Below are 57,671 nucleotides of genomic sequence, written 5' to 3' on the forward strand. Positions count from 1 at the left end.
ATGAATTTTTTTATGGAAAATGCTAATTAATGCTGGTAATAATGTTAATGCACTAACTACTGCTACGAACACACTAATCGCTGAAGCAAATCCCATGACAGCTAAGAAATCGATACCTACAAGAGATAAACCACAAACAGCAATAATAACTGTCACACCAGCGAAAATAACTGCACTACCTGCAGTACCCACTGCTAAACCAATTGCTTTAATATGATTAGGTTCGCTCTTCACGATTTGTCGATATCTAAATAAAATAAATAATGCGTAATCAATACCCACTGCTAAACCAATCATTACAGACAGTGTTAAAGTCACATTCGGGATATCAAATGCGTATGTCAATAATGAGATAATGCCTACACCTGTACCTAAACCAAGTAAAGCGCTAATGATTGGCATGCCTGCTGCAATAAACGATCCAAATGTAATCAATAGAACAACAAATGCAACAATAACACCAATTATTTCAGAAGCGCCACCAATTTCAGTAGATTCCATGCCTGTACCCATGAGCTCAACTTGTACATTGTGATCCTCTTCTAATTTTTCAACTTGGTCTTTAACTTCATCTTTAGAGTCTTGTTTTAACGATGTTGCTGAAACATCATAATTAATGTCAGCAAACGCTGTAGACTTGTCTTCACTAATTTGTTTATTATCATAAGGATCTGTAATATCTTTAATATCCTTATCATTATCTTTAATATCTTTCAATGTATCTTTGACATCTTTTGTCATATCTTGTTTTACGATGCCATTATCGGAGTCACTTTTAAACACAACTCGTATTTGAGCTTTTTCACTATCTTGCCCAAACTCATCTTCTATCTTGTTATTCGTATCTAGTGACTGTAACCCGTTCATAGTAATATCATTATCAAACTTCGGCGAACTTATTGTAAGCGGTATAATAATTGCTGCGAGAATAACAACCCAAGCAACTATACTCCACCATTTGTGCTTAGCAACAAATGAACCTAGTTTGTATAAAAATTTTGCCAAACTATTGCCTCCTTATTTAAACAACGTTATAGTTTATACATATAGTGTAGATTATTTCTATTAGTATCGTACATCTCTTTACCCTGTTTCAAAAAGAATTAAATATGCATTTCTGTATATTTAAACTACAAATTAGGAGAATTGTAGAATGAATGAAAAAGATTTACGTGTTATTAAAACAAAACGTGCACTCTCTCAAAGTTTATATGAATTATTAGAAAAACAACCATTTTCAACCATTTCAGTTAACCAAATATGTAATGAAGCGTTAGTGCACCGTACAACATTTTATAAACATTTTTATGACAAATACGATTTACTTATTTATTTAACAACTGATTTAACACAAGATTATTTTTCTACAGATTTGAAAGAACGAATCAATAATCCTTTTACGATTTTAAACAAATCGATAACTGATATAGAAGAATTCAGTAAAATTAAAAGTAAGCAAGAAGACGATAAAGAATTTGAACGTACGCTTGAGAATCATTTTATTCGCGTATTGCAAAATGATATTAAAAAGAATGAACACCGGATATCAGTAGATAAAATTGTCCCGATAGATTTAGTTTTTTATGTTTACGGCACTACCCTTTACGCATTTATGGAATGGATTCGCGAACATGATATCAAACTACCTTCAGAAGAAATTGATAAACTATTTCATAAAATGATTAATATACAAGTTAATGACATATAAAAAATAGAGCAAGATAGCATTGCTATCTTGCTCTATTTTACATTATGCCTTAAAACATTTCTGAAACAACTTTTTGTTCTAAGAAATTTAATAAGTAGTCTGGACTACCTGTTTTAGCATCAGTACCTGACATTTTGAAACCACCAAAAGGATGGTAGCCAACAACGGCTGCAGTACAGCCACGGTTAAGATATAAGTTCCCAACATCATATGCTTTCACTGCTTCAATCCAATTTTCACGATTATTAGTAATAACCGCCCCTGTTAAACCATAATCTGTATCATTTGCTATTTCTAGTAATTCATTAAAGTCTTTACCTTTCACAAAGCCAACAACTGGACCAAATATTTCTTCTTGCATGATTTGATCACTTGATTTAAGCCCAGAGAAAATAGTAGGTTCAACAAAGTAACCTGTAGCCCCATCAGTGCCTCCACCTTGTTCTAATTTGCCTTCTTTTTTACCAATTTCGATATAATTTTTAATCTTATCAAATTGTTTTTGGTTAATAACCGGGCCCATATATGTGTTATTTTCTGTATTACCTAATGTTAATGATTTTGTTAGTTTAACTGCTTTCTCTAACACTTCATCATATACATCTTTATGAACGATAGCGCGTGAACAAGCAGAACATTTTTGGCCAGAGAATCCAAAAGCTGATGTCACAATAGATTCTGCTGCTAAATCTGTATCTATATCTTTATCAACAACAATTGCGTCTTTACCACCCATTTCAGCGATGACACGTTTTAAAAATTGTTGTCCTTCTTGTACTTTTGCAGCTCTTTCAAAAATTCGTGTACCTGTGGCACGTGAACCTGTAAAGGTAACAAAATGCGTATGCACGCTGTCTACGAGATAATCGCCAATTTCTTTTGGATCACCTGGCACAAAGTTTACCACACCTTTAGGTAAGCCAGCTTCTTCTAATACCTCCATTAATTTATAAGCTGTTAATGGTGTATCTTCAGCTGGTTTTAAAAGCACTGTATTCCCTGCAACCACTGGTGCTAATGTCGTACCAGCCATAATTGCAAACGGGAAGTTCCATGGTGGGATTGTAACACCAGTGCCGATAGGTTTATAAAAATATTGATTGTGTTCCCCTTCTCTATCTAAAACTGGTTTTCCATCTGCGAGTTCCATCATTGACCGAGCATAGTATTCAATAAAATCAATACCTTCAGTTGCATCGCCGACCGCTTCGTCCCATGGTTTGCCAGCTTCATACACCATCACTGCTGAAATTTCTTCTTTACGACGTCTAATAATAGCCGCAACTTTAATTAAAAACTCAGCACGCTCTCTATGCGTCCAACGCTTCCATGATTTATAAGCTTCGTCAGCAGCTTCAAATGCTTTGTCCACTTCTTTTGTTGTCGCTTTTGATACTTCTGCAATGACTTCAGAAGTGTTTGCAGGATTGATAGATTGGGATGTATCTTTAGTGAATATTTTCTCCCCGTTAATTACTAAGGGAAGTTTTTGATTTAATTCATCTTTCACTTTCTTTAAAGCTTCTTTGAATGATTCGACATTGTCATTGTTTGTAAAGTCAATGCCCGGTTCATTTTTATAATTAACAACCATTTTTCTACCCCCATGTTAAGTTTGTAAATAGAAAACTAAAATGGAAACTTTCCATTCTTGATTTCATTGTATAGGTATCACACAACAAATGCAATCGCTTACAATAACTTTTATAGAAATATATTGTATTTTGTCACTGTAGCCAATATGCTTTAATAATGGGTTTAATATGAAAAGTACGCGTTCTTATTTCATGGGTGAAACGTCCTTTTTCTTCATATACAAACTACCTTATTCCCTGTCAGAATGATTTATTATAATAACTGTATTTAAAAAACACTTTCGTTTAATTTCAGTCCAGCAACATGGTTGTAACGAAAGTGTTTTTAACTTATTTCCAAAATATGTCTATGACTAAACTAACTACTTCATAACTTATTTGCTTATAATAGGACCATGTAGAAAGTATAATTCACCTATTTCTTATGTATTTTTTTGGATTTACTCTTTTTATTTGGCTGTCTAACTAATAATATAATTCCAGCGATAAGCCATAATAATGCCGTGAGCAGATTTAAAGTAAATACAGTTACAATAGCTAGTAATACAAGTATAACGCCAACTGTTTTAGGTAACTTATTAATTAACAATACAAATATGAGTGCTAGAATTGTCGTTATAATAACAGTCCCTAAAGCGATGATAAATAACTGACTTATGTTATCTAGCAATTGCGAAGTCTCTGTTTGCGTTAAGTTGTCACGGATTATATCTTGGTTTTCGACCGAACGCATCAACGAACTTTTATAACTCTCATCATTTAAAAATGGCGCTGCAATGGCCATTAAAAAAATAACTACAAACTGTATGAGAATACCTAACCAAGCCAATACTTTTTCCACAGTTCGCTTCATATTTAACCTCCTTAAAAACATCTATTTTCGTAGGTTGTATACCCAACACTATACAAATTATTCACGTTGGCCTACCCTATAGTATAATATTTAAAATATATTTACAAAATTTTAAGCGAATACAGTTATGATGTTAGGGTAATTGCTTAATATAAATAAAAACAAAGGGATGATTTAATACTATTATGAATGACAAGAATGCATACGACAGAAAGAAAAAACATCGGAATCTTGTTTATATGATATCCGTAGCAATCATTGTCATAATTACTGTAATCGCAGGAAGTTTTCCTACGGTTTTCGGAACACATGCACAACAAGTTTATGATTATATAGCGAATCATTTTGGTTGGCTGTTCTTAGTAATTATTTTTATTTTAGATATCTTTTTAATTGCTTTAGCTGTTTCACGCTATGGTCGTTTTAAATTGGGTAATGATAATGAAGCTCCAGAATTTTCAATGATGTCTTGGATTGGCATGCTTTTTTCAGCTGGTTTAGGCGTCGGCATTGTTTTTTGGGGAGTAGCCGAACCATTAACACATTATTTACATTCACCATTTCCTGGTAAAACACCTGATGAATCTGCAGAATCTGCCCGTGTTGCTATGGGTTATACTTTCTTCCACTGGGGAATTTCACAGTGGTCTATATTTGCGATTGCTGGTTTAACAGTGGCCTATTTCCAATTTCGAAAAAAACGTAATGGCCTTATTTCAACTGCAATGGAACCCGTATTTGGTGAATCTTATAAACGCCCATACAGAAACGTGATAGATATATTAGCCATCATAGCTACTGTTATGGGGATAGCTACATCAATTGGTCTAGGTATTATGCAAATTAGTGGTGGGCTCCATCATGTCTTTAATGTACCGAATAATAATATAACAAAAATATCCATTACTATTTTAATGGTCGCTATCTTTTTGACCTCAGCTGTTACAGGCCTCAATAGAGGGGTTAAGTGGTTAAGCAATGTCAACATCGGTTTAGGCGCAATATTACTTATCTTTATATTTATATTCGGAGATTTTAAATTTATTTTAGAATCGTATACATTAGCGGTCGGCGATTATTTACGTCATTTCGTTGAATATAGTTTAAGAATTAGTCCGTATACAGGAGATAATGGCTGGATACAACAATGGACTGTCTTTTATTGGGCTTGGGTTATCTCTTGGTCTCCATTTATAGGCGGATTTGTAGCTCGTGTCTCACGTGGTAGAACTATCAGAGAATTCGTCATTGGTGTATTAATTATCCCCCCTTTAATTTCTTTTACATGGATTGCAGGCTTTGGGGGCACAGCAGTTAAAATTGCATTAACTAGTAACGATAACATCGCAAATATTGTTGATAAAGACTATACCGTTGCTCTGTTTGAATTGCTATCTAAATTTCCTATTGCTGATATAACTAGTGCTTTAGCGATTGCACTTATTTTTATATTTATCATTACAAGCGCTGACTCTACTACCCATATCGTTGCTGGTATGGCTACTGGTGGTATTGCAAATCCTAAAATTAAGCATAAAATTGTTTGGGGTATATTGATTGGTGCCATATCAGTCGCTATGACAATTGCAGGCGGTCTAACAAGTTTACAAACAGCCTCTGTGGTTACTGGTTTACCTTTCTCACTTATTCTGTTGCTTATGATTTTCTCCCTAATGCGTGCCTTACGAAGAGAACCAACAGAACATTTTAAAATGACTTATATCGATGATGATAAGGATTACTCTATACCATTAGAAGAACGTGAACGTAAAAACCCAACCCATAATGATCATCATTCAGTAGAACAAGCAAACGTTAAAGATGATAAACCTAATCACAAAAACGAGAGTAATCACTCAAAAAATAAAGACGATTAAATTAACAACGCATTTAAAAATTATTGATAATACACGATGGCAAAAATAAATTGAGCCATTATCAGTGATATGATTAATAAAGTTCTGCTCGACCTTATAACTCAATATTGTGATTGTAGAAGTGAAAACAAAATTAGTTTCTCTTCTATAATCATTTTTTGAATTCGCACAATATTCAGAAGTATTTATACAACTTATCGTTTAATTTTTGCTAAAATATATCTATATCCAAATGAATGGGAGGCACACTTGATGAATTTACAAACAGAACATCCAAGTACATTAAGAAAATTGATAAGTGAAGGTACACTCACAGGTCATACAAGTGGCATGGCTAAAGGTTATATTCAAGCAAATGTAGTCATATTACCATCTGCTTACGCGTATGACTTTTTAAAATTTTGTTTTAGGAACCCTAAAACATGCCCACTTTTAGACGTATCTGAAAAAGGATCTACGCATTTTCCTTTTTATGGTAAAAACGCTAATATAACTAGCGAAGTTGCTCAATATAGAGTATATCGTTATGGAGAATTAGTAGAATCCCCGGTCAATATTAAACATTTATTTAATGACGATATGGTAAGCTTCTTGATTGGTTGTAGTTTCACCTTTGAACATGCCTTATTAGAAGCTGGGCTTCCAATCCGTCACATTGAAGAAGAACATAATGTACCGATGTATGTGACAAACATTCCAGCAGCGCCAAGCGGCCAATTTTCAGGAAATATCACCGTAAGTATGAGACCGATGACCATGCAACAAGCCATAAAAGCAACTGAAATTACGACACATTTCAAAAATGTTCATGGCACACCTATTCATATCGGTGACCCATCAGAAATTGGCATTGAAAACATCACTCAACCTGACTTTGGAGAACCTGTTACGATTAAAGAAAATGAGGTCCCTGTATTTTGGGGATGTGGTGTAACACCACAATCTGTCGCTCTAGACGCTAAGCCCGAATTAATGGTTACACATGCACCTGGACACATGTTTATCACTGATGTACCAGATAGCCAATTAAGTGATTAAACCTATATACAAAGTTAATTAATTATTATAAAAAACGCGGGCATATAGATGTCACAAAACCCATTTGGCTCTATATGCTCGCGCTCCTATTTTTCTATAATCATTTGTTTTTTATAAAATGCACTTCATGTATCCATTTTACGTCAGTCATAAGTAATTTTAAAAATCTTGATGACATGCTTTGATTTTGACTATACTTAATTTTAACGTGCTTCAATATCCTCTTTTGTAACAATTGGATAATTCTTAAACCAAACGGAACATGCATAACCTACAATTAACCCTATAATACCTACAATTACACCATAGATAATTATTTTCATCGGATCATTGAACCCAAACATAACAAGGAAACCTGCAAGTGGCGTTGCCGTTCCGGTAGCATCATTGATCATGCCAGATGAAGCAATAACTGCCCCTGCTAAAGCACCTCCAATAAAGTTTGCTGTGTATACTGGGACTGGATTCGCAGAAACGACATCGGCTTGTGATAATGGCTCAATACAAACTGCAATCCTAGATTTACGATCTCCAAGTTTTAATTTATTAAACATCGTACCGTTAATAAAGGACGATGAAAATGAAACCATTGCCGCAATAGCCATTGGCATGCCTGTTAATCCTAATAATGCAGTTAACGCCATCGAACTTAAAGGCGCTGTGCCGACCACTGTAATTACGCCACCTAGTATGAGACCCATAATAATTGGATTAATCTCTGTAGAACTTTGAATAATATCACCAATCTTCAGTAATGAATTGTTAACTAATGGTGTAATCACTGTTGCGACCAATCTTGCCAACGGAGCAATAATTAAAATACCCACAATTAAATCTACGCCATCTGGTACTTTATCTTCTGCAAATTTCATTAAATAACCAATTGCATAACCTGCGACAAATCCCGGTATTAAATCTAAACCGCCACAAGCTGCTGCAATCACTAAAGCATAGACTGGTGAAACACCTATAGCCAAGGCAACTAAACCAGCTGCTGCGACGCCACCTAGACCTCCAGCTGCATCACCGAGATCACCTAAAAATTGAATCCCAAACAAATCGCCACCAACATACTTATGGAAAGCTTCAACTAAAAATGTGGCTATCGCTGCATTCGCTAACGCCCCCATGGCACGCATACCGTTAGGAGCACGATATGTAAATAATGTAAATAGTACTAAGACTATTATTAAAAACAAGGTCCCTATTAAAATGTCCATGAATAATTCTCCTCTTCCTTTGAACTACTGATACGTTAAATTTGTGGAAATTAATAGTTCAACCCATTTCAAATAAGGCTATCAAATCTATTTATAACAAGTACATACAAAAATATTATAACTCACAAAAATCTAACCTTACCAATTTCCATATCTATATATTCTAACATAAATTTTTATTATATTCCGAACAATTTTATTATATTTAATTTAAGCTCCGCGGAACATTTTTTAAAACAGATTTAATTTATTTTAAAATTTTACACAATTTTTCGTTCTTTCTTTTCTATTAACTAAAACGCTTTTCATCCCACTCTCTCTAATTTCAATATAGTTAAACAGTCCGAGACATCTATTTATGTCCCGGACTGTCCTCACTACCATCCTAATCAAGTGATATATTTTTCATTATTTAACTTAAAGTATATAGCAATTTTATTCATTATCAATCGTCTTAATTGGCTTAGCTGGAGAACCCACTGCTAATACATTACTTGGAATATCTTTGGTTACTGCACTTCCAGCACCTATCACTGCGCCATTACCAATCGTCACTCCCGGCAAAACAATCACATTTGATCCTATCCAAACATTGTCTCCGATATGTATAGGCAAGGCCTGTTCTAAACCAATATTTCTATCTTGATAATTTAATGGGTGTATTGCTGTATAAAAGCCACATTTAGGCCCAATAAAAACATGATCACCGATAAAGATTTTACCACCATCCATAAAATAACAATCATGATTAATAAATACATGTTTTCCTAAAAATGTATTATAGCCATAATCAGTATAAAATGGGCTCAGTAATTCTAAATGATTAGGTTCATCATTTAATAATTCTTTCAAAATAGCATGGCGTTTTTCTTTATTACTTGGTTTCGTTTGGTTCAATTCAAAACATAAATCGTTCGCTTTGCTTCTTTCTTTCTCTAAATCCTCATCATAATTAGCATCATACCATTCGCCTGCTAGCATTTTGTCTTTTTCAGTCATAATAGCGCCTCCAAACATGAGTTATATTTCTAGTATTCTTACTATATCTATCTCACTAATACACCGTCAACACACTCACCTCATAGCACTAAGCAAGATAACTAAGCCATTGATACATTAATGTACCAGCATAATTGCCAATCACGTAACCTAGCGTTCCAATAATTAAGATTGGTCCCACTAAACTAGTCCATCCCTTACCTATAGCTAAGGCCGCAGCAGTAGTTGGTCCACCAGCTGTTGCATTGCTCGCTAGCAAAATCTCTTCTACATTAAATTTCAATAATTTTCCCAACATTAAACTTAAACCTAAATTAAAAATTAAAATGATAATTACAAAGATAAAAAGCAATGGCGCTGTTTTGATAATCGTTACAAATGAAGCAGGTGTCCCGATGACTACAAAGAAAATATAAATGAGGAATGTGCCAATTTCAGATGCACCAGCTAATTTTTCAAAGAAATCGCCCCATATAGCAACTACCACCAATGTTAAAGTAGTAAGTAACAGATAAAAATCGCCAAAAAATGATACTAGTATTACCAACCACACATTGCTTTGCGGGACCACATGTTGAATAAATTCTGAAAACTTAAAACTAACAGCAACGATTGCAATGGCTATAGCTAAAGAAAATGCAATATCTAACAATTGAATTTTTTTAGGTTGCCAAAATGCTTGTTGAGATCCTGAAGTATCTTTACCGCCATATTGTGTATTAAAATGTTTTTTAATATATGGTATGGATGGTATGGCGATTAATAATAAAAAATATAGTGCCATAACACTATTATCTGCTACGACAGTAGATGATATCATATCACTCGGCGCCTCTAATTTAGAGCTTAAAGCAGCAAAATTCACGCCACCACCTATATAGCTGCCTGTCATCATTGCGCCTAGTTTAGATAAATATGGCACCGAATGGTTCAGAATGATAAATGCTACGGTAGTTCCAATCATAGTGCCTACAGAAGCAATTAAAAAAATAAATAATAACCGACGACTTTCTTTCCAAATCTTTAAAATATTAGAACTAAAAAGTAACAATGGTATCGATAGAGGTACAACATAATCCCACACTGTATCGTAAACTGGAGAACTTGTTGGAATTACTTTAAAATTAGAAAGTAACATCGCACCGACTAACGCTATAATGGCTCCCGATATAGTACTTGCCCACTGATAACGTTGCTCTAAAAACAAACTCACTGTAGCCCACACAATGATAATTGCCCACAACACCCAAATATCATCTTTGGCTACGATTGTACCAAGTTCCATAAAATCACTCCCTTTTATATTTCTAATCTGTTCACTTATTCTAACAATAATTATAATACTTGTTTCAATTTTCTGAAAAATAAATTGTCATAGCTTTTCTGAATTGGTATTCTTACTATTGCAAGGGTACAAACAAGGGGGAAATTTCTATGAAACAAAAGATTGGTTTGGTACTAGGACCATTGCTCTTTTTAATTTTTTACTTTGTCCCAAGTATTACAGATTTAGACGATGCGCCTAGAGCTGTGCTTGCTGTAACACTTTTTGTCGCGACATGGTGGATTACAGAAGCTATTCCAATACCAGCTACATCATTAATCCCACTTATCTTACTACCTTTAAGTGGAGGTACAAATGAAACGGTAGCTGCAAGCGCATATGCTGACCCAATTGTTTTTATGTATATGGGTGGTTTTATTATTGCATTAGCGATTGAAAAATGGAATTTACATAAACGTATTGCAATGACCATTATTGCTATGATGGGTTCTAACAGTAATCGTATTATTTTAGGAACGATGATTGCAACAGCATTTATCTCGATGTGGATTTCAAATGCTGCAACGGCTTTAATGATGTTACCTATTGCATTAGCCTTAATCCAAGAAATTAAAGATGCACAATTTTTAAAACCCGAGTCAGCACATAAATTTGGTAAGGCACTGTTGCTTACAGTAGCCTATTCTGCTTCAATTGGTGGCTTAGCTACTTTGATTGGTTCAGTTCCAAACGCAGTATTCGCAGCCATCGCATCGTCAAGTCTAGACAGAACAGTTTCATTTGGGCAATGGATGGTTTTCGCCTTGCCATTGACGATTATTTTACTTTTTATATTATATTTTTTAATGACAAAATGGCTATTTAAAATTGAAGATGCAGACAAAATATCTTCTGATTTCGCTAGGAAATCTTTACATGATTTAGGACCAATGCGCTTAGAAGAAAAATTAACTGGCATTGTATTTTTATTTGTGAGTGTATTATGGATTGGAGGCGGCTTGCTTCCTACTTCTCTACATTTATCTGATACAGTGATTGCAATGACAGGCGCAGTACTATTGTTCTTAATTCCAGCCAAAACACATAAGGGCGGCTTACTCGTTTGGGATGATATGAACAAACTGCCCTGGGGTATATTACTATTATTTGGAGGCGGCCTTTCATTAGCAGCTGCATTCGAAGATTCTGGACTGACCAAGTGGTTCGGTGGTATGTTAGGTATTGTAAAACCACTGCCATTAATTTTAATTGTTATCGTGCTTACTACTGGTATCTTATTCCTCACAGAAGTAATGTCCAACACTGCAGTTTCAAATATGTTAATGCCAATTAGTATTGGGTTCGCTGCAGCTATTAGTCAAGATCCATTTATTATTATGGGGATTGTTGCAGTTTCATCAACTTGCGCTTTTATGTTGCCAATTTCAACACCGCCCAACGCAGCCGTGTTTAGTTCAGATGAGTTAGAAATGAAAGATATGGTAAAAGCAGGCTTTATCCTCAATATATTTACAATTATTGTCATATCATTCTTTGCTTACTTCTGGTTGCCGATTGCTTTCGGTCTCTAACTACCATTTAAGATATACTATAAAATGGACTACTTTGATTGATATATACTACTAAGGTACGATGATTTATAAATACTATAGACGTATGTCATCAATTAAAATTTCTATTATAATATATATATAATCATCAAAAGGAGTCGTTTATTATGAAAACAATAATTAAAGGCGCCATAGCTATCTTAATTATACTAGGTGCGGTAAAAACGTTCCAAGAACATGACGTCGCAGCAGAAACAAAGCATTATTACCAACAATTTAAAGATGGTGAAATACTGCAAAATATCGAAAATGTTGACTTTGACTCATTTAAAAATATAAGTGTAGATGATTTCATCCCTGCTGATTTCTTTTAACACAAAAGCGACTCATTTATATAAATATGTTTCTTGATATTAAATATATTACTATCTTTATATAATATAAAGGCAATTAACCAATACTTTTTCAGAGAGCAAAACATGATTTATATCTACCACTCTAAAAGTGAGCGTTGAGATAATAACGCTATAAAAGATTTGTGTAAGTTTACTTATATGCTGCCTATATCATATTTAAGAGGCTCGGGTGAATCCCACAGTTCAGCCCCAAAAAGATATCTTAAGTTAGAAATCTTTTTGGGGTTCATTTTATACCAATACTTCATATCATTTTGCTCCCTTACTTTAGGTACGTCTTGAGTCCGTAGCCTCGAGATGTATGATCTTTCTATAGGTGTGTCGCCATCAATGCTATGTTGTAGATTACACGCATAGATAAATTTAATAGAATTCCTTTAATCATATACAGTTTATTTCTTAAAGTTAAAACTAAAAAATATAATATTAATTTTTTCAATACGCAAAACTGGATTTAAGAAAATAGTAGTTCAATGAGCTACAAAATTTCACAAAACCAAAGAAAACGTCAACTTCTATATTTGTTCAATAGAAATTGGCGTTTGTTTTTAGTCAGAAGTGTTGAAGCCTCGCCCGCTTTTTTATTAAGAAGTAGTATAGTCACCACCATTAACATGAATCACTTGACCTGTAATATAAGAACTATCTGCATAAGATGCTAAAAACACATAAGATGGCGCAAGTTCTGCTGGTTGGCCACGTCTGCCCATTGGTGTATCTTCACCTTGATGTGCTACTTTTTCTTCTGAGAATGTAGCTGGAATCAGCGGTGTGTATATCGGACCTGGCGCAACTGCATTCACACGTATGCCTTGCTCCATAAGCGTAGTAGCTAAAGATCGTGTGAAAGCTACTATGGCGCCTTTTGTAGCTGAATAATCTATAAGATGCGCTGAACCTCTATATGCTGTGACACTTGTGGTATTAATAATAGCATCTCCGTCTTTTAAATGTGGCACTGCCGCTTGTGATAAAAACATCATACCAAAAATATTCGTTTCAAATGTTTCTTTAACTTGTTCTGGAGTGATTTCTTGGAAGTTATCTTGAGGAAATTGAACGCCACCGTTATTTACTAGGATATTCAAACCCCCAAAATCATTTACAACTTTATTAATGAGTTCTTTAGATGCTTCTACTTCCTTTAGATCATGTGCATATGCTTTTGCTGATACACCTATTGATTTCAAATTATCAACTACATTTTGTGCATCCTCATGTTCGTCGTAATAACCTATAGCAACATTTGCGCCTTCTCTCGCAAACAAAATAGCGACAGAATGACCAATACCAGAGTCACCACCTGTAATTAAAGCAACTTTACCAACTAATTTACCGCCACTTTTATAATTTTCCATTTCTGTTAGCGGCTGTGGTTCCATATCTTTTTGAATGCCAGGTTGTCTATTTTGAGTATAGCCTTTAATTTGTTTATGAAATTCTATTAAATTCATCGCATTACCTCCATATTTTATTACTCCCATCATTTAACAGTTCCCATGAATTATCTCAAACAAACATAAGAGATAGTAGCAGATACCACCCTTATGCTAAAAATGGTTGCTAATAAGCTAAACGTCACTACTTTAAAATAGAAGTAAGTTAACAATATAAAGTCGTAACCTAGATTTGAATATGGCTGTTAGCAATAGCCATATTCAAATACAAATGTACGAACGCCATGTTTTCAATCCCATTTATATTCAACAAAAAATGGAGCGAATCTTATTAAAAAATGATACGCTCCATCAGCTTTCGAATTTCACTATTTCTTATGATGAAATTGGTTCCAATTTTATATTGAGTGTTTCACAATTCGACTTGAATGAATAAAGGACATTATCGCAAATATACAATAAATGACTGAATATATAACCATTACAACATAAACTGGCGTCATATTAGCAGTATTATATAATCCCATAAATGCCTTTGCCGCAAAATACGCATGCAATAAGGAAACAACCAATGGCAATCCAAAATTAAAGATAATTTTGAGTCCGAGTCCTTTTAACATATCTTGATGCGTGTAACCAATTTTTCTTAAAATACGGAAATTAGGTATTTCATCCTCTGTTTCATCCATTTGCTTAATATAAATAATACACCCAGCTGCTACTAAAAATGCTAAACCTAAAAATGAAGTTACAAATAATAGAATACCGATACTTTCATTTAATTGTTGTTTTACCATTTCTTTTGGTTGTATGTTTGAATCAATAGATTGGGCAATTTTGGTCGCTTTAGTCAAATCTGATTGATGTTTCACATCATAACCATACTGTTGTTTTGTATCTTCGCCGTAGTGTTTAAGCGCATCATATTTCTCTGGACTAACTAACAATACAGGGCCACCATAGCTTACTTGAGCCATAAATTCAGTTTCTTCACTATCATCAATAACTTCAAATGTTTCTTTACCATGACCTTTTAACTGAATATCTTTATTTAGTTCATATTTTACAACGCCGCTTCCAGCTGCTAAATTAATTAATTTGGCTTTATTACCAGATATTGCTTTATCATTAAAATATTCATTACTTGTTATAGATATGTCACGGATACTACTCATGCTGGTCTTTTGAAATACTTGATCTTCCAGTACTTCAGAACGTGTTATTTCCTTATAATCTTTCTTAACGTCAATATTGGATTGTTGTAATTTATGTTCAAATTGCGCTGACTTTTTACTATCGGTAAAATTTAAATCATGCGGCGCTGTCAATGCTACATTTTCATCTATAGTTGATTTACTAATAGCACCAAAACATAAAACCGTTACAGTAACTGCGGAAATTGTCGCAATAATCGTCAGTGACAATGCGTTTTTTTTCATTCTATGCATAATAGAAGAAGTGAATACAACATCTGTTATAGAAACATTTCCTTTTTTTGAACGCTTCAACGTCTTAAAAATAAGCGATACTGAGCTACGGAAAAATAGATATGCCCCTACAACCGTTAAAAACAAAATGATAAACGGTGTAAATACTAATAGATCCATAAATTTACCAAACATTTCCGTAGACATGTAATATCCAAAACCTATCATTACTATCCCGAGCACACCTGAAATGACTTCAAACACTGTAATTTTAGACTTTGTCATTTCTGTTTGCGCGCTATCATTCATCATCGTCAAAATGCTACGTTTACGTAAAAAAATAAAACTTTGTATTAATATTAATACAAACGATATTGCGATGAGCATCAATGTCTGCATAACAGCTGCAAATTCAAACGTTAGCGACACGCTTGTATCAATACTCAGCACTTTAAGCACGATCATCAACAGTAATTTCGAACCAAATATACCTATAATCATACCTATGATGCCAGTGCATATTAGCATGATTGCTTGTTCAATTAGAAGCATACGCATAATATTTCTTCTTGTTAAACCAATTAATTGATATAAAGCAAATTCTCTCGTTCTACGTTTAATAAATAGTTGGTTAGCATACATTAAAAATATGACAATAATAAAGAATAAAAATACTGCACCAATTTCTGAACCTTTTTGAATGGTTTTTAGCGAATCACCATTATTAATACTTTCTGTATATTTTAATGTTACAAAACTAAAATATAGAACAATGCTTACAATTAATGAAAATAAGTACATGGCGTAATGTCTTATATTTTGTCTTAAATTTTTTATGACGATTTGATTAAAACTCATTTGTTACACCACCTAAGGCAGTTTGCATATGAATAATATTTTTATAAAACGCTTGGTTGCTATCTTCTCCTTGATAAATTTCGGAATGAATATCACCATCTTTTAACATAATGACACGATTGGAATAGCTCGCTGCTACAGGATCATGTGTCACCATAACAATTGTGGCATTGATACTTTCATTTAAATCTTCTAGACGATTTAATAAATCTTGTGCACTTTTAGAATCTAATGCGCCTGTAGGTTCATCTGCAAATATAATGGCTGGTTTATGTACTGAAGCGCGTGCCGCTGCAGTACGTTGCTGTTGCCCTCCAGATATTTCAGTCGGATATTTATGACCTAATTCGCTAATACCTAATGCTTTCGTTACTTCATCATAATTCTGTTCTTTTTCTTGTTTAGATAGCTTTTGAATGGATAATGGAAGCATAATGTTTTCTTTAACTGTTAATGTATTCAGTACACTATAGTTTTGAAAAATAAAACCTATCTCTCGTTTACGAAAATCTGCTAATGCTTTATTACTCATTTTATTAATTTCATGGCCATTAATTTCTACAGTACCACTTGTAATATAATCAATAGAGCTAATAACATTCAGTAATGTCGTTTTCCCTGACCCAGATGGTCCCATAATTGTTACGAATTCACCTTTTTCGATTGTGAAATCTATCCCTTTTAGTACTTCTTGTTTTCTATGTTTGTTTCCATAATTTTTAGTTAATCCTTCTACTTTTAAAATGGACATGTTTGACACTCCTTTAATTACTGAACTTTTATTTATATTGCTATCATAACGTATCGACTTTATACTTTCGTTTGATTGTGCTAACAAATATAGCTTTTCAAATGACAAAACTGTCACATTTTATTTAGCAATAAATTATATTTTTAAAAATTTTTTAGTATAAAGTGCTATAAACTTTTACTATGCTATGTGCTATACTATTACAATTGACTTTTAATAAAGGAGCACAGATTATGTTAAATAAATTAAAAAGAGAATGGCTCACTGCTCCAGGAACAAATATATTAGCAGGTATCGTTGTAGCACTTGCGTTAATTCCTGAAGCAATTTCATTCTCTATTATTGCAGGTGTAGATCCGATGGTCGGTCTATACGCATCGTTTATCATCGCTGTCGTCATTTCATTCGTTGGCGGCAGACCCGCAATGATATCAGCTGCTACTGGCGCTGTTGCTTTAGTAATTGTGCCATTAGTCCGAGATCATGGCGTCCAATATTTACTGGCTGCAACCATTTTAATGGGTGTAATTCAAATTATCTTTGGTTTGTTAAAGGTAGGCAGATTAATGAAATTCATTCCAAATTCTGTAATGATTGGGTTTGTGAACGCATTAGCTATAATGATATTTATGACACAACTTAAACATATCTTTGGTATTTCATTACCCACATACTTATTTGTAATTATCACGCTATTAATTATTTATTTATTGCCACGTGTTTTCAATCGTATACCTGCACCCTTGATTGCTATTGTCTTACTAACTATTACATATTTAGTTACTGGTGCAGATGTTAAAACGGTTGGAGATTTAGGGGAAATTAAAAAAAGCTTACCGCAATTGTTAATCCCTGACGTACCATTTAATATGGAGACTTTTAAAATTATATTTCCTTATTCTATATCAATGGCAATTGTAGGTCTTGTAGAAAGTTTATTAACTTCACGTATCGTCGATCAAGCGACTGATAGTTATAGTAACAAAAATCAAGAAGCTCGTGGACAAGGTATAGCAAACTTTATTACAGGCTTTTTCGGTGCAATGGGTGGTTGTGCTATGATTGGTCAGTCGGTTATTAATGTGCGTTCTGGTGCAACCACACGACTTTCCACATTCACAGCAGGTGTGTTTTTAATCATCTTGATTATGGTCTTTGGTGATTGGGTTGTCCAAATTCCAATGCCAATTCTAGCTGGTATCATGGTGATGGTCTCTGTAGGTACATTTAATTGGGGTTCATTTAAATTTATACAAAAAGCCCCGCGTTCTGATGCATTTGTGATGATTTTAACGGTGGTTATCGTTTTATTTACAAGTAATTTAGCGCTCGGCGTCATTGTAGGTGTTATCGTCAGTGCATTATGTTTTGCTACAAAGATATCAAATGTCTCTGTTCAATATGAAGCCCGTAATCATCACATCTATTATAAAATTGAAGGACAAATTTTCTTTGTGTCTATCGACTCCTTAATGAGCCAATTAGATTTAGAATTACGAGATAAAACGATTTATCTCGATTTTAGCCAAGCGCATTTATGGGACGATTCAGCTGTCAATGCAGTAGATACTTTAATAGAAAATTATAAAAAGAAAAATAATATTATCTATGTACAGCACCTTAATAAAGATAGTCGTAAAATCGTTTCCGAACTCAGCAAGGTCAATCAACAACATCTAATATAAGCTTGGTTTAAATCCTAAGCTAGCATCGTTTGTTATATACATTCTGGTGTTAGCTTATTTTATTTTGAACAAACACGTTGACTTTTATACCTATAGGGGGTATATTAAATTTAACAAATGGCTTAGATTTAATCATGCTATATATATTTATCGTAAAAGGAGGTAATCACTGTAATGGATAATAAGAAAAAAACGACATTAGGTATAACGGGTATGACTTGTACTGCGTGTGCAAATCGTATCGAAAAGAATTTAAATAAAATGGATGGCGTAGAAGCAAACGTCAATGTGACAACAGAAAAAGCAACCGTTGCATATAATACTGATACTACTTCCATAGAATCATTAACTCAAAAAATCAAAGACACTGGTTACGATGTAGTATCAGAAAAGACTGAATTGGATGTTATTGGTATGACTTGTGCTGCATGTTCAAATAGGATTGAGAAAGTACTCAATCGAACTGATGGTGTTGAACAAGCTAATGTCAATCTGACAACTGAAAATGCAACAATTGCTTATAACCCTGAAGCGACTTCTATTGATGATCTCATCAAAAAAATACAAAATATCGGCTACGATGCACAACCTAAAAAAGAAGCTTCAGCCAAACATTCACAAAAAGAACAAGAATTAAAAGGAAAACGGAATAAATTAATTATTTCAGCTATTCTCTCCCTACCTTTACTGTTAACGATGTTTGTCCACTTATTCGGACTACCATTACCAGGACTTTTAATGAATCCATGGTTTCAATTCATATTAGCTACGCCTGTTCAATTTATCATTGGTTGGCAATTCTACGTAGGCGCTTATAAAAACCTGAGAAATGGGTCAGCTAATATGGATGTATTAGTTGCATTAGGTACTAGCGCTGCATTCTTTTACAGTATTTACGAAATGGCAAAATGGTTAGCTACTTCAAACTATACGCCACATTTATATTTTGAAACTAGTGCAGTATTAATAACACTTATCTTATTTGGTAAATATTTAGAAAGCCGTGCTAAAACGCAAACCACGAATGCTTTAAGTGAGTTATTAAGTTTACAAGCTAAGGAAGCTCGTGTAATCAGAAACGGCGAGGAACGTATGGTCCCTTTAAGTGAAGTTATTGTTGGAGATCATATACAAGTTAAACCAGGAGAAAAAATTCCAGTTGATGGACAAATTATCAAAGGCATGACTGCGATTGATGAATCTATGTTAACTGGCGAATCTATACCGATTGAAAAAACATTAAATGACAATGTGATAGGCTCAACTATGAATAAAAATGGTTCTATTACAATAGAAGCAACTAAAGTAGGCAAAGATACAGCGCTATCTTCAATTATCAAAGTAGTAGAAGAAGCACAAGGTTCAAAAGCGCCTATTCAACGTTTAGCTGATATTATCTCTGGTTATTTTGTACCTATTGTTGTCGGTATCGCTATTCTCACGTTTATTATTTGGATTGCTTTTGTACAATCTGGTCAATTTGAACCTGCACTTGTAGCCGCAATTGCTGTATTAGTTATAGCTTGTCCGTGTGCCTTAGGGCTTGCAACACCTACTTCAATTATGGTTGGTACTGGTAAAGCTGCTGAAAATGGTATTTTATTTAAAGGCGGCGAACATATAGAGCGTACACATCAAATAGATACAGTTGTCCTAGATAAAACCGGCACCATCACAAACGGTAAACCAATTGTGACTGACTTTGACGGTGACGATGAAACGTTACAACTATTAGCAAGTGCTGAAAAAGATTCAGAACATCCATTAGCTGAAGCAATTGTTAATTATGCAAATAATAAAGATGTTAATCTATTAGATGCCGAATCTTTTGAAGCTATACCTGGCCACGGTGTCAAAGCAACAATCAATAAAAAAGATATATTGATTGGAACACGTAAATTAATGACAGATTATCACATTGATGTAACAATGTCTGAAGATAACTTAATGAATTATGAATACGAAGGCAAAACTGCTATGTTAATTTCAATCAATCAAACATTGCGAGGTGTTGTAGCTGTAGCTGACACGGTCAAAGATTCTGCCAATGAAGCGATAAAACAATTACATGAATTAGGTATTTCAGTTACGATGCTTACAGGCGATAATGAACGAACAGCGCAAGCCATCGCTAAACAAGTTGGGATTGATTCAGTTATTTCTGAAGTATTGCCTGAACAAAAAGCTTCAAAAATTACATCACTTCAAGATGAAAATAAGGTTGTTGCAATGATTGGTGATGGGGTTAACGATGCTCCAGCCCTAGTTCAAGCTGATATAGGCATTGCTATTGGTACTGGTACTGAAGTAGCTATAGAAGCAGCGGATGTTACAATATTAGGCGGAGAGTTACTATTAATACCGAAAGCAATCAAAGCGAGTAAATCAACTATAAGTAACATTAGACAAAATTTATTTTGGGCTTTCGGTTATAACGTCGCAGGTATTCCTATTGCAGCTTTAGGTTTACTTGCACCATGGGTAGCTGGTGCCGCTATGGCTTTAAGTTCAGTGAGCGTTGTAACAAATTCACTCAGATTAAAACGAATGAGATTATAATCAAACTTTGTGATAATAACTATATAATACCTTTAATTTAAGGAGGTGATTCATATGACAACAGAAACAATTAAAGTTGAGGGCATGAGCTGCGATCATTGTAAACATGCAGTAGAATCTGCACTTACAAACCTAGACGGTGTATCAACAGCTGATGTAAATCTTGATGGCGGAAATGTTAAAGTCGATTATGATGATAATAAAGTTTCCATGACAAACATGAAAGAGGCAATCGAAGACCAAGGTTACGACGCTAAATAAAAATTATATTTCTATCTGAAAATAATGAGAGGGAGCGAGACAGAAATCACAATTTCTAAGATGATTTCATTGTCCCGCTCCCTCTTCGTTGATTAGAAGAGTGGTGTACAAAAGCGGAAATCCATATATAAGTGTGATTAACTCAAAAGAAAGTTTACAAGAGCTAAAGTACTTGCGCCCACTTCATATTTTAATTCACACGAAACTTACTATCACCTGTTTTTATTACTTCTAATGTTGCATCCAACGCATCGACAATTAAATTTTCAACCGCAGCATCCGTATAGAAAGCAATATGCGGCGATATAATTACATCTTGTCTTTCAATCAATTTAATTAATAATTCATCATCTAACTGCGTATGGCGTTGATCACTTGGAAACAAACCTTTTTCACCTTCATAAGTATCCAATGCAGCACCTTTTAGCTTCCCACTATTTAATGCATCTACAAGAGCTTGTGTATCAACGATTATACCACGTGCACAATTGACGAACACAGCACCTGTTTTCATTTGAGCAAATAAATCTGCATCAAATAAATATGTATTGTCCTCTGTTGCAGGAATATGCACTGTGACAATATCTGCGTCTTTGATAGCTTCATTTATACTTTCTTTGTATGTTAAATAAGTCTCGCATGATGATTGAGGTTCAATATCATAAGCCAATACTTCTGAACCAAAACCCTCTGCAAAGATCTTTCCAACAATAGACCCAATTCGCCCCGTGCCTATTATTGCGATTTTCAAATCTTTAATAGAGCGTGACATAATACTCGGTTGCCACCTAAAATCATATTGTGCAGTTTTATTTTGAATATCATTAAAATTCCTGATTAAGTTCAATGCTTGTGACACAGTATATTCTGCTATAGAATGTGGAGAATATGAAGGTACATTTGTTATAACTAATCCATATTGATTGGCTAGCTCGAGATCATAGCTATCATATCCAGCGCTTCTCTGTGCAATTTGTTGTATACCATAATCATGTAATTTCTTATAAACTACTTCATCTAATTCAATTTGTTGCGACAATGACAGCCCATCAAACCCTTTCACACGATCTACTGTTTCTGCTGACAACAAATCGCTATCTAAATCTACTTCAACTTGATTGCTTTCTGCCCAATTTTTAATAAAGGGTATATCTTCTTCTCTAACACCAAATAGTTTAATACTCGTCATAAATTGTTCCACTCTCACTTTCTTATTTATAAAGATGTTTTAAAGATTGAAGTCGCTCTGCCGCTTCCATTAACCTCTCGTCATCCACTGCTAATGAAATACGCACATAACCTCGCCCATGTTCGCCAAATGGTATACCAGGCGCAACTAAAATAGACTTTTCTTTTAATAAATAAGCCTCAAAACGTTCACTATCATAATTTTCAGGCGTTTTTAGCCATAAAAATATACCACCTTGCATCGGTTCAAATGGGATACCCGCTTCAATTAATTTAGCTGTAAATTTATCTCTACGCGCTTTAAAAATTTCATTTTGATACACTAAAAAATCGTCATAATGATTTAAAGCAAATGTTGCTGCGTCTTGTAATGCACCAAACATACCTGCATGCGTATGTGTTTGATATTTTTTCAACGCTTGGATTATATCTTTATTTCCTACTGCAAAACCAACCCTGAAACCTGACATATTATATCCCTTAGACAAAGAGAAGACCTCTACTGCTAAATCTTTAGCACCTTCTGATTGTAAAATGCTAGGATTTTTATGATCAAAACCAAATGCACTATAAGCAAAATCATGAACAATCTTAGTTTTAGTTCCTTTAAATTGTGCAATTGCTTCATCAAATACATCTTTAGTAGCAACAGAGCCTGTTGGATTATTAGGATAAGTTAAGTAAACTAGGCGCGTATTTAATAAAACATCTTTATCTACGTTATGCCACTGTGGTAAATAATAAGGAGGCGTTAACACCAGCGGCTGCGGTTGTGCACCTGCTAATTGTACGCCTGCCAAATAATCTGTATAACCCGGATCAGGCAGGAGCACATTTTCATCTGGATTAACTATACAGGTAGGTAAAGCAACTAACCCATTTTTTGTACCATAAAGTATACAAACTTCATCTTCCTTATCTAGTTCAACACCAAACTGTCTTTGATAAAAATCAACAATGGCTTGTTTAAATGTTTCTTTGCCATGAAATGCTACATATTTTTGATTTTCTGGTTTTCGGATTGCTTCTGCAAAACAATCAAGGATACCTTTGGGCGTTTCACCATCAGGAATACCTACAGCCATATTAATCAATGGTAAAGGGCCATGTTCTATTGTACGTCCCATTGTTTTTCCAAAGTAGCTATCTGGAATTTGTGCTAATCGATCTGACATTACCATTAAAAAGCCCTCCTAAAATAAAAAACTATATGCCCCATTAAGTGGCATATAGTTTTACATGACACTTATCTTTCAAGCATTTCACTTGTTGAAAGTAGCACAGTACTCATAATGATAAGTCTGTTGCTGAAGTTTCTACGGGTCAACCCCCTCCACCTCTCTGGATAAGTTAATTTGTAATTAATTTACATTAATTTTATCAGAATATTCTAACATGTCAATTAGCATTCACCTCTTTTATTAAGATAAAAAAGAGAGCAACTCATTTGAGTCACTCTCTTATATATCACCAAACTATCGAGTTCAGTGCTGTAGATTTTACCACCAACCGTGGCTTGCACGGAAAGCAAGGGCAGCTTCTTCAGAACCATAACGTTGTTTTGCATAGTTAAGCATACCTTTAGTTTGATCAGCTACTGAACCAGTTCCCCATGATTCTTTAGTTTGACCTAAGCCTCTGTACCCAGCTGGGTTGACCGCATTCGGGTTACCGCTTGATTCAGGCATTACGATTGAATTCCACATAGCTTCTGAACCACCAGCAGCTAAGAATTGAGCTTTTACTGATCCACCAGTTGAAGCAGCTGATGTTTGCGCTACGTTATAAGCTTTTGTTGCTACGCTTGTTTGCGTAGTTCTCACGTTTGTAGATGCTGAAGCTTTTGGTGCTGCTACTGTTACTGGAGTAGCATATGATTGTTGTGAACGTACTTCACTTGCTGATTTTTCATTTGTATTTACACTTACTTCTGAGCTTACATCTTGTGTAGTGTTAGATGATGAAGCTTGTGTACCTGCTGCATGGTATCCCCATGACCACGTGTTACCGTCTGATGTAAAAGTAAATTCATTGCCATCTAATACGAAATTATAGTTATAGGCACCAGCATGTAACGGTTGTTGATCTAATTCAGCTGAACCGTTTAATGCTAACTCAGCTAAATGTGCTTTGTCGATGTTTTGTTCTGAAGCATGTGCTTGATTGTTGTCAGATGTTGCTGCGTAACCTGTTACGCCTAATGCTACTGCTAATGATGAAGCTAAAATTGTTTTTTTCATAGTAAAATAAATCCTCCAAATTTAAAATCTAATAAAATATATTTTTGATAGTTTTGTTGTCGTATTTGCTAAAATCTTTTAATATTTATGTCTTAATTTTTTACCATAGCTAATATATCATATAAATTTATCAATCGTATTACACTTATATAACAAAACTTTACAAAAATCATATTGCTTTGTAACATTGAAATATTTTTGATTTATTTAGCGTAATACTTAAGAAAGTCTTTCTGAATCAGTTATATATCCATACTGTTATAGAAGGTCTTAAAATATAAAAAGCATTATAATTTCTATTATCTGAAAAATTACAAACCACACTGTTGTTACATCATTGTAATACGTATTTTCTATATATTTTTTATATTTTAGGGCAATACTTGCAATTTTTTTTGTTAAAAAAATAAAAAGACCTCTGATTTGAGGCCTTTTTACATTTCTTATGATACCAATAATTATATGTATACGATTAAATATTACAAAAACTTATTTCTTAACTCAGGTTTAGTCATCTGATTTACGCTAAAAATTTAAATATATCTTGGTGATATAACTTCAATACCCTCATATAAAATACATTAATTAAATAACCAATGATAAAAGGCACTACAAAGAACGCTATAAATACGATTACTAAATTCAGTAGTAATGAAGCTTCTATATGTCTAAATGCACTAATCGGCCCTACTAAACCGATGATACCAAAGCCTGCTGACTCTTTTGTACCAGCAATACCTAACAAAGCTCCAAAAAATCCTGTTATTAACGCGTTAGTAAATATAGGTAGTAAAATGATGGGGTGGCGTACCATATTCGGAATCATCATTTTAACGCCACCTAAAAATATCGTAAGCGGCACACCAGATCTATTTACTTTCAATGTTCCAGCAACAAGGACGCCTTCACATGCAACGATACCTAACGAAGCAGAGCCTGCAGCTAAGCCACTTATCCCAATAGCTAAAGCTGTTGCCACAGTAGAAATTGGCGAAATAATTAGAAAGCTGAAGACAAGCGCAATCAGCATTGACATCAATATGGGTTGTAATTCTGTAAATGTATTGACTAGGTTACCTATACCAGTAGTAATCATTTGTACATATGGAAGTATCGTTATACCTATTAAACCTGAAATAACACCTACTATCGTAGGTAAAATAATCAATGTTAAACTTCCAAAACGTTCGCCTATAACCAATATAAAAAATACTGCAATCGCAGCAGTAATCATTGTGTTAATTAAATCACCTACACCAGCAAGCATCCAAACACCATTTTTAAATTGTGCTACACCACTTCCCACAAAAGCAGCACTCGCGACTACGGCTGTCGCTAATGGCGTTAAACTAAATCGCATTGCAATTAATGCGCCAACCAATAATGGCACGGTAAATTGAATACCTAACACGACTTGAAGTAATGTTTCAAAAATATCATGTTTTGGTGCTAAAAACTTAAATAATTCTCCTAAAATAGCATTAGGTATAAGACCAGCAACAATAGCAATTGCTACTCCTGATAATACGTTATTTATAAATTGTTTTGGGCTTACTTTTATCATAGTAGCGCCTCCTAAGATGTGATAACTAAAAATATAACATATTATCATAATTTTCAGAATATTTATTTTTAATTTAATGTACTTTTATTTCAAATGGTTGTTATAAAAAAGCAGCGGGCATAGAAACCATGCATTTTATTATGATACTTTTTAAACAATTAGCTTACAAAAATGCTAATTAAAAGCGGGTAACTGCGCGCCCGCTCTATTATGATATGCATAATTCATTCAATATTTGAATATATATCGGTTACAATGAAACATAAGGTATTGTTTTAATTTTGCTTAAACACATAAACCATATAAATTAAACGTCCATACTTAATTTCATCAACTAGTTTGCTTCCATTCGTTCTCTAGTAAGCACTAAACCTTGCGTTTCATTTTCAAAAAATTCTAGTTTTTGAAGTGTATTGTTTTCTGGTAAAAACTGTTCAAATTGTTCCCAGATCCAAAATGCAATATTCTCAGCAGTGGTATTCATCGGCGGCAAGGCCTCATTAATAAGTTGACCATCTAAATAGGTCGCTATTTTTGATTTATAAATTTTATCTACTTCATTAAAATCTAAAGCTAATCCATAATCATCAATTTGGGACAAAATTTCTATATTAAATTGATAACGTTGATTGGCTAAATCTTTATGCACCGTTTGCGTAAAATATATTCGGTTATCACAAGTGAACTCGTAGTAATTTTTAATAAGCACCGCGTTACTACGATATTTAAATTGCTTAGGTGGTTGAACATTTTCAAAATTTGTCATATCAAATTCTCCTTTATTCATTTTATACTCTTATACCCTTTACTATAGAATATATGGTTAATGTTTCTGTGATTTTATTTAAGGCAATAGATATATAACTACATTTTATAAAAGGAGAAGATATATCTTATGACAATTCAAATTCAACGTATTTATGAAAAACCGCTTAAAGATGGTATACACATACTTGTTGATCGTGTTTGGCCAAGGGGTGTCTCAAAAGAAAAAGCAAACTTAGACCACTGGATCAAAGATATTGCACCAACAGCCGAATTAAGAAAGTGGTTTAACCATGACCCTCAACTTTACGCAGCCTTCAAAGAAAAATATGAAAAAGAACTACGTGAAAATAAGGATCAAAAACAAGCTTTCAATGATTTACAAGATATTATCGCTAACAGTAAGCAAGATGTGGTTTTATTATATAGCGCAAAAGACAAACAACATAATCAGGCCATTGTACTACAAGAATTATTACAATAAGGTGTGATTCATTATGACTACGCAGTATATCAATATTCAAGATTACGCCGTTCAAGAACTCATGCAACAAGACCCTACTTTAGCAAAACTCATACAACATATTGGCAATATAGAAATACACCTACGCCCCGATCCATTAAAATCATTAATTCGCTCTATTATCGGCCAACAAATCACTGTTAAAGCTGCTGCTGCGATTTTCCAAAGATTTTCGATAGCTATTCATGACATTTGGTCTGTGCAAGTCATTTCAAATTTAAGTGAAACAGAAATGCGCAATTTAGGTTTATCTAAATCTAAAATAAGCTACGTTCAAAATTTATTATCCCATGTGGAACAAAATAAACTTGACTTCACAGCTTTAAGTCGTTTAAATGATTCGGATGCTAAACATGCATTAACTGAAATTAAAGGGATTGGGCAATGGACAGCTGAAGTTTTTTTAATGTTCACATTGCAACGGCAAAATGTATTACCCATCTATGACGTTGGCTTACAAAAAGCTGCTCAATGGTTATATCAAACTTCAACTTTAGAAAGAAAAAAACAGCTCAAGCTCTGTAGAGAACGGTGGAGCCCCTATGCTTCCATAGGTGCTTTTTATTTATGGAAAGCCATTCATCAAAATCTTTTAAGTTATGATTCTATTGATTCACTTACAAATGAATGATTACGATTCAAACATAATATGACAAACATTTAACAGATTCAAATACAAGTTAATATCCGTTTTTCGAAATTTTGGAGTTCATACAGGACACAAATAACACCTCGTCAATCAATATAGTATATTCAAGAATTACTTAAAAATATAAAATCCCACTTCTCAAATAATCGAGTTAGTGGGATTTATACATGAATTTGGACAATTAATACTTAAATTAAACGCTATCTTCCTAGCCACCTTTTCTGAAATAGACAACAAATGATTTGAGAAGTATGCGATAACTGTGCCATCTCAACGGTTTTACTTCATTTGTTATCATTATAATCACCCTTATATTCAAACCATTTATTTTTTATAAAGACTTTCTTCTCCTTGTGGTAAAGATTCTATAAATTCTCTCGGATCTTCAGCGTAATCATTCCCAACGCCACCTTTCATTCTTTGAAAATGCAAATGTGGCCCAGAAGTCTGCGAACCCGTATTACCTGAAAGCGCAATGATTTCACCAGCTTTCACTTTATCTCCTGCTTCCACTTTAAACTCGTTTAAATGCATATACCATTGATGATACACACCATCTTCTTCCCTAATTTGGACTACTTTGCCTCCTAATTCATTATCAAATGTTCTAGTTACCGTACCATTTGTCGCAGCAGTAACGGGTGTATCTTTCCTTAATCCATAGTCTATGCCGTAGTGTTTGCCTTCAAAATCATTATATTTATATTCTCCAAACGATTCGGTTTCTCTACTCATATTAAAAACATCTTTATATGACTCGTCTCCATCTTCATCACGTGTGCCATCATTTTGTTCAACTAAGTTTTCTCTTACAAATTGTTGTATTGTGTCTAAATTTGTAAGCATTAATATCAACGGAACTAATATGACAATTAACAATATGATTGTTTTTAATGTATTTTTCAAATTTGGACTCACCTTTTAATTATATATTAATACCATAGTATACGTTTTTGGCAATGTGTTGCTAATCATTCAACTTGATAAAGCCTCATACTTTTGTCTTAAACTTAGTTAGTGATCACATAAAAAACGAGCGATATAACACCTATTTTTATCGGGTATATACGCTCGCTTACAATCATAATTCAATTTTTTAAAATATGAGTCTGCTTATAGCAGCATAACTTAATATAATGGTATTGAAGTGTTGGGTTATTTTAAATTATTGATTATAACTTCCTAATATATATTCAATTAAAGACCAAACACGTTCAACATCTACCGCTGTAGCAAAATAAGCATTTTTTTCTTTATTAGTGACATTGTTTAAATCAACAGACATCGTACCATAAGTTAATTGACTTTGATGTTCGATATCTATATGTGTTTGTTGCATTGTGAATAAATCAGGTTGTAATAAATACAAAATCGTGCATGCATCATGGATTGGACCGCCATCCATATCAAAATGTGTTTTATAAGTTGATTTGAAAAATTCTAATAATTCTACAACAAATCTAGATATTTCATTATCAATTCGACTAAATCTTTGAATCACTTCATCTGTCGCTAATACTTGGTGCGTGACATCTAAACCAAAGACATTAATTCTTATACCACTTTCAAAGACACGTTTAGCCGCTTCAGCGTCAACCCAAATATTAAATTCTGCCGTAGGTGTCCAATTCCCGAATGTACCACCACCCATTATCGTAATAGATTCAATAGATTGAGAAATACTTGGATCTTTAATTAAAGCCGTTGCTATATTAGTGAGTGGCCCTGTTGCAACAATTGTTACAGGTTCTGAACTTTGTTTTAAAGTTTTAATAATAACATCTGCTGCATGATGCTGTGTTGGCTTCAACACAGGCACCTCTGGTAATTTAGGTCCATCTAAACCAGAATCACCATGAATTTCTGAAGCAAATGAAGCAGGCTTTATAAGTGGACGGGTTGCGCCTACAGACACTTCAACGTCTCCTCTCCCCATCACTTCCAATACGTTAAGTGCATTTTTAGTGTTTTTTTCAACAGATTGGTTCCCAGCTACAGTTGTAACTGCTAATATATCAAGCGAACTATTTTTAGCGCCAGCTAGTATTAAAGCAATCGCATCATCATGCCCAGGGTCGCAATCCATTATTATCTTTTTACTCATTTACTACACTCCATCCGTTGTATATATTTTTAGATTTCAATTTAAGTTTGTTTATCAAGTTTATACTTTACTATTCCAATAGATTTTTATTATAGTGTGAAAAACATGCTATCCATTCACTATAAATTTTAAAATTGTCTTTAAAATCATCATACTACTTTTTTACTTTATTTGCCTAATTTTTTCCGAAAATTCAAACAAACAAACAAATGTATACTATCCATTTTAAAGTTAACTATATTTGCTCAATTCAAAAAAACTGGTAAATTAATAGCATTATACAATTTGAAGGAGGACTTAAATGAAAGCAATCTCCATTGGCGTTTTGGGTGCTTTATTTTTCTCTATTACTTTTATATTAAACCATGCAATGTCTAGCGATGGTAGCAGTTGGCTTTTTAGTGGATCACTTCGTTTTATTTTTATGTTTCCTTTTCTATTTGTTATCGTGATGTTTAAACAACGCCATCACCTCATTGTATTACATATCAAACAACATTTTTGGATGTGGCTATTGTGGAGTTCCTTTGGTTTTGTCTTTTTTTACGTACCAATCACTTTTGTATCCAACTATAGTCCAGGCTGGCTTATTTCTGCGACATGGCAATTTACCATTATCTGTGGGCTATTACTGGCTCCCTTTTTCTATGAATATATACAATATGAACAGAAAACGATCAAAGTCAGAGAACGTGTTTCATGGCGTTCACTAGGAACGTCAAGTATGACGGTTCTCGGCGTTATTATCATACAAATCCTCATATTTCAAATATCGACGTCCAAACCTTTATCTTATCTATTATGCCTTTAGTCGTTGCAGCCTTTGCTTATCCATTAGGCAATCGTAAAATGATGGCGCTTGTAGACAATGATTTAAATACAATTGAACGCATATACGGAATGACCTTAGTCACGTTACTATTTGGTTTATCATCTTTTTATTGGCATATTTACACAAGGTGTACCATCTTCAAATCAAATGGTACAAACTTTTTTCGTCGCTATATTCTCAGGCGTTATAGCAACAACGTTATTTTTCTACGCAACTCACACTGTGAAGCATAATCAAACTCAATTAGCTGCTGTTGAAGCAACACAATCAATGGAAATTGTTTTCACATTAGCTGGTGAAATGTTGTTACTAGGCTTGGTATTACCAGCATTAACAAGTTTAATTGGCATCGTCATTATAACTTTAGGTATTGTTGTTTATTGTTTCTTAAACAGTAAAATTAAAGAAAACACCCTAAAAAGTATAATACTATAATCAAATTCGTTTTATTGACAACTTGTTAATAAAGCAAGATAATTTGACTGATAAAGATGCGCAAAGCACAAATTTGGAGGTTATTAAATTGACTACTACTCATATAGATCCTCGTATTATAAGAACAAAAAAATTATTAATGGACGCTTTTCGTGAGACCGCAAAGGAAAAAAAGTTAGCCTCTATTACTGTTAAAGATATTACTGAGCGCGCTACTGTTAATCGTGCTACTTTTTACGCTCATTTTTATGATAAGTATGACATCATGGATTATACATTGTCTGAAACTATCTTAAAAAATTTAAATCAATCTCTCAACATGGTCGCCGAGTTAGATGATATAGCATTATGTAAATGTTTCATTACGATTACCAGTTATATTCAAGACACTCATGAAGAATGCCGCCTAAACAGTGAGGCTTATGGAGAAATCGTAGAAAAGAAAATTAAAGAAGCATTGGAAGATATTTTCTTAAATTTAATGGTCGATAAACACCATAACATAGATAGAGAAACGCTTGCTACAAGTGCACGTTTTCTTTCGTGGGGTTTATATGGCATCGCCAAACATTGGTTCCATTCAAGTGATTTACCAGCTGAAACATATATCAATAATTCATTGCCTTTCATTACGTCTCAATTATCTAACTCAAAATAATATAATTTTTTAATTTTAATACTGCAAATCTCTGTTTTATATAATTTTCATTGTATTGAAAGCGTTTTATTTTACTGATATAGTTATTTTAAATTTAAAATAACTATATTTTTTAATAATTCTATACGAAGGCAGGGAGCAATTTGAATTCTAAAATGACTGTAGGCGGTAATAAATTAATTTTGGCACTAGTTTTATCTATTTTAACTTATTGGCTATTCGCTCAATCTTTTTTAAATATCGGGCCTCTCGTACAACAAACCTATACAACGAGTGATGCGTTACTTAATATTGCAGTTAGTTTAACATCTTTATTTACAGGGGTATTTATGGTGGCAGCAGGCGGATTCGCAGACAAATTTGGCCGTGTTAAAATCATGCGTATTGGGCTGACTTTAAGTATCATAGGCTCTATCTTAGTGATTATTTCTGATTTTACATTTTTACTATTACTTGGTAGGGCAATACAAGGTTTTTCAGCAGCATGCTTAATGCCAGCAACGATTTCATTAATTAATACATATTACCATGATAAGGAACGACATAAAGCGTTAAGTATGTGGTCAATAGGTTCATACGGTGGGACTGGTTTATCATCTGTATTTGCAGGGCTTATTGCGACTTATATTGGTTGGCAATGGATTTTTATTGCGTCCATTATCGTGACACTCATTGTGCTTTTAATGATTAAAGATGTTCCTGAAGCAAAGGCTACGCAAAGTCATACTTCAAAATTTGATTTCTGGGGTCTTGTTTTATTCGTTATAAGCACGTTGAGCATCAATATTGTGATTACTCAAGGCGGCGATATCGGATGGTATAATCCAACTATCATTATATTAGTGCTTGTGTTTGTTATCACATTAACCCTTTTTTATTTTTACGAAAAACGAAAAAGAGAACCACTTATTGATTTTTCTCTTTTTTCAAGTCGCTACTTTATCGGTACAGTGACATCTAATTTCTTACTTAATACATCTATAGGTGCCCTTGCACTTTATAATATTTTTACACAGCAACATTTCCATCTTACTGGATTCGTTTCAGGATTAATTACCTTACCTTATATGTTTGGTGTATTAATAACGATAAGAATTGGTGAGCGTATGATGGAAACGCATGAAGCTAAGAAACCAATGAAGTTAGGTTCACTCATAGTCACTTTAGGTATCTTACTCTTATCATTATCTTTTTTACCTACACCTATATATATTATAGGTAGTCTAATCGGTTTTTTATGTTTTGGTATGGGTCTGGGCTTTTTTGCGACACCTGGTCTTAATACAGCAGTAGTACATACACCTAAAGAAAAATTAGGTATCGCTTCAGGTATTTACAAAATGGTTGCAACTATTGGTGCTGCATTTGGTATTACAATTTTCACAACGGTTTATCTCGTTATTGATGAACATGTGTCTCGTACAACTGGTAGTTTCATTGCATTTTTAGTGTGCGCATTATTTATGTTTTTATCATTTATTTCCACACGTTTTATTATTCCAGAAGCCAAAGAAAAAGAATTATTTTAAATTAGTACAATGTTCAGTTTTAACCATTCATATAACAGACACCTCGTTTAATACGCTACATGAGCGTAATTTTATTAAACGAGGTGTTTTTATAATTTCATATTTTTTTATATTTTCTAAGTCTATGAATTAACTATTATTATTGTTGATAAATTGTAATATATCACCAGTTAACGGTACGGCGCTATTACTTTCACCTTCAACGCCACCATAATGTAAACCGATTAATTCATTATTACTGTTAAATACAGGTGATCCTGAATTTCCACCATATGTACTTGCATTATATGTTAATGTCTCACTATTACCATTGATTATTTCGCCAGAACTTTCCCACATGGTTGCTAAAGGTTTATCTCCAGGGTAACCAGTCACTGTTATTGGATTATCTTTAGAAACAGTTGAAGCATCCTGAATCGTCGCAGGTTCAACCACTTCTCCTACAGATTGGCCGTCATCATTTTTATTTAAATGAACAAGCACTAAATCAGCATCTCCAGGATATGCTTGTGTATCTTTTTCAGAAAATGTACCATACGGGAACTGACTATCATTTTCAGCAGCTGGCGCAAAAGATAGATTTCCATTAGAAAGATCCGCAACGTGTTTATTCGTTAATATTGTGTTTTCACCAATAACAACACCTGTAGCTATACTTTCACCCGCCTCTATATAGCCAATCGATTGATAATGTCCTGTTTGAGTATTTTCAATTTGATGTCGATCTTCACCCGGTAAGACGACTCTAGGCGACATATTACCTGCAGGCTTATTATCGTTTGTTTGCTGTGTCTCTGATGATGTATGATTCAAAGTTTTATCTTGTGTTTGTGCATGTATAGATGAATTCACAGCACTTAAAAAAATGAGCAAGCTTCCTACGACTGTACTGACTATAAATTTTTTAATCAAAATGAACCTACCTCCTATAAAAGTGATTACGCTTTCAATTTACAGAACTTTTCAAACTTAATCAATTATTATTAATTCTTCATATCAATTTTATAGTTATTATAATATTTTCAAAATGAATTTATATCAAATTATTATATTTACGAAACAAGAATTAAACAACAACATCATCATAATGTTGCTTAAGCAATCAATCTATAAACATGTTGTTTGCATTATATTTGAAATGAGCATATAATCAATCTAAACAACACATGTTACTTAGTTAACTTTCGTTGTTTAATTTGATCAGATAGGAGGGATAGACGTGACAACAATCCAAACACACAATGGTTTCAAACGGACTTTTCGAAAGAACTATTTAACCTTAGGTTTAATGTTACCTTTTGATGACTCTGAAAATATCGCATTGTCGTTTGATAAACAAGTCGAGTTAACACAATATGCTGAAGCACTTGGATTCACGAGCCTTTTTGTTAGGGATAATCCTTTATATAGCCCACACTTAGGTAATGTAACGACAAACTACGATCCGTTTGTATTTTTAACTTTCATCGCTGCCAACACATCAAAAATTGCTCTCGGAACATCTAGCATTGTTGCTACATTACGTCATCCAATTCATATAGCTAAAGCAGCTACTTCTCTTGATTTGATCTCAAACGAGCGATTGTTATTAGGTTTAGCAACAGGCGACCGTCAATTTGAATTTCCAGCATTTAAAATAGATTCAAATAACTTAAGTCAACATTTCCAATCAGCAGTTTCATCATTAAATGAACTATGGCAAACACACTCGCCTCAAATTTCAAATGATTTATTTGATTTGTATGAGGACTCAGGGTTACAAATATTACCAAAGCATAAACATATTCCTATGTTTGCGACTGGTTACGCTAAACAAGACATTCATTGGCTTAAACAGCATATGGACGGATGGTTATTTTACCCACAGCCATTCCAACAGCAAAAAGATTTACTACAAAAATGGCATAACAATGGTATATTCAAACCTTTTATGCATCCATTAGTCATTGATTTATCAATAAATCCAGATGAACTTGTAAAGCCTGTTAAAGGCGGATATAGATTAGGTAGAAACACTTTATTAAAAATATTAAAAGCGTATGAACGTATTGGGACAAATCATATAATGATACAATTCATAACAAATGAAAGAACGTATAAAGATATATTAGCTGAGGTGGGTAATGAAATTATGCCACACTTTCCACCTCATCATACTCAGGAGGAATTAGTGAATGAAATTATTAGATAGAATTAATCATTTAGCAAATAAAGAAAAGTTACAACCTTTAACAGTTGAAGAAAAACAAGAGCAACACACTTTAAGACAAGAATATTTACAAATGATTCGTGGCCAAGTAGTGAATACATTTTCTGCCTTAAAAGTGGTTGATCCCCTAGGTGAAGATGTTACACCAGATAAAGTTTATAAATTACGTGAAGAAATGGGTACTTTAAACTTAGACTAAAGGTTAGAAAACAAGACAAATAGCGCATTTTTTAAAATGATTGTCTTGCCCGATCTGGCAAAGCAGACTGAGAAAAACGTTTAGTTTGAGAGAATTACATGACTATAAGCTCATGTATTGCTTATATTATATTTGTGACCGAGACATCAATAATGTCTCGGCCGCTTTTATTTTAAATACAGTCATTGGTATCCTATAGTAATTTAATGATTTATTATTTTATCCATCGAACGTGCTACGCTATCAGCATACATACCACCAAATTTTAGTAAATGAACCATCAACAAATATAAGCGATAAAATTCAAGGCGTTCATTGACTCCATTACTTAACGGGTAATGTTTATCATATGCATGATAAAAATCTTGAGTAAATCCACCAAATACTGTAGTAATACCTAAATCAAATTCTCTATCACCGTATAAGGGCGCAGGGTCAAATAAAGCAGGGTCTCCATTTTCTAAAAACATGTAGTTCCCACCCCATAAATCACCATGTAATAAAGATGGTTTGCTTTTATGCTTATCTAATGCGTTTACAATGACTGCTCTTACCTTGTAATATTTATCCACGTCCTCATCTGCCCATAAACCTTTATTTACCAAAGCTTCTTTTAAGTGATCTAAACGCTGCTCTACAAATATAGTCTTCCAATGATCTGACCAACTATTATCAAACGAAATATCTCCGCCTTCATAAGGCAGTCCAAAGCCAAATTTACCTTCTGGCTGTTGATAACTATGCATTTTAGCTACAAGCTTTCCTAATTCAGTTTGGCTGCCTTGCGTACCTTCATTTAAAAAGGTTAGTAAAAGATAAGCGTCACCGTTTACTTCTCCGTTATCGACAACTCTAGGCGCTGTGATTCCAGCTTGTTCGAATAAATCGAGTCCTGCTACTTCTGCATCAAAAAAGGTTTTACTTCTACCACGCTGTACTAATAAAAAATAAGGCTCTTGAGTTGTTTCTACTCTAAAGGCTTCATTGACGTCTCCACCACTCACTGGTGTAATTTTTTCTATATGTTCTAATGGGAGTTGTGACTGCCATTGCTCTTTCATAAAATATCCCTCCGTATTTTAAGCATCACTCTACTATTACCGTTTTTCGCTATATTTAATCAAATCTAACGCTTTTCGATTGATGTGAAACTTATATTAATTATTTTTATTTATACTAGGCATATGATTACTAAAATGCTAGTCTATTAAAGACAATTATTTTCATAATAAACGATAACTATTACATCATTTTTATCTATTACTAATTTCGATAAATGGAGCGATTATTACATGTATAAATTAATTAAACCACTTTTATTTCAATTCGATCCTGAAAAAGCACATGGTATGACTGTTAATGCGCTTAAAACTTCACAAAAACACTCTCAATTTTTACCGATACTAGAGAAATTATTTTATTATAAGCATGATATATTATCTCAAAATATTAAAGGCATCCATTTTGAGAACCCTGTTGGTTTAGCTGCTGGATTTGATAAATCTTGCGAAGTGCCAAAAGCGTTAGAAAAATTAGGTTTTGGCGCGCTCGAATTAGGCGGCATTACGCCTAAACCACAACCTGGCAACACTAAGCCACGTATGTATCGTTTAGTAGAAGACGATGCGCTAATCAACCGTATGGGGTTCAATAATTTGGGAATGCATAAAGCACTAAGTAATTTACGAAAATTTAATTATGAAACGCCTATCGGTCTTAATGTAGGTGTCAATAAAGCAACGCCGTATGAACAACGTTATGAAGATTACATAAAAGTCATCGATACATTCAAACATGATGTTGCTTTTTTCACTGTTAATATCAGTTCTCCAAATACAGAAAACTTGCAAAGCTTTCATGATGAAGATGAATTTTCTCAATTATGTTCAGCTATTCAAACTTATAAAATTCAATATGAAATTGACGTTCCTATTTTTATCAAGTTAACATCTGACCTTAGTGTAGGAACTTTAACACGCATGCTTGAATCCATCACACAAACTTTCGACGGCATTATGTTAGCTAATACGACTCAAAAACGTGAGCATTTGCAATCTGCTAATCAAAAAGAAACTGGCGGTTTAAGTGGCCGTCCTCTATTTGAACGCAATTTGCAATTGATTGCTCATACCTACCAAAAAACACAAGGCAAATTTTTAATTATTGGTACAGGCGGTATATTTAATGTAGATGATACGATTAAAATGTTACGCCACGGTGCTTCGCTTGTACAAATTTACAGTGCCTTAGTATTTGAAGGGCCGGGCTTACCAAAAAAAATTAATAAACAGCTTGCTCAATATTTACAAGCGCATGGCTACCGTCATATTAATGATATTATTGGACTAGACGTATAATGTATTTTTATTTTGCAATCAAATGACTTATTTAAAATATTAGTAGTGATATTGTGATAGTTTTTATATTATAGGGTAAACAAATATTGAAGGAGGCGCTACAATGTATAAAAATATATTACTAGCTTATGATTTTGATAATTCATTTAATAACGTCCCAAATGAATTACAAAATTTAACTACTGGTGTTGATGACGCCAAAATCACTATTTTCAATGTTATTCCTGAAGGAGATTTACAAACTTCTGTGCGTTATGATGGCGTACATTTTAAAGAATTAGCAGATGAAAAAGGAAAAACGTTAACACCCTTTGTTGAAAAATTAGAAGAACTGGGGTTAAAAACGCAAGTAAAATTCAGTAGCGGTTATATTAAACAAGCCATACTGAAAGAAATCGAAATGCATCATTATGATATTATTGTTATGAGTAATAAACGCGCGAAGTCAGATATTAAAAATGTGTTAGGAAACGTAACACACAAGATTGCTAATAGCGCAAATATTCCTGTCCTTATCGTAAAATAATAACCTATAATAAATTAAAAACTCATTGTTCATATAAATAACGTCTCATATGACGTTACTTAAAGACCAATGAGTTTTTTTTATATAGTGAAAGAAATCAAACGACGCCTGACTTAGCTATCCTTGGGGCATTTGTGTTAAATAAGTTTCAATAACTTGTAACACCCCTGACTCGTCATTAGAGGGTGCGCGGTAATTTGCAGTTGCAGCAACTTCTGGGCTGCAGTTTGCCATCGCATAACTGTAAGGTGTTAAGGCTAACATTTCAATATCATTATTAGCATCTCCAAAAGCTAGCAATTCATTCGTTTGTATTCCCCAGCTGTCCAAAAGTGCTTCAATCGCGACGCCTTTATTCACTTTAGGAAGTATGATATCCAAACTATCATTGCCACTTGTCACAGCTCTTAGTTTCTCGCCATATTTGTTTTTCAAGCCTTGCATTACATTTTCTAAAAGTGTTTGATCTTTAATTCTAAGTGCCATTTTAACAAATTCATCTTGATTAATACTTTTAAAATCTGAAACCTTTTTTATATGATAATAATATTTATATAAAAATGACAAGAAATCATCGCTAACATAATCCAACACATACGCCGTGTTTAGGCCACTTAATACTACGTCTTGAATATGGTAATGGTTTATAATTAAATCTAAGACGTCAGCCACAAGGTGTTTATCAAAATAATGCGCTGTCACTAACGCCTCATTTTGATAAGTCACTGCGCCATTTTCAGCTACATAGGTTATCTGATTGTCTTTTTCAGGAAAAAATGAACGTAATTGTGCGTATTGATTACCACTCGCAACTATAAATTTAATATGTTTTTCTATCATTATTTCAAAAAGTTGATTAAAATAGCGTTCATCAAATGTATTATCAGATTTAAAAAACGTGCCATCTTTATCGACTGCTATTGCTTTTATCACATGCTACACCTTCCATTCTTGTACAAATCCTTATGACTTTGATTTTCTCACATTCCCAGACACACCACAACAACATTAAATAAACAAAGCACCATAGCAGCATGCATCTATGATTCACACTTTTTCTAATCTTTCCATTATTATTTAATACACAATCACTTGCTTTCCCTTAGCAGTTACACCACATAACATTCATTTTAGTATGAATGATGTGCGTCGATATGTGACATGCTATGATTCATTCATGATGCCTATTAATCGTGCGCTTCCATTTTTGTTAACGTTCTAATGCTTTCTAAATTCACTTGTTTTAAAAGTTGTTCGTAAGTGTTAAGTGCTTTTTTAGTTTCTATCTCACCTGCATCTGTTAAATAAATATACATGGCTCTTTGATCTTCTATACATTCTTGTCTATAAACAAACGCAATTTCTGTTTTTTCCATTCTGACAATCAGTCTAGACATAGCGCTTTGGCTTAAATCTACCACTTTAATTAAGTCATTTATTTTATACTTTTTATTTTCTGATTTATAAATTTCATATAAAACGTAAAATTCTTTAAGACTTAAATGGTATTGCTCTTTTAATTTTCTTTCAATCATCATTTCAATATAGTGTATATATTTGGTCATTTTAATCCAGTTGTCTATCTTTTGTTCTTTGTTCATCGTACATCTCCCCTAATTCAATCGAAACTTACCATTATTAAATCATACATTTCAATTATGTTATATCAAAAACAGCTTTGTTTTTAATTTGCCATTTTCTATCAGCAACATTTTTTATAAAATTCGAATCATGTGATGTAAATAATATAATTCCCGGATACTTATTCATAAACTGCTCTAATGCTGTGATTGTTTTTATATCTAAAAAATTAGTCGGTTCATCTAAAATAAGCATATTGGCTTTGGTAGAAAATAATATAGCTAAAGATAACTTAGTTCTTTCACCACCACTTAAATCTACACAAGAACGATCTAACGCTTCATTTAGTCCTAGATTATTTAAAATAGCACGTGCAAACGATGAGGTTGCGCCCGTTTTTTCAATTAAATATTGTAATAATGGTACATCATACATATCTTGGTAAGAAAGCTGTTGATAATATGCCATCTCAATTTTAGGTGAACAATCAATACTTGGGTCGCGCTGGTAAATCGTTTCAAATAAAGATGTTTTACCACTACCATTTTCCCCAATAATCGCTATATTTTTCGCATAAGGTATCTGAAAACGAGCATGTGATAATATGTCGTTACCTTCTTTGATAATATTCAAGTCTTGTGCAACGATCGGGTAATGATTATGCACATCATAGATTTTACTATGTGGAAATTGAAACTGATTTTCAGCTTGTGGTTTTTCGATTTTTTCTAATTGCGCCATGCGTTTTTCAATATGTTTAGCTTGCTTCTGTGTTGCTTTTTCAACTGTATCTTTTTGTTTAGAGCCGCTTAAACGGTCGGGCGACATACTTTTACTTTTATGTTTTGCAGAAGCCGTTTGGATTTGTTGCGCTTTTTTACGTTTATTATCGCTTGCGTGCGCTAATCGTTTCTTTTCATTTATATAATTGTCATATTGCCTTTGTTTCTCCATATTTTCTAGTCCCAACTGACGCTCATACTGCGAATAGTTCCCTTTAAATACGCGTATTGTACCATCATTTTGTATGTCCCATATCGTGTCTACAACTTCATCAAGTACGTCTCTATCATGACTCACTATAATTAAAGTGCCATAATAAAATTTTAGTGTCTGAATCAGATAATCAACACTCGCATAATCCAAATGATTGGTCGGTTCATCTAACAGTAGTATTGGGCTATAATTTGAAATAACAGTTGCGAGTTTGTACTTCGCCTTTTCGCCGCCGCTCATTTTACCAATTTCTGCCATAGGTAGCTGAAGTTCACTTAAAATACTGCCATCTAACGTATTTATCTCAATATTTTCTGGCGTATCTATTTGTTTGAAATATTGTATCTCTTCCTTAACATCAACGCTACCCTTTTCTACTAGGCTAGGTTGTGTGATCATGTTGAGTAATGTTGTCTTCCCAGTACCATTATTGCCAATCACTCCAATTTTTTCAAATTGATAAGCATATAAATTTTCTATTTTTAAAAAACGAGTATCAGTCAGTGATTGGTTAATCTGATGTAATTTGATTGTATATTGTTCCATGTTTAGTTAATACACTCCTTAAAATTAAAGGGCGTGTACGCAAAAAAGAGACAGGTTTCTCCCGTCTCATCCGCTATATAAATCATAAATGTTCTTTTAAAAAGATACTGAAATTTATAACTTATATTTAATTTTAGGAAAAAATGACATACTTCTCCCTATGAGATATCCTTGCGAACAAGACCTTTTTGAATGATTTAAATTATGCGTTATTCAAAAAGGCAATTCTTAGTCTCATAGAAGCTGTCATTTTAATCCTCCTTTTTCCATCAATTTATATAATGTAATATAACATTTTACATTATATTTCTCAATCAATGTACACATTTTGTTTTCATTTCACTTTAAATATCATTAAAAAACCATTCCAGCGTGTGTATCACCTAACCTAAAAACAATCGTGCGTCTACAAATGTTTGAGTTGATAATCACTACTAAAATGGTTTTATAATTTTTAATTAACTATTGTTTCAATAATTGTTCTTTCAAATCTTTACGCTCGTATTCTAAAGAATATGGATCATTTAACCAATAAATACCTTCATCTACTTTAATTGTATGTCCATTTTTGACAGCTTCGGTATTTTTCCATATATCTTTGTTTTCAAATGATAATTTACTTCCTTTGGCGACTGGCGTTACAACGTAATCTCCTGCCATGTCTGGAAGTTCTTCTTCAGATATATCAGCTAAATCATTTTTCTTAGTCGCTTGTTCTACGGTTTTTGGCATGGTTAAACCGAATGCATCATATAATACTTCACTACCGTGACCATATGTTTTACCAAGCGCATACACTTTTTTATCAAAATCTTTAATGATTGATACAGTCGTATCTTCCCCTATTGCATCTTTAATAGCTTTACCATCATTTTCTGTCTTTTTGTTCCACTTATCAATCCATGCATTCGCTTTATCTTCTTTACCTACTATTTTTCCTAATGCCTGATGTTGTTCTTTATAATCATGTTTCATATAATCAAAGGCGATGGTTGGTGCTACTTTATTTAATTTTTTCAGGTTTTTATCCGTATTGTACGTAATAATTAAATCTGGTTTTAACTTTGCGACGCTTTCTACATTTTCAGCATCTACTTTTTCTACATCTTTAAATTTATCTTTTAATACTTTACTATCATCTACAATATCTGCAACACCAACAATATTTGCATCGAGTTGTTCTAAACCACCCGCGTATGTTGCGCCAAGTACAACAATACGTTTAGGGTTTTTTGGAATTTTTACTTTATCCCCTGAATCTTGAACGTACGTTTTTGTTTCGCCCTCATTCTTAGATGACTTGTTATCAGACTGATTACTACATGCTGACAACACCAAAATAAGCGCGAGCAATGGTAATAATATTTTTTTCATTCTTAAATACTCCCCTTTTCGATATATTTATAATTGAGTCAGAGACAGATGTCTAAGCCTTGAATCATGTTTCGTTCTCATATCCAAGCGATAATTGTTTTGAGATCATAGTCGGTTACTATGTACGTTACATTTCCAACTTTCTCTAGTTTCTATCCATAGGTTTTTGAGGCTAAGACAATTCATTATGTCCGATGTGCTTATCTCAATTGAATGGCTTTTACTTGTTAATCATAAAACAGCATACGCTTTAATAAATAGAGAGTAACTCTTTTGTATACTTATCACGTTGGTCATCAAACAAATCACCTATAGGAAAATCATCGACGATTTCGCCATCTTTCATAACAATCATACGCTCAACAAATTGATTTAAAAATGCAATATCATGAGAAATCATAAGTATACCTTTATTTGTTTGGTCGTAGTAATCTTTTAATACTTTAATCATTCTTTGTTCCGCTATAACGTCTAAACTTGCTGTAATTTCATCACAGATTAACATATCCGGCTCTAACATTAAGGTCCGTATCGTGTTAAAGCGTTGCAGTTGGCCTCCACTTAATTCGTCTGGAAATTTTTCTAGTAATGCATTTTCTAATTGCATATACGCCATTAAGTGCTCAAGTTTCTTACGAATAGATGCCGGGGAGTGTGTACCTTTATAATATTGTATAGGTTCTTCTAATGCTGTGCGTATTTTAAATTTAGGGTTAAAGCTATCATATGCATGTTGAAATATCGGAAGCATACTTAAGCCTTGCGTTGAAAAGTGGCCTTGGTAATGAGTTAACAAACCTAACATGACATGTGCTAAAGTGGTTTTACCAGAACCGCTTTCGCCGACAACGCCCACCTTTTCGTTTGGTGCTATGGTTAAATTGATATCTTTTAAAATTGGGGCTTGTTTATAAGCAAAGCGAATATGTTTCAACTCAATCATAGGCGCCATCCTTTCTTAATTGACTCCGTGCATCAAATAGTTCCAGGCTATACGGCTTCACATGCCGATTTTTAAAAGCCTGAACATGATTAAAATCTATTAATTCACCGTGTTGAATGACATTAATCCAATCACTAAAACCAAGAACATGAGATAAATTATGCGTGATAATCAATAAAGTCACTTGGTGAACGTCGGCTAAGTGTTTGATTAAATGCATTAAATTATAACCAGTTATTGCATCTAAAGATGACGTAGGTTCGTCAGCAATAATAACACTTGGGTTCAGCATTAAGACACTCGCTATTTGCACCCTTGCTAGTTGCCCGCCAGATAAACTAAAACGGTAGCGTTTCATCACGTGTTCTGGATTTAAATCTACCCATTTAAGCGCTTGTGTTACAAACTTATAAGCCACCGTTTTATCTACTTTGTAATGCATTTTATAAATCGCAAGTAATTGTTTTCCTAATTTGGTATGGTCATTAAAACTATGTGTGTAATCTTGGGATATAAATCCTATTTCTTTGCCTAATAAATGATGCATATTAGTAATTATTTCACCTTTATAATGTAATGCATCAAATCGCGTCGTTAATGTATCAGGTACTTGTTGTACTAATGCCTTTGCAGTCAAACTCTTACCAGAACCACTTTCACCAACCAATACATTTACCTTACTCTTACGTAATGCTAAATCAAGATGGTGTATAAGTGTTTTGCCCTCTCGTTCTTTTATAGTTAGGTTTAAGATTTCCAAAACGTTAATATTAGCCATCTATATCACGCTTTCCTTTTAATAATTTATCTCTTAATGCGTCACCAGCTAAATTAAACAATAAGATAGTGATTGTAATTAAAAATGCTGGCACAATCAATAGTAACGGGTAAGCATCAATATAATCTCTACCTGCATTGAGCATTGCACCCCATTCTGGAGAAGGTGGTTGTGCGCCTAAACCTAAAAAGGATAGAGAAGAAATATAAAGAATAATTTTACCAAAATCTACTGTCATCAACACAATCATTGATGGCATCACTTGTGGTAAAAAATGTTTAAAGATAATGATGTGGGTTGGCACGTTAAACAACCTAGCCATTTGTATATAAGGTTTTTCAACTTCACTACTCACAATCGATCGTGTGAGGCGAGTATACGTCATCCATTTTATAATCGTGATTGCTATAACTAAATTCCAAATACTTGGTTTAAAGAAACTTGCCATGGCAATCATTAAGACAAATTCTGGGATACTCAATCCGATGTCAATAATTCGCATAATAATAGTATCAACAATACCTCTTTTATATCCTGCTAAAAGTCCAAGTGGGACACCAATAATTACAGTGATTAATAAAGTGATTAAACTGATCACTAACGTATATCTAGCCCCCACAATCACTCTCGATAGTAAATCCCGTCCATAGTCATCTGTACCTAACCAATGTGTACTACTTGGTAACTCTAATGCATTTCCGAGATGTACCTCTAGTGCGCTATTCATCGATACAAAAAACTGAGCTACAACTAATACCAAGAGATACAGCAAGAATATATATAAAATTAAATTTCGTTTATTTATTCTTTTCATTAAATTTCACCATCCTGTTGGTGACGTTTTAATGCATCCTTTGTCCTATTAAAACGACGTTTAGGATCAAGCCATAATAGTAATAAATCACTAATCGTGTTGGCCAGCACAACAAAGAAACCAATCATAATAACTGCACCTTGTACTACTGGATAATCTCTCGCTCTAATACTGTCTACAAGAAAATGACCTACACCAGGGATACCAAATAAATTTTCAATAACCACAGTGCCTCCAATCAAACTTCCTACAGACATACCTAACACAGTAATGACAGGTATAATGGCAGGTTTAAATAAATCTTTCCATAAAATGTAGCGCTCCGACATGCCTCTTAACCTTGCCGCTTCCACTTCTTTTGAATTATAAAGTTCTATCAAAGTGGAACGCATCAACCTTACATAATAGGCACTCATGCCTATACTTAATGCTATGACAGGCAAAATATAACCAGCCATTGAATCTAAACCAGATGACGGTAATACATCTAATTTTTGAGCAAATACATAAATAAATATGGTTCCTAAAAAGAAGGAAGGAATACTGACCGTAAATGAAGTCAATATTCTGATCCAAGTATCCAACCACGTATGATAATATTTCGCAGCCACAATACCCAATGGTAGCGCAACTACAAACACAACAATAATAGTTAGTACTGCTATAAATACTGTCGGTGGCGTGTAGAAAACTAATTCTTTAATTACAGGTTCGCCAGTCTGATAACTCGTACCAAAGTTTAATTGTACGATTTGTCCTAACCATTGAAAGTATTGAACTATAGGAGATTGGTTAAGTCCTAATCGTTCTTTAGTTTCTTCTATTTGGTCATTTGAAACATTTGCTACATCTAAATGTAAAACTTTATCAACTGGATCGCCAGGCGTAAGTTTCATTAAAATAAAAGTGATAGTAGAAAGGACAAATAATACGATGATCATTTGTCCAATTCTAGAAAGTATATTTTTTAATATCATTCTTTTTTATCTACCTTATAATCAATAAGATAAATACCTTCTGGTGTTGCTTTTAAGTTTTCTACATCTTTACTCATACCGACGATATTATCGTTGTAAGAAATATAGCTATTTGCTAAATCTTCATGTGTAATATCTAAGATTTGATTTGTGATTTGATGACGTTCATCTTTACCTACCGTTTTATTTAATTCATCAATTAATGCTGTGACTTTTTCATTATCATAACCACCTGCATTGATTGCACCTTCAGGTTTATATGCTTGGTTAAAGAAATATCCTGTGTCGCCTCTTGGAATCGTACCAAAACTATAAAGCGACGCATCCCATTGGCTTTGGTCGTCAAGATATCCTTGAATGTCGTCTACATTACGCAATTGGATATCTATATTCGCTTTTTTAGCGTCAGATTGTATAACTTGTGCCATTTTCGGTAGTTCTGGTCGACCATTATAAGTTGACACCGTCAATTTCAATGGATGTTCTTTCGTATAGCCTGCATCTTCCATTATTTTCTTAGCTTGAGCAATGTCTTGTTTTTGTACTTTTTGGCTTTGAATAAAGTCTAATTTAGTATTAAATGGACCTGTGGCAGGCTCTGCGTAGCCTTTCGACACATTTTTTGTAATACTTTCACGATCAATGACTTTATCTAATGCTTCCCGAACTTGTTTAGTCATTTTATCGCTTGAATGATTATATAATAATAGCGCTGTTCTAAATCCAGAGACAGAAGAAACTTTTGTCTTATCACTATCTTTGAGTAACTTCACTTTTTCGACTGGTAAATCTGTGATTACATCTGCTTTTCCAGAATCTAAATTACTTGTACGTGCATTACCGTCTTCTTGGTATGTAACGTTGATATGGTCTAATTTAGGTTTACCTTGCCAATAGTCCTCATAACGATCTAGCTGTATCTTTTGTGATTGTTTATAATTTTTAATTTGATATGGCCCTGTACCTACAGGTGTTTTATTAACGTCACCTTTTGCTTTGGTATCATAAATAGCTGAGAAAGGACTAGCTAATTCTGAAATTAATTCAGGGTACGCTTCTTTCGTGTTTATCTGCAGTTTCTGCCCATCTACTTTAATATCTTTGATAGGCAATGAACCTTTGACTAAATCACTTTTTTTAATACTTTCTTCTAAACTCGCTTTAACGGCTTCTCCAGTCACTTTTTTACCGTTTTGGAATTTAATATCGTCTTTTAAAGTTAAATTTAACTGTGTTGGTGATGTTTGTTCGTATGATTCAACTAGCAATTTTTGCACTTTTCCGTCTGCTGTAGCTTTAAACAGAGACTCTGCAGCGCCTATTTTCACTGGGACATCCGTTTCATATGGTGCGATTGATGTGGTCTTGAGTGGCAACTCCACATCTAAAGTCTTACCTTTAGATTGGCTACCAGAACCGCTACAACCAGCTAAAATAACTGCTGTCGAAGCTAATACTGTGATGAGTTTCTTCATAAGCATACCTCTTTCCAAAAAAATTTATATTCAATTAATATCTTTTAATCAATCATGTCTATGATTATTATACTGCCATCGATAATTTAATTAAACACTCATTCTTCACTTTCTTCTGCTTTCTGGACACTCATACTATTACCTGCAAACAGCATAATCCATGTTGCTATAATAAACGGCAATGTAAAGACCGGTAAGCCAAATGGTGTTAGCAATGTAGTCATGCCTGCATGTATAACAACGGTGAGTAATACACCAAGTATAATACTCATATAACGAGGGATTCTCGTTTTAAATGCAATTCCCAATGCTAATACAGTAAGGATGACATTATAACCAAATAAACCATCATTAATTTGATCATGGTTCGCACCCAGCACTGTTACTGCTGCAAAGCCAATAACATTGGCAATGATAGCGAACATGCCAGCTTTTCTTGAAGCAATCAATATACCAATTAATATTAAGGCACCTGCTAAAACATTTTTTAATAAAAACACTTCACTAAAGCCTGATAAAAAAGCACTTACGAACTGAATACTATGGCCTGAAAAAGTAATTTCTTGTACTGTATCAGGTAATATTTTGACGTCTGCATTTACAAATCTAAATTGAAAGGACATCAATAAGACGACCCAACTAACAAAGACGTATGGCATCGTCAACATCGGTACTCCAAAGGGTTTAAAAAATTCTCTGAATGCAGAACCTAACGGCATAGTAATAATGACAGCTATTAAGACAATCAATAAGCTATACCATGCTGGCACTAAAAACAATGTCAATGCAATTGCTGTAAGTACTGGATTAAATCCGGCTAAACCAGTATTTATTTCTTCTTTCGAATAATTTGTATGCTTAGCTAACAATAAAGAAATGATACTAGCTATTAATGCCATTAAGCCTACTTGCCAACTTCCTATAAAAAGGCCTAATAAAATAAACAAACCTGTCCATGCATTGTTTAACAATAAGACCTGCGCGATATTTTTCAGTAAAATCTGAATCGCATTCACAATGTCACCCGATTTCTATAAAATTTACGTTAACAATGATATACCAAACAACCTAAAATGAAAAGTCTCGCAATTAATTGTGCAATTTTTCAGTTATATCATTTGAAATTAATGTGTAATCCTTGTAGTTGCTTATTTTTACGTTTATTATTGAATTTGTAAGCACATAAAAAGATTATATTTATCATTTTTTATCATTTTTTGAAAGGTAGTGAAAATTGTGCATTTTACACAACGTGAACAAGATAAGTTAATGCTAGTCATTGCATCTGATTTAGCACGTAGACGTCAACAAAGAGGCTTGAAATTAAACTATCCTGAAGCAGCCGCAATCATCAGTTTTGAATTACTAGAAGGCGCAAGAGATGGAAAATCTGTTGCAGAGTTGATGAGTTACGGTAAACAAATATTAAGTGAAGATGATGTAATGGAAGGTGTTGCTGACATGTTAACTGACTTAGAAATTGAAGCAACCTTCCCTGATGGTACAAAACTAATTACTGTCCATCATCCAATAGTCTAAAGGGGGTTATATGATGAAACCAGGTGAAATTATTGTTAAACGCACAGAAATCGATGTTAACAAAGGCCTACACGCTACAGTAATTAATGTTAAAAATACAGGAGACCGTCCTATACAAGTAGGTTCTCATTATCACTTTTTCGAAGTAAATCCTGCATTAGATTTTGATCGTGAACAAGCGTACGGGAAACGTTTAGATATTCCTGCAGGTGCTGCGGTTCGTTTTGAACCAGGCGATGAAAAGGAAATTCAATTAGTTGAATATAAAGGAAAACGCAATATTTTTGGTTTCCACGGAGAAGTAAATGGCCCTATCGATGAAACACGTGTGTATAAACCAGAAGACGATTCCAAAGAAACAGAAATTATCGATGAGTCTAATTTATCAGAGGAAAATGCTAATAAAGAAAGTGGGTATAACAGATGAGTTTTAAAATGACGCAATCTCAATATACGAGTCTTTATGGTCCGACTATCGGTGATTCAGTTAGACTCGGTGATACAAACCTATTTGCAAGAGTCGAAAAAGATTATGCTACGTATGGTGATGAAGCTACATTTGGTGGAGGTAAATCCATCAGAGATGGTATGGCTCAAAATCCTAACGTAACAAGAGACGACAAAAAAGTAGCAGACTTAGTTATTACCAATGCGCTTATTCTCGATTACGACAAAGTAGTCAAAGCAGATATTGGTGTTAAAAACGGGTATATTATGAAAGTTGGTAAAGCGGGTAACCCTGATATCATGGACAATGTGGATATTGTGATTGGTGCAACAACGGATGTTATTGCTGCAGAAGGTAAAATCATAACTGCTGGTGCTATTGATACACACGTTCACTTTGTTAACCCAGAACAGTCGCTCGTAGCACTAGAAAGTGGTACAACGACTTTAATCGGTGGTGGTACAGGTGCTTCTGAAGGTTCTAAAGCAACCACTGCTACGCCAGGACCATGGTATATCCATCGTATGTTAGAAGCTGCAGAACAAATCCCGTTAAACGTTGGGTTTACTGGTAAAGGCCAAGCTGTGAACCATACAGCATTGGTTGAACAAATCCATGCTGGCGTTATCGGACTTAAAGTCCATGAAGACTGGGGTGCAACACCTTCTGCTTTAGATCATGCATTACAAGTTGCAGATGATTATGACGTGCAAGTGGCACTACACGCAGACACATTAAACGAAGCTGGATTTATGGAAGAAACGATGGCTGCTGTTAAAGACCGTGTATTACACATGTATCACACAGAAGGCGCTGGTGGTGGTCACGCACCTGACTTAATTAAATCAGCTGCTTACTCAAATATCTTACCTTCCTCAACTAACCCAACTTTACCATTCACACATAACACGGTTGATGAACATTTGGATATGGTTATGATTACCCACCATCTTAACGCTTCTATTCCAGAGGACGTTGCCTTCGCAGATTCTCGTATCCGTAAAGAAACGATTGCTGCAGAAGACGTATTACAAGATATAGGTGTATTTAGTATGGTAAGTTCTGACTCTCAAGCTATGGGCCGTGTTGGCGAGATTATCACACGTACTTGGCAAGTCGCTCACCGCATGAAAGAACAACGTGGTGCACTCGAAGGAGACAGCGAATATAACGATAATAACCGTATTAAGCGTTATATTGCTAAATATACAATTAACCCAGCAATTACGCATGGTATTTCAGACTATGTTGGCTCTATCGATGAAGGTAAGCTTGCAGACATTATTATGTGGGAACCAGCGTTCTTTGGTGTTAAACCTGATGTAGTACTTAAAGGTGGTATGATTAGTACTGCCATTAACGGTGATGCTAATGGTTCTATCCCAATTTCTGAGCCTTTAAAATATCGTAATATGTATGGTCAATTAGGTGGTAACATGCAAAGTACATCAATCACTTTTGTTTCATCAACTGCTTACGAAAACGATATCGGCAGAACATTGGGATTAAATCGTAAATTAAGACCTGTTAAAAACATTCGTAATTTAACTAAAGCAGATATGAAAAATAATAACGCTATGCCTGATTTAGATGTAGATCCGCAAACTTATGAAGTATTTGTCGATGGTGAAAAAATAACAAGTGAACCAGCTACTGAATTACCATTAACGCAACGTTATTTCTTATTCTAGGAGGATAAAATATGATCATCGAAGAAATTAAAGGTAATATCGCAAATCTTCCGCAAGATGAAAAAAATAAACATGTTGAAAAAGTTTACCTTGAAAATTCCGACTTAGTTAAACGTATTCAACGTGTAACTACAGATCATGGTAATGAAATTGGTATTCGTTTAAAACAACCAATTGATTTACAATATGGCGATATCTTGTATCAAGACGATACCAATATGATTATTATTGATGTCAATTCGGAAGATCTTTTAGTGATCAAGCCACGTACCTTACAAGAAATGGGCGATATCGCGCATCAATTAGGTAATAGACACTTACCTGCTCAATTTACAGAAACAGAAATGCTTGTACAATATGACTATTTAGTAGAATCATTGCTGAAAGATCTCGGCATACCTTATAGTCACGAAGACCGAAAAGTAAACCAAGCATTCAGACATATAGGTCATTCTCATGATTAATCACGCATATTTACGCCTATTTCAATTTTGTGATTCTCAATTTCCGACTGGTGCTTTTAGCCACTCATTCGGACTTGAAACATATATTCAGCGAGATATTGTTCATGATGAAGCATCATTTAAACAATGGCTTGAATTGTTCTTAACTGAACAACTTTCGTTTGCTGACGGTTTAACTATGCGTCTTGTCTATGATGCGCTTAATGAAAATGATACAGAAAAGATATTATATTTAGATAAAATACTTTTCGTACAAAATTTGCCTAAAGAGACTAGGCAAGGTTCAAAACAAATGGGCAACCGCATGGTCAAGCTAGCAGCAGAGCTTTATGATAGTGAATGGATAACGTGGTACCAAAAACAAAACAAAGAGAAGAAAGCCAAATTGCATCCCGCAATTTGCTTTACGATGCTCGGCCATTATCTTGGTGTCGATATAGAAATGATTATAGATTATTATTTATATCAAAACGTATCGAGCTTAACTCAAAACGCTGTTCGTGCCATTCCTTTAGGACAAACGGCCGGACAACGTATCGTCCATGATATGATTCCTTTCATGAAAGAAACAAGAGATCATATTATGACGTTAGACAAGTCACAATTAGGTATCACTGCACCCGGATTAGAAATCAACCAAATGGAACATGAAAATGTAAACGTAAGAATTTTCATATCTTAGGAGGGCAATTTAAATGACAGAGACAGTTAAAATAGGTGTCGGTGGCCCTGTAGGTGCAGGGAAAACGCAACTTATTGAAAAATTAGTAAAACAATTATCTAAAGAGTTTAGTATTGGTGTAATTACTAATGATATTTATACAAAAGAAGATGAAAAAATCTTAGTTAACTCAGGCGTATTGCCTGCAGATCGCATTATTGGCGTTGAAACTGGAGGATGTCCACACACAGCGATTCGTGAAGACGCCTCTATGAACTTCGCTGCAATCGATGAATTAAAAGAACGTAATGAAGATATTGATTTAATCTTTATTGAATCTGGCGGAGACAACCTAGCTGCAACGTTCAGTCCAGAGCTTGTTGATTTTTCAATTTACATTATCGACGTTGCTCAAGGGGAAAAAATCCCTCGTAAAGGTGGGCAAGGTATGATTAAATCAGATTTCTTTGTAATTAATAAAACTGATTTAGCGCCTTATGTTGGTGCATCCTTAGATCGTATGGCAGAAGATACAGAAACATTCAGAGGCAAACGTCCATTTGCATTTACTAACCTTAAAACAGATGAAGGGCTAGATAAAGTAATCGAGTGGATTGACCAAGATGTCTTTCTTAAAGGTTTAGCTTAATGGCTGATTCAAAACAAAAATGGACTGGTGAACTTGATTTAACCGTTTTTCATAACGGAAAAAAATCAGTTGCACGTGATATCTTTTTTGAAAAAGCGTTAAAAGTCATACGACCAGTCTACTTAAACGGCTCGGATATCCCTACATTTTATATCGTGAATGTGGGCGGCGGTTATTTAGATGGTGACCGTTATAAGATGGATGTCACTGCAGAAGAAAATGCAAGTGTGATTTTAACATCACAAGGTGCTACAAAAATCTATAAAACATTAAATGATCATGTCGAGCAATATCAGAACTTTACGATTAAGGATAATGGCTATATTGAATATGTAGGTGACCCAATTATTGCATTTGAAAATGCTAAATTTTATCAACATAACACATTTAATCTAAGCCCTAAAGCGTCATTATTCTATACAGATATATTGACGCCAGGTTATTCAAAAGAAGACAAAGATTTCACATACACTTATATGCACTTGTTAAATGAAATTTATGTGGATGATGAACTCATTACCTTTGATAATATGTTGCTTGATCCAACTAAAAATAAAGTTGGTGGTTTAGGATATATGGAAAACTATACGCACTTAGGTTCATGTTATTTCATACATCCTGAAGTTAACCAAAATCTTATAGACGATGTGTACGATCAAATTAAACATTATCAAAAAGAATATGATTGCCGTTTTGGTATTACTCAAATACCGACACACGGTTTTAGTATTCGAATATTAGCAAATAAAACGCAAATCATCGAGCGTATTTTAAATACAGTACAAACGTATGTTGGAAACCATATTTTCGATCGAGAAGTCAATTTCTTAAGAAAATATTAACTTTTATGTTTTAAATATGCATGAAGGATAACAATGTTATATAAAAAAAACAGTCCGAGACATCTATGTGTGTCTTGGACTGTTTTCATATAGTCAGTAGCTGACTAGGATAAAAAACATTTATATTAAACTTTTAAGCATCGCTTCTTAATTTATGAATTAGTATGCCTCATGCAATGCTTCAACGCTTACATTTTCCCTACTTATCCTTGTCGGAATGGTACAACGAAATCATTTTAGCAACAATTGATTTCTGCCCCGTTCCTGCTTTTTAAATTATATTAAGCAACCACACTAAACTAATGACTAACAATACAATTGTCACAATATAAATAGCTAACTTTTCCGCTTTATTTAACGACTTTTCTTTATGTGTAAATAAACTAAATAAAGATCCGTCTTTACCCATAAGTAACGCTATGGAATAAACAAGTAAAATTATAGCTATAATTAACACTAAAAACGCGACGTATACCATTCACTTTTACTCCTTTGGATTTAATATTTTTAGTTTCATATACATTCATTTTACCTTAATATTTATGCTACAAAAATATATAGCTATTACAGACTATCCTTTACATATCTTGAAATGATTTACCTTGTTTTTTGATACGTTTCATCTTAAATGGTGCATAAATTAATACGATGATAATAATAATTCCCATATATCCTATGACTGGATAGAAGAATGTCATTAAATCTGTAAAACCTGCAAAACTAATGACGAAACCAATTAAAGTGAATATCGTATAAAATATTTTAAATTGATTCGTTTCAATTTCAGTGAAACGTGTAGCTAACGAATAAAACATGCCTAAACAAGTATTAAATATCATTAAATAAACAACAATTGACATAAATACACCTAAAATAGGGGAAATATCATTGACTAAGCCGAGCATTGGTAATGGTAAATGCCCCACTGTTTCAATTTTAGAAAAAATTGCTAAGTGGCTTACCATAATCATTAATCCTAATACAAAACCACCAGCTAAACCGCCCCATGCAGCAACTTTACTATTTCTCTCATTACCACCCATAACTATGGACATAGATGCGCCTAGTCCCACATTAAGTGAGACATAATTAACGCCTGCAATAAACCAATGTGGTACAGCTGATTTATGACTTTTAGCTAATGTATCTAATTCACTAAACGAACCTGACATCGTAAATAAACAATATATAGCAACGATGATAATGCAAATAATCAATAGCGGAGTAATGTTACCAATTACTTTCACCACGCTATCTACGCGTAGCATACCAAATAGCAGCACTAATATAACCATGAGCGCAGTACCATACACGGCTGGTATACCAAATTGTTGTTCAAAATTTGAGCCTCCGCCTGCAAGCATAACGACACCAAATCCAAATAAAGCAATGATTAGTACAATATCTACTAGCCATGCAATGACTTTGCCAAATACTGTACCACCAGTCAATTTATGTATAACGTCATTGTGTCCCTCAGCTTTAAATTTACTACCTAACCAAACCAACATCATACCTACATAGGCGAATAACACGGTAGAAACAACGCCTGCAAGTATACCAGCAGTTCCGAAACTCGTAAAATACTGTAATATTTCTTGCCCTGAGGCAAATCCTGCACCCACGATAATACCAATGAATGCACTACCTATTAAAAATATCCTTTTCATATAAATCCCCTTCGCTAATGTTAAGTTAAAACCACTTTCAAGCATTCACAAACGTTTGGAATATAAATAAATATTCTCTATACTCTTTTGATATTAGCTATAATAACTGAATTGATTATACACTTTAAGTTTTTAAAACGCTATTTGTAAAGCACTTCACGCTTATATCATTTTCTAGTTACTGAAGCCTTAGCAGGACAACACAAGCTTTAAAAGTATAGGATTTCTATTCCTTTCCATCTCCCCTTTGATTCCATAATTATAAATGATTATATAAATAACAAACATTTAAATTTGCAAGCGTTTACATTATTATAATAACTCACTTAATATTCTTTATCAATTTACTTCATTTTTAATGATGTATATTAAAATATAGAAATGATGTTAACATGTTTGTTGCATGCAATCATTCCTGAATTCAATCAATTTACTAACTTAAACTGTTGATTACTGTTACAATAATATAGGTTACGATTAAATTTATATTATAGGAGTGATCTTGTGACAGAGGAATACATTTATAAAAACACGGTGCAACCATCTTGGATAGATCATAATAACCATATGCATGATGCACAATATTATTCCATTTTCAGTGATGTAGTCGTTGGGTTTTTTGAATCAGTCGACCTATATGTTTCTTATCGACAGACGCACGAAATTACTATTTTCAGTTTAGAATCACATATATCATTTTTGAAAGAACTTTTATTAGATGATGCGTTTTACGTTAAAGTACACATTTATGATTATGATACAAAAAGAGTACATTTATTTCTCACTATGTATAATGGCAAAGATGAGCGCGTCGCTACATATGAAGTCATAATGATCGGTGTTAGTCGTGTTACACGTCGTAGTATGTCATTCCCTCAGGCCATCTTAGACAAAATCGAATCAGCTTATCATGTTCAACCAACTTTTGAAGCACCTACACAATTAGGCCATGTCATTGGTATTACT

Annotated in this window: 55 protein-coding genes, 1 pseudogene and 1 riboswitch (2 of these 57 running past the window's edge); of the genes and pseudogenes, 26 read left to right on the forward strand and 30 right to left on the reverse strand. The window is 33.8% G+C overall.

What is annotated here, in order from left to right; genetic code table 11:
• Positions 1 to 1,005: the 5' end (the start) of an MMPL family transporter gene (locus tag IEU88_RS01935; protein WP_103373521.1), read on the reverse strand. 1,536 nt of this gene lie to the left of the window's left edge; only the first 1,005 of its 2,541 coding nucleotides appear in the window; the start codon lies at positions 1,003 to 1,005; the stop codon falls past the left edge of the window.
• A gap of 148 nt (positions 1,006 to 1,153) precedes the next feature.
• Here IEU88_RS01935 and IEU88_RS01940 point away from each other — a divergent pair, with 148 nt between their 5' ends.
• Positions 1,154 to 1,708, forward strand: a complete 555-nt coding sequence (locus tag IEU88_RS01940) for a TetR/AcrR family transcriptional regulator (RefSeq protein WP_096808370.1) — start codon at positions 1,154 to 1,156, stop codon at positions 1,706 to 1,708.
• A 49-nt stretch (positions 1,709 to 1,757) separates the two neighbouring features.
• Here IEU88_RS01940 and pruA read toward each other — a convergent pair whose 3' ends face one another.
• Entirely contained in the window at positions 1,758 to 3,302 is a 1,545-nt protein-coding gene (pruA, locus tag IEU88_RS01945) for an L-glutamate gamma-semialdehyde dehydrogenase (RefSeq protein WP_103373462.1), read from the reverse strand.
• Positions 3,303 to 3,718: 416 nt separating this feature from the next.
• Complete coding sequence (locus IEU88_RS01950) at positions 3,719 to 4,156, reverse strand: DUF4064 domain-containing protein (protein WP_096808368.1); 438 nt, start codon at positions 4,154 to 4,156, stop codon at positions 3,719 to 3,721.
• A 185-nt stretch (positions 4,157 to 4,341) separates the two neighbouring features.
• On the opposite strand from IEU88_RS01950, the gene IEU88_RS01955 reads away from it, so the two are divergent.
• Both IEU88_RS01955 and IEU88_RS01960 read left to right on the forward strand, forming a co-directional pair.
• Positions 4,342 to 6,033 (forward strand): BCCT family transporter, encoded by a 1,692-nt coding sequence (locus IEU88_RS01955; protein WP_096808367.1) that lies wholly within the window; start codon positions 4,342 to 4,344, stop codon positions 6,031 to 6,033.
• A 252-nt stretch (positions 6,034 to 6,285) separates the two neighbouring features.
• The gene (locus IEU88_RS01960; protein ID WP_103373463.1) at positions 6,286 to 7,071 is read left to right on the forward strand and encodes a putative hydro-lyase; all 786 of its coding nucleotides are present in this window, start codon (positions 6,286 to 6,288) and stop codon (positions 7,069 to 7,071) included.
• 203 nt (positions 7,072 to 7,274) lie between these two features.
• Here the strand turns inward: IEU88_RS01960 and IEU88_RS01965 are convergent, their stop codons facing one another.
• From IEU88_RS01965 to IEU88_RS01975, 3 genes are all read right to left on the reverse strand, one after another.
• On the reverse strand, positions 7,275 to 8,291 hold the full coding sequence (locus tag IEU88_RS01965; RefSeq protein ID WP_096808365.1) for a PTS sugar transporter subunit IIC: 1,017 nt from the start codon (positions 8,289 to 8,291) through the stop codon (positions 7,275 to 7,277).
• A 435-nt stretch (positions 8,292 to 8,726) separates the two neighbouring features.
• Positions 8,727 to 9,290, reverse strand: a complete 564-nt coding sequence (locus tag IEU88_RS01970) for a sugar O-acetyltransferase (RefSeq protein ID WP_103373464.1) — start codon at positions 9,288 to 9,290, stop codon at positions 8,727 to 8,729.
• Between the two features lie 88 nt (positions 9,291 to 9,378).
• Positions 9,379 to 10,575 (reverse strand): DUF819 family protein, encoded by a 1,197-nt coding sequence (locus IEU88_RS01975; RefSeq protein ID WP_096808363.1) that lies wholly within the window; start codon positions 10,573 to 10,575, stop codon positions 9,379 to 9,381.
• 149 nt (positions 10,576 to 10,724) lie between these two features.
• Between IEU88_RS01975 and IEU88_RS01980 the strand changes: the two genes are divergently transcribed.
• Both IEU88_RS01980 and cwrA read left to right on the forward strand, forming a co-directional pair.
• A complete protein-coding gene (locus IEU88_RS01980) occupies positions 10,725 to 12,146 on the forward strand; it encodes an SLC13 family permease (protein ID WP_103373465.1) in 1,422 nt (473 codons plus the stop codon).
• A 146-nt stretch (positions 12,147 to 12,292) separates the two neighbouring features.
• Positions 12,293 to 12,499 (forward strand): cell wall inhibition responsive protein CwrA, encoded by a 207-nt coding sequence (gene cwrA, locus IEU88_RS01985; protein WP_115359556.1) that lies wholly within the window; start codon positions 12,293 to 12,295, stop codon positions 12,497 to 12,499.
• A 626-nt stretch (positions 12,500 to 13,125) separates the two neighbouring features.
• Here cwrA and IEU88_RS01990 read toward each other — a convergent pair.
• The 3 genes from IEU88_RS01990 to IEU88_RS02000 all read right to left on the reverse strand — a co-directional run bounded on the left by IEU88_RS01990 (position 13,126) and on the right by IEU88_RS02000 (position 16,974).
• Complete coding sequence (locus IEU88_RS01990; RefSeq protein WP_103373062.1) at positions 13,126 to 13,995, reverse strand: SDR family oxidoreductase; 870 nt, start codon at positions 13,993 to 13,995, stop codon at positions 13,126 to 13,128.
• A 341-nt stretch (positions 13,996 to 14,336) separates the two neighbouring features.
• Positions 14,337 to 16,223: an ABC transporter permease gene (locus IEU88_RS01995; protein WP_103373061.1), complete on the reverse strand. Its 1,887-nt coding sequence runs from the start codon at positions 16,221 to 16,223 to the stop codon at positions 14,337 to 14,339.
• Positions 16,213 to 16,974, reverse strand: coding sequence for an ABC transporter ATP-binding protein (locus IEU88_RS02000; RefSeq protein WP_103373060.1), 762 nt, complete (start codon positions 16,972 to 16,974; stop codon positions 16,213 to 16,215). The genes IEU88_RS01995 and IEU88_RS02000 overlap by 11 nt, the downstream gene beginning before the upstream one ends.
• Positions 16,975 to 17,207: 233 nt before the next feature.
• Between IEU88_RS02000 and IEU88_RS02005 the strand changes: the two genes are divergently transcribed.
• From IEU88_RS02005 to copZ, 3 genes are all read left to right on the forward strand, one after another.
• Entirely contained in the window at positions 17,208 to 18,659 is a 1,452-nt protein-coding gene (locus tag IEU88_RS02005) for a SulP family inorganic anion transporter (RefSeq protein WP_103373059.1), read from the forward strand.
• Positions 18,660 to 18,833: 174 nt separating this feature from the next.
• The gene (locus IEU88_RS02010; protein ID WP_103373058.1) at positions 18,834 to 21,218 is read left to right on the forward strand and encodes a heavy metal translocating P-type ATPase; all 2,385 of its coding nucleotides are present in this window, start codon (positions 18,834 to 18,836) and stop codon (positions 21,216 to 21,218) included.
• A 54-nt stretch (positions 21,219 to 21,272) separates the two neighbouring features.
• Positions 21,273 to 21,479, forward strand: coding sequence for a copper chaperone CopZ (copZ, locus tag IEU88_RS02015; protein ID WP_103373057.1), 207 nt, complete (start codon positions 21,273 to 21,275; stop codon positions 21,477 to 21,479).
• A 190-nt stretch (positions 21,480 to 21,669) separates the two neighbouring features.
• Here the strand turns inward: copZ and IEU88_RS02020 are convergent, their stop codons facing one another.
• The 5 genes from IEU88_RS02020 to IEU88_RS02040 form a co-directional block, all read right to left on the reverse strand.
• Positions 21,670 to 22,668 carry a D-lactate dehydrogenase gene (locus IEU88_RS02020; RefSeq protein WP_103373056.1) on the reverse strand — a complete coding sequence of 333 codons (999 nt, stop codon included), beginning with the start codon at positions 22,666 to 22,668 and terminating at the stop codon, positions 21,670 to 21,672.
• 22 nt (positions 22,669 to 22,690) lie between these two features.
• On the reverse strand, positions 22,691 to 23,848 hold the full coding sequence (locus tag IEU88_RS02025; RefSeq protein WP_103373055.1) for an aminotransferase class I/II-fold pyridoxal phosphate-dependent enzyme: 1,158 nt from the start codon (positions 23,846 to 23,848) through the stop codon (positions 22,691 to 22,693).
• Between the two features lie 62 nt (positions 23,849 to 23,910).
• Positions 23,911 to 24,019: riboswitch (SAM riboswitch) on the reverse strand.
• Between the two features lie 147 nt (positions 24,020 to 24,166).
• Positions 24,167 to 24,907 carry an aggregation-promoting factor C-terminal-like domain-containing protein gene (locus IEU88_RS02030; RefSeq protein ID WP_103373054.1) on the reverse strand — a complete coding sequence of 247 codons (741 nt, stop codon included), beginning with the start codon at positions 24,905 to 24,907 and terminating at the stop codon, positions 24,167 to 24,169.
• A 520-nt stretch (positions 24,908 to 25,427) separates the two neighbouring features.
• Complete coding sequence (locus IEU88_RS02035) at positions 25,428 to 26,471, reverse strand: PTS sugar transporter subunit IIC (RefSeq protein ID WP_096808350.1); 1,044 nt, start codon at positions 26,469 to 26,471, stop codon at positions 25,428 to 25,430.
• Between the two features lie 334 nt (positions 26,472 to 26,805).
• Positions 26,806 to 27,237: a 6-pyruvoyl trahydropterin synthase family protein gene (locus IEU88_RS02040; protein ID WP_096811192.1), complete on the reverse strand. Its 432-nt coding sequence runs from the start codon at positions 27,235 to 27,237 to the stop codon at positions 26,806 to 26,808.
• 129 nt (positions 27,238 to 27,366) lie between these two features.
• Here IEU88_RS02040 and IEU88_RS02045 point away from each other — a divergent pair, with 129 nt between their 5' ends.
• Both IEU88_RS02045 and IEU88_RS02050 read left to right on the forward strand, forming a co-directional pair.
• Positions 27,367 to 27,720, forward strand: a complete 354-nt coding sequence (locus IEU88_RS02045; protein WP_096808349.1) for a DUF488 domain-containing protein — start codon at positions 27,367 to 27,369, stop codon at positions 27,718 to 27,720.
• A gap of 13 nt (positions 27,721 to 27,733) precedes the next feature.
• Positions 27,734 to 28,390, forward strand: coding sequence for a DNA-3-methyladenine glycosylase family protein (locus IEU88_RS02050; protein WP_096808348.1), 657 nt, complete (start codon positions 27,734 to 27,736; stop codon positions 28,388 to 28,390).
• A 342-nt stretch (positions 28,391 to 28,732) separates the two neighbouring features.
• Here the strand turns inward: IEU88_RS02050 and IEU88_RS02055 are convergent, their stop codons facing one another.
• Both IEU88_RS02055 and IEU88_RS02060 read right to left on the reverse strand, forming a co-directional pair.
• Positions 28,733 to 29,254, reverse strand: coding sequence for a M23 family metallopeptidase (locus tag IEU88_RS02055; RefSeq protein ID WP_229718989.1), 522 nt, complete (start codon positions 29,252 to 29,254; stop codon positions 28,733 to 28,735).
• 319 nt (positions 29,255 to 29,573) lie between these two features.
• Complete coding sequence (locus IEU88_RS02060; protein ID WP_096808346.1) at positions 29,574 to 30,512, reverse strand: nucleoside hydrolase; 939 nt, start codon at positions 30,510 to 30,512, stop codon at positions 29,574 to 29,576.
• 301 nt (positions 30,513 to 30,813) lie between these two features.
• On the opposite strand from IEU88_RS02060, the pseudogene IEU88_RS13745 reads away from it, so the two are divergent.
• The 4 genes and pseudogenes from IEU88_RS13745 to IEU88_RS02075 all read left to right on the forward strand — a co-directional run.
• Positions 30,814 to 31,376, forward strand: a pseudogene (locus tag IEU88_RS13745) (multidrug resistance efflux transporter family protein); the annotation flags it as partial.
• Between the two features lie 58 nt (positions 31,377 to 31,434).
• Positions 31,435 to 31,779 (forward strand): multidrug resistance efflux transporter family protein, encoded by a 345-nt coding sequence (locus IEU88_RS13750; RefSeq protein WP_255312516.1) that lies wholly within the window; start codon positions 31,435 to 31,437, stop codon positions 31,777 to 31,779.
• A gap of 88 nt (positions 31,780 to 31,867) precedes the next feature.
• Entirely contained in the window at positions 31,868 to 32,437 is a 570-nt protein-coding gene (locus IEU88_RS02070; protein ID WP_096808345.1) for a TetR/AcrR family transcriptional regulator, read from the forward strand.
• A 155-nt stretch (positions 32,438 to 32,592) separates the two neighbouring features.
• Positions 32,593 to 33,966: an MFS transporter gene (locus IEU88_RS02075; protein ID WP_170006854.1), complete on the forward strand. Its 1,374-nt coding sequence runs from the start codon at positions 32,593 to 32,595 to the stop codon at positions 33,964 to 33,966.
• 129 nt (positions 33,967 to 34,095) lie between these two features.
• Here IEU88_RS02075 and IEU88_RS02080 read toward each other — a convergent pair whose 3' ends face one another.
• Positions 34,096 to 34,878 (reverse strand): trypsin-like serine peptidase, encoded by a 783-nt coding sequence (locus IEU88_RS02080; RefSeq protein WP_229718978.1) that lies wholly within the window; start codon positions 34,876 to 34,878, stop codon positions 34,096 to 34,098.
• A gap of 307 nt (positions 34,879 to 35,185) precedes the next feature.
• Between IEU88_RS02080 and IEU88_RS02085 the strand changes: the two genes are divergently transcribed.
• Positions 35,186 to 36,157 carry an LLM class oxidoreductase gene (locus IEU88_RS02085; protein ID WP_103372798.1) on the forward strand — a complete coding sequence of 324 codons (972 nt, stop codon included), beginning with the start codon at positions 35,186 to 35,188 and terminating at the stop codon, positions 36,155 to 36,157.
• A complete protein-coding gene (locus IEU88_RS02090; RefSeq protein WP_096808342.1) occupies positions 36,141 to 36,374 on the forward strand; it encodes a DUF896 domain-containing protein in 234 nt (77 codons plus the stop codon). Before IEU88_RS02085 ends, IEU88_RS02090 begins: the two co-directional genes overlap by 17 nt.
• Positions 36,375 to 36,577: 203 nt before the next feature.
• Here IEU88_RS02090 and IEU88_RS02095 read toward each other — a convergent pair whose 3' ends face one another.
• Entirely contained in the window at positions 36,578 to 37,435 is an 858-nt protein-coding gene (locus IEU88_RS02095) for a fructosamine kinase family protein (protein ID WP_103372799.1), read from the reverse strand.
• Positions 37,436 to 37,666: 231 nt separating this feature from the next.
• Between IEU88_RS02095 and IEU88_RS02100 the strand changes: the two genes are divergently transcribed.
• Together IEU88_RS02100 and IEU88_RS02105 are read left to right on the forward strand one after the other, a co-directional pair.
• Positions 37,667 to 38,731, forward strand: coding sequence for a quinone-dependent dihydroorotate dehydrogenase (locus IEU88_RS02100; RefSeq protein ID WP_103372800.1), 1,065 nt, complete (start codon positions 37,667 to 37,669; stop codon positions 38,729 to 38,731).
• A gap of 103 nt (positions 38,732 to 38,834) precedes the next feature.
• Complete coding sequence (locus IEU88_RS02105; protein ID WP_096808339.1) at positions 38,835 to 39,257, forward strand: universal stress protein; 423 nt, start codon at positions 38,835 to 38,837, stop codon at positions 39,255 to 39,257.
• Between the two features lie 117 nt (positions 39,258 to 39,374).
• On the opposite strand, the gene IEU88_RS02110 is transcribed toward IEU88_RS02105, so the two are convergent.
• The 10 genes from IEU88_RS02110 to yut all read right to left on the reverse strand — a co-directional run bounded on the left by IEU88_RS02110 (position 39,375) and on the right by yut (position 49,757).
• Positions 39,375 to 40,190, reverse strand: a complete 816-nt coding sequence (locus IEU88_RS02110) for a Cof-type HAD-IIB family hydrolase (protein ID WP_096808338.1) — start codon at positions 40,188 to 40,190, stop codon at positions 39,375 to 39,377.
• A gap of 254 nt (positions 40,191 to 40,444) precedes the next feature.
• A complete protein-coding gene (locus IEU88_RS02115) occupies positions 40,445 to 40,858 on the reverse strand; it encodes a transcriptional regulator, SarA/Rot family (RefSeq protein WP_096808337.1) in 414 nt (137 codons plus the stop codon).
• Between the two features lie 55 nt (positions 40,859 to 40,913).
• Positions 40,914 to 42,380 (reverse strand): ribosomal protection-like ABC-F family protein, encoded by a 1,467-nt coding sequence (gene abc-f, locus IEU88_RS02120; RefSeq protein ID WP_103372801.1) that lies wholly within the window; start codon positions 42,378 to 42,380, stop codon positions 40,914 to 40,916.
• A gap of 462 nt (positions 42,381 to 42,842) precedes the next feature.
• Entirely contained in the window at positions 42,843 to 43,754 is a 912-nt protein-coding gene (locus tag IEU88_RS02125) for an ABC transporter substrate-binding protein (protein ID WP_103372802.1), read from the reverse strand.
• A gap of 250 nt (positions 43,755 to 44,004) precedes the next feature.
• Positions 44,005 to 44,697: an ABC transporter ATP-binding protein gene (locus tag IEU88_RS02130; RefSeq protein ID WP_096808334.1), complete on the reverse strand. Its 693-nt coding sequence runs from the start codon at positions 44,695 to 44,697 to the stop codon at positions 44,005 to 44,007.
• On the reverse strand, positions 44,690 to 45,475 hold the full coding sequence (locus tag IEU88_RS02135; protein ID WP_103372803.1) for an ATP-binding cassette domain-containing protein: 786 nt from the start codon (positions 45,473 to 45,475) through the stop codon (positions 44,690 to 44,692). Before IEU88_RS02135 ends, IEU88_RS02130 begins: the two co-directional genes overlap by 8 nt.
• The gene (gene nikC, locus IEU88_RS02140; protein WP_103372804.1) at positions 45,468 to 46,289 is read right to left on the reverse strand and encodes a nickel transporter permease; all 822 of its coding nucleotides are present in this window, start codon (positions 46,287 to 46,289) and stop codon (positions 45,468 to 45,470) included. Before nikC ends, IEU88_RS02135 begins: the two co-directional genes overlap by 8 nt.
• Positions 46,289 to 47,266, reverse strand: coding sequence for a nickel ABC transporter permease (gene nikB / locus IEU88_RS02145; RefSeq protein WP_096808331.1), 978 nt, complete (start codon positions 47,264 to 47,266; stop codon positions 46,289 to 46,291). The genes nikC and nikB overlap by 1 nt, the downstream gene beginning before the upstream one ends.
• The gene (nikA, locus tag IEU88_RS02150; RefSeq protein WP_371871903.1) at positions 47,263 to 48,747 is read right to left on the reverse strand and encodes a nickel ABC transporter substrate-binding protein; all 1,485 of its coding nucleotides are present in this window, start codon (positions 48,745 to 48,747) and stop codon (positions 47,263 to 47,265) included. Before nikA ends, nikB begins: the two co-directional genes overlap by 4 nt.
• A gap of 92 nt (positions 48,748 to 48,839) precedes the next feature.
• Complete coding sequence (yut, locus tag IEU88_RS02155; RefSeq protein ID WP_103372806.1) at positions 48,840 to 49,757, reverse strand: urea transporter; 918 nt, start codon at positions 49,755 to 49,757, stop codon at positions 48,840 to 48,842.
• 220 nt (positions 49,758 to 49,977) lie between these two features.
• On the opposite strand from yut, the gene IEU88_RS02160 reads away from it, so the two are divergent.
• From IEU88_RS02160 to IEU88_RS02190, 7 genes are read left to right on the forward strand one after another with little or no spacing between them, the layout of a single operon-like run.
• On the forward strand, positions 49,978 to 50,280 hold the full coding sequence (locus IEU88_RS02160; RefSeq protein ID WP_046206693.1) for an urease subunit gamma: 303 nt from the start codon (positions 49,978 to 49,980) through the stop codon (positions 50,278 to 50,280).
• Positions 50,281 to 50,293: 13 nt separating this feature from the next.
• Positions 50,294 to 50,707: an urease subunit beta gene (locus IEU88_RS02165; RefSeq protein ID WP_096808328.1), complete on the forward strand. Its 414-nt coding sequence runs from the start codon at positions 50,294 to 50,296 to the stop codon at positions 50,705 to 50,707.
• On the forward strand, positions 50,704 to 52,419 hold the full coding sequence (ureC, locus tag IEU88_RS02170; protein ID WP_096808327.1) for an urease subunit alpha: 1,716 nt from the start codon (positions 50,704 to 50,706) through the stop codon (positions 52,417 to 52,419). Before IEU88_RS02165 ends, ureC begins: the two co-directional genes overlap by 4 nt.
• Positions 52,420 to 52,430: 11 nt before the next feature.
• On the forward strand, positions 52,431 to 52,883 hold the full coding sequence (gene ureE / locus IEU88_RS02175) for an urease accessory protein UreE (RefSeq protein ID WP_103372807.1): 453 nt from the start codon (positions 52,431 to 52,433) through the stop codon (positions 52,881 to 52,883).
• Positions 52,876 to 53,565 carry an urease accessory protein UreF gene (locus IEU88_RS02180; protein ID WP_096808325.1) on the forward strand — a complete coding sequence of 230 codons (690 nt, stop codon included), beginning with the start codon at positions 52,876 to 52,878 and terminating at the stop codon, positions 53,563 to 53,565. The genes ureE and IEU88_RS02180 overlap by 8 nt, the downstream gene beginning before the upstream one ends.
• Before the next feature lie 13 nt (positions 53,566 to 53,578).
• Entirely contained in the window at positions 53,579 to 54,193 is a 615-nt protein-coding gene (gene ureG / locus IEU88_RS02185) for an urease accessory protein UreG (protein WP_096808324.1), read from the forward strand.
• On the forward strand, positions 54,193 to 55,035 hold the full coding sequence (locus tag IEU88_RS02190) for an urease accessory protein UreD (protein WP_096808323.1): 843 nt from the start codon (positions 54,193 to 54,195) through the stop codon (positions 55,033 to 55,035). The genes ureG and IEU88_RS02190 overlap by 1 nt, the downstream gene beginning before the upstream one ends.
• 271 nt (positions 55,036 to 55,306) lie before the next feature.
• On the opposite strand, the gene IEU88_RS02195 is transcribed toward IEU88_RS02190, so the two are convergent.
• Together IEU88_RS02195 and IEU88_RS02200 are read right to left on the reverse strand one after the other, a co-directional pair.
• Positions 55,307 to 55,513 carry a hypothetical protein gene (locus IEU88_RS02195; protein WP_096808322.1) on the reverse strand — a complete coding sequence of 69 codons (207 nt, stop codon included), beginning with the start codon at positions 55,511 to 55,513 and terminating at the stop codon, positions 55,307 to 55,309.
• Positions 55,514 to 55,613: 100 nt separating this feature from the next.
• Positions 55,614 to 56,705, reverse strand: coding sequence for a YkvI family membrane protein (locus IEU88_RS02200; RefSeq protein ID WP_096808321.1), 1,092 nt, complete (start codon positions 56,703 to 56,705; stop codon positions 55,614 to 55,616).
• Between the two features lie 504 nt (positions 56,706 to 57,209).
• Between IEU88_RS02200 and IEU88_RS02205 the strand changes: the two genes are divergently transcribed.
• Positions 57,210 to 57,671, forward strand: partial view of a thioesterase family protein gene (locus IEU88_RS02205; protein WP_096808320.1) — the 5' portion only. 9 nt of this gene lie beyond the right edge of the window; 462 of the gene's 471 nt are visible here — the first part of the coding sequence; its start codon is at positions 57,210 to 57,212; its stop codon lies beyond the right edge, outside the window.

The organism is Staphylococcus nepalensis (genome assembly GCF_014635045.1).
In the GTDB taxonomy this organism is placed as follows: Bacteria; Bacillota; Bacilli; order Staphylococcales; family Staphylococcaceae; genus Staphylococcus; species Staphylococcus nepalensis.

What these genes read in the sequence shown, in the direction of transcription:
- IEU88_RS01940 (WP_096808370.1), top strand. Translation starts at nt 1,154, where the DNA reads ATGAATGAAAAAGATTTACGTGTTATTAAAACAAAACGTGCACTCTCT.
- pruA (WP_103373462.1), bottom strand. Translation starts at nt 3,302, where the DNA reads ATGGTTGTTAATTATAAAAATGAACCGGGCATTGACTTTACAAACAAT.
- IEU88_RS01950 (WP_096808368.1), bottom strand. Translation starts at nt 4,156, where the DNA reads ATGAAGCGAACTGTGGAAAAAGTATTGGCTTGGTTAGGTATTCTCATA.
- IEU88_RS01955 (WP_096808367.1), top strand. Translation starts at nt 4,342, where the DNA reads ATGAATGACAAGAATGCATACGACAGAAAGAAAAAACATCGGAATCTT.
- IEU88_RS01960 (WP_103373463.1), top strand. Translation starts at nt 6,286, where the DNA reads ATGAATTTACAAACAGAACATCCAAGTACATTAAGAAAATTGATAAGT.
- IEU88_RS01965 (WP_096808365.1), bottom strand. Translation starts at nt 8,291, where the DNA reads ATGGACATTTTAATAGGGACCTTGTTTTTAATAATAGTCTTAGTACTA.
- IEU88_RS01970 (WP_103373464.1), bottom strand. Translation starts at nt 9,290, where the DNA reads ATGACTGAAAAAGACAAAATGCTAGCAGGCGAATGGTATGATGCTAAT.
- IEU88_RS01975 (WP_096808363.1), bottom strand. Translation starts at nt 10,575, where the DNA reads ATGGAACTTGGTACAATCGTAGCCAAAGATGATATTTGGGTGTTGTGG.
- IEU88_RS01980 (WP_103373465.1), top strand. Translation starts at nt 10,725, where the DNA reads ATGAAACAAAAGATTGGTTTGGTACTAGGACCATTGCTCTTTTTAATT.
- cwrA (WP_115359556.1), top strand. Translation starts at nt 12,293, where the DNA reads ATGAAAACAATAATTAAAGGCGCCATAGCTATCTTAATTATACTAGGT.
- IEU88_RS01990 (WP_103373062.1), bottom strand. Translation starts at nt 13,995, where the DNA reads ATGAATTTAATAGAATTTCATAAACAAATTAAAGGCTATACTCAAAAT.
- IEU88_RS01995 (WP_103373061.1), bottom strand. Translation starts at nt 16,223, where the DNA reads ATGAGTTTTAATCAAATCGTCATAAAAAATTTAAGACAAAATATAAGA.
- IEU88_RS02000 (WP_103373060.1), bottom strand. Translation starts at nt 16,974, where the DNA reads ATGTCCATTTTAAAAGTAGAAGGATTAACTAAAAATTATGGAAACAAA.
- IEU88_RS02005 (WP_103373059.1), top strand. Translation starts at nt 17,208, where the DNA reads ATGTTAAATAAATTAAAAAGAGAATGGCTCACTGCTCCAGGAACAAAT.
- IEU88_RS02010 (WP_103373058.1), top strand. Translation starts at nt 18,834, where the DNA reads ATGGATAATAAGAAAAAAACGACATTAGGTATAACGGGTATGACTTGT.
- copZ (WP_103373057.1), top strand. Translation starts at nt 21,273, where the DNA reads ATGACAACAGAAACAATTAAAGTTGAGGGCATGAGCTGCGATCATTGT.
- IEU88_RS02020 (WP_103373056.1), bottom strand. Translation starts at nt 22,668, where the DNA reads ATGACGAGTATTAAACTATTTGGTGTTAGAGAAGAAGATATACCCTTT.
- IEU88_RS02025 (WP_103373055.1), bottom strand. Translation starts at nt 23,848, where the DNA reads ATGGTAATGTCAGATCGATTAGCACAAATTCCAGATAGCTACTTTGGA.
- IEU88_RS02030 (WP_103373054.1), bottom strand. Translation starts at nt 24,907, where the DNA reads ATGAAAAAAACAATTTTAGCTTCATCATTAGCAGTAGCATTAGGCGTA.
- IEU88_RS02035 (WP_096808350.1), bottom strand. Translation starts at nt 26,471, where the DNA reads ATGATAAAAGTAAGCCCAAAACAATTTATAAATAACGTATTATCAGGA.
- IEU88_RS02040 (WP_096811192.1), bottom strand. Translation starts at nt 27,237, where the DNA reads ATGACAAATTTTGAAAATGTTCAACCACCTAAGCAATTTAAATATCGT.
- IEU88_RS02045 (WP_096808349.1), top strand. Translation starts at nt 27,367, where the DNA reads ATGACAATTCAAATTCAACGTATTTATGAAAAACCGCTTAAAGATGGT.
- IEU88_RS02050 (WP_096808348.1), top strand. Translation starts at nt 27,734, where the DNA reads ATGACTACGCAGTATATCAATATTCAAGATTACGCCGTTCAAGAACTC.
- IEU88_RS02055 (WP_229718989.1), bottom strand. Translation starts at nt 29,254, where the DNA reads ATGCTTACAAATTTAGACACAATACAACAATTTGTAAGAGAAAACTTA.
- IEU88_RS02060 (WP_096808346.1), bottom strand. Translation starts at nt 30,512, where the DNA reads ATGAGTAAAAAGATAATAATGGATTGCGACCCTGGGCATGATGATGCG.
- IEU88_RS02075 (WP_170006854.1), top strand. Translation starts at nt 32,593, where the DNA reads ATGACTGTAGGCGGTAATAAATTAATTTTGGCACTAGTTTTATCTATT.
- IEU88_RS02090 (WP_096808342.1), top strand. Translation starts at nt 36,141, where the DNA reads ATGAAATTATTAGATAGAATTAATCATTTAGCAAATAAAGAAAAGTTA.
- IEU88_RS02095 (WP_103372799.1), bottom strand. Translation starts at nt 37,435, where the DNA reads ATGAAAGAGCAATGGCAGTCACAACTCCCATTAGAACATATAGAAAAA.
- IEU88_RS02100 (WP_103372800.1), top strand. Translation starts at nt 37,667, where the DNA reads ATGTATAAATTAATTAAACCACTTTTATTTCAATTCGATCCTGAAAAA.
- IEU88_RS02105 (WP_096808339.1), top strand. Translation starts at nt 38,835, where the DNA reads ATGTATAAAAATATATTACTAGCTTATGATTTTGATAATTCATTTAAT.
- IEU88_RS02115 (WP_096808337.1), bottom strand. Translation starts at nt 40,858, where the DNA reads ATGAACAAAGAACAAAAGATAGACAACTGGATTAAAATGACCAAATAT.
- abc-f (WP_103372801.1), bottom strand. Translation starts at nt 42,380, where the DNA reads ATGGAACAATATACAATCAAATTACATCAGATTAACCAATCACTGACT.
- IEU88_RS02125 (WP_103372802.1), bottom strand. Translation starts at nt 43,754, where the DNA reads ATGAAAAAAATATTATTACCATTGCTCGCGCTTATTTTGGTGTTGTCA.
- IEU88_RS02130 (WP_096808334.1), bottom strand. Translation starts at nt 44,697, where the DNA reads ATGATTGAGTTGAAACATATTCGCTTTGCTTATAAACAAGCCCCAATT.
- IEU88_RS02135 (WP_103372803.1), bottom strand. Translation starts at nt 45,475, where the DNA reads ATGGCTAATATTAACGTTTTGGAAATCTTAAACCTAACTATAAAAGAA.
- nikC (WP_103372804.1), bottom strand. Translation starts at nt 46,289, where the DNA reads ATGAAAAGAATAAATAAACGAAATTTAATTTTATATATATTCTTGCTG.
- nikB (WP_096808331.1), bottom strand. Translation starts at nt 47,266, where the DNA reads ATGATATTAAAAAATATACTTTCTAGAATTGGACAAATGATCATCGTA.
- nikA (WP_371871903.1), bottom strand. Translation starts at nt 48,747, where the DNA reads ATGCTTATGAAGAAACTCATCACAGTATTAGCTTCGACAGCAGTTATT.
- IEU88_RS02165 (WP_096808328.1), top strand. Translation starts at nt 50,294, where the DNA reads ATGAAACCAGGTGAAATTATTGTTAAACGCACAGAAATCGATGTTAAC.
- ureC (WP_096808327.1), top strand. Translation starts at nt 50,704, where the DNA reads ATGAGTTTTAAAATGACGCAATCTCAATATACGAGTCTTTATGGTCCG.
- ureE (WP_103372807.1), top strand. Translation starts at nt 52,431, where the DNA reads ATGATCATCGAAGAAATTAAAGGTAATATCGCAAATCTTCCGCAAGAT.
- IEU88_RS02180 (WP_096808325.1), top strand. Translation starts at nt 52,876, where the DNA reads ATGATTAATCACGCATATTTACGCCTATTTCAATTTTGTGATTCTCAA.
- ureG (WP_096808324.1), top strand. Translation starts at nt 53,579, where the DNA reads ATGACAGAGACAGTTAAAATAGGTGTCGGTGGCCCTGTAGGTGCAGGG.
- IEU88_RS02190 (WP_096808323.1), top strand. Translation starts at nt 54,193, where the DNA reads ATGGCTGATTCAAAACAAAAATGGACTGGTGAACTTGATTTAACCGTT.
- IEU88_RS02195 (WP_096808322.1), bottom strand. Translation starts at nt 55,513, where the DNA reads ATGGTATACGTCGCGTTTTTAGTGTTAATTATAGCTATAATTTTACTT.
- IEU88_RS02200 (WP_096808321.1), bottom strand. Translation starts at nt 56,705, where the DNA reads ATGAAAAGGATATTTTTAATAGGTAGTGCATTCATTGGTATTATCGTG.